The organism is Pseudomonas sp. SGAir0191 (assembly GCF_002812565.2).
GTDB lineage: Bacteria > Pseudomonadota > Gammaproteobacteria > Pseudomonadales > Pseudomonadaceae > Aquipseudomonas > Aquipseudomonas parafulva_B.
On record NZ_CP025035.2, the window covers coordinates 2,541,016 to 2,598,686 of the forward strand.

Annotated in this window: 46 protein-coding genes and 1 pseudogene (2 of these 47 only partly in view); 21 read left to right on the plus strand and 26 right to left on the minus strand. The window is 63.0% G+C overall.

Features of this window, described 5'->3' with window-relative positions:
• From CWR53_RS11370 to CWR53_RS11380, 3 genes are all read left to right on the plus strand, one after another.
• A protein-coding gene (locus CWR53_RS11370; RefSeq protein WP_100851552.1) for a proline/glycine betaine ABC transporter permease crosses the window boundary here: on the plus strand, positions 1-35 show its 3' end. Its footprint begins 823 nt before the window's first position; only the last 35 of its 858 coding nucleotides appear in the window; its start codon lies beyond the left edge, outside the window; the stop codon is at positions 33-35.
• Between the two features lie 80 nt (positions 36-115).
• Positions 116-1,033 (plus strand): AEC family transporter, encoded by a 918-nt coding sequence (locus CWR53_RS11375; protein ID WP_100851553.1) that lies wholly within the window; start codon positions 116-118, stop codon positions 1,031-1,033.
• 248 nt (positions 1,034-1,281) lie between these two features.
• Positions 1,282-2,133, plus strand: coding sequence for a CAP domain-containing protein (locus tag CWR53_RS11380; RefSeq protein WP_058605408.1), 852 nt, complete (start codon positions 1,282-1,284; stop codon positions 2,131-2,133).
• Positions 2,134-2,197: 64 nt separating this feature from the next.
• Here CWR53_RS11380 and CWR53_RS11385 read toward each other — a convergent pair whose 3' ends face one another.
• From CWR53_RS11385 to pgm, 4 genes are all read right to left on the minus strand, one after another.
• Entirely contained in the window at positions 2,198-4,603 is a 2,406-nt protein-coding gene (locus tag CWR53_RS11385) for a TonB-dependent receptor (RefSeq protein ID WP_100851554.1), read from the minus strand.
• A 117-nt stretch (positions 4,604-4,720) separates the two neighbouring features.
• Positions 4,721-5,677, minus strand: a complete 957-nt coding sequence (locus CWR53_RS11390; RefSeq protein ID WP_100851555.1) for a FecR domain-containing protein — start codon at positions 5,675-5,677, stop codon at positions 4,721-4,723.
• Positions 5,674-6,186: a sigma-70 family RNA polymerase sigma factor gene (locus CWR53_RS11395; protein WP_058605405.1), complete on the minus strand. Its 513-nt coding sequence runs from the start codon at positions 6,184-6,186 to the stop codon at positions 5,674-5,676. Before CWR53_RS11395 ends, CWR53_RS11390 begins: the two co-directional genes overlap by 4 nt.
• A gap of 78 nt (positions 6,187-6,264) precedes the next feature.
• A complete protein-coding gene (gene pgm, locus CWR53_RS11400) occupies positions 6,265-7,902 on the minus strand; it encodes a phosphoglucomutase (alpha-D-glucose-1,6-bisphosphate-dependent) (protein WP_100851556.1) in 1,638 nt (545 codons plus the stop codon).
• 230 nt (positions 7,903-8,132) lie between these two features.
• Between pgm and CWR53_RS11405 the strand changes: the two genes are divergently transcribed.
• Together CWR53_RS11405 and CWR53_RS11410 are read left to right on the plus strand one after the other, a co-directional pair.
• Positions 8,133-8,780 carry a DUF1345 domain-containing protein gene (locus tag CWR53_RS11405; RefSeq protein WP_100851557.1) on the plus strand — a complete coding sequence of 216 codons (648 nt, stop codon included), beginning with the start codon at positions 8,133-8,135 and terminating at the stop codon, positions 8,778-8,780.
• A 307-nt stretch (positions 8,781-9,087) separates the two neighbouring features.
• The gene (locus CWR53_RS11410; RefSeq protein ID WP_058605402.1) at positions 9,088-9,348 is read left to right on the plus strand and encodes a DUF1652 domain-containing protein; all 261 of its coding nucleotides are present in this window, start codon (positions 9,088-9,090) and stop codon (positions 9,346-9,348) included.
• Here CWR53_RS11410 and CWR53_RS11415 read toward each other — a convergent pair.
• The 9 genes from CWR53_RS11415 to CWR53_RS11455 all read right to left on the minus strand — a co-directional run bounded on the left by CWR53_RS11415 (position 9,345) and on the right by CWR53_RS11455 (position 25,387).
• Positions 9,345-11,417, minus strand: coding sequence for a bifunctional diguanylate cyclase/phosphodiesterase (locus tag CWR53_RS11415; RefSeq protein ID WP_100851558.1), 2,073 nt, complete (start codon positions 11,415-11,417; stop codon positions 9,345-9,347). The genes CWR53_RS11410 and CWR53_RS11415 overlap by 4 nt on opposite strands.
• A 144-nt stretch (positions 11,418-11,561) precedes the next feature.
• Positions 11,562-13,049 carry an efflux transporter outer membrane subunit gene (locus CWR53_RS11420; protein ID WP_100851559.1) on the minus strand — a complete coding sequence of 496 codons (1,488 nt, stop codon included), beginning with the start codon at positions 13,047-13,049 and terminating at the stop codon, positions 11,562-11,564.
• A complete protein-coding gene (locus CWR53_RS11425; protein WP_100851560.1) occupies positions 13,046-16,153 on the minus strand; it encodes an efflux RND transporter permease subunit in 3,108 nt (1,035 codons plus the stop codon). Before CWR53_RS11425 ends, CWR53_RS11420 begins: the two co-directional genes overlap by 4 nt.
• A 31-nt stretch (positions 16,154-16,184) precedes the next feature.
• Positions 16,185-19,280: an MdtB/MuxB family multidrug efflux RND transporter permease subunit gene (locus CWR53_RS11430; protein WP_058605398.1), complete on the minus strand. Its 3,096-nt coding sequence runs from the start codon at positions 19,278-19,280 to the stop codon at positions 16,185-16,187.
• Positions 19,277-20,551: an MdtA/MuxA family multidrug efflux RND transporter periplasmic adaptor subunit gene (locus tag CWR53_RS11435; RefSeq protein WP_100851561.1), complete on the minus strand. Its 1,275-nt coding sequence runs from the start codon at positions 20,549-20,551 to the stop codon at positions 19,277-19,279. Before CWR53_RS11435 ends, CWR53_RS11430 begins: the two co-directional genes overlap by 4 nt.
• 218 nt (positions 20,552-20,769) lie before the next feature.
• Complete coding sequence (gene tpx / locus CWR53_RS11440; protein ID WP_058605396.1) at positions 20,770-21,270, minus strand: thiol peroxidase; 501 nt, start codon at positions 21,268-21,270, stop codon at positions 20,770-20,772.
• A 153-nt stretch (positions 21,271-21,423) separates the two neighbouring features.
• Positions 21,424-22,704, minus strand: a complete 1,281-nt coding sequence (locus CWR53_RS11445) for a serine/threonine transporter (protein ID WP_100851562.1) — start codon at positions 22,702-22,704, stop codon at positions 21,424-21,426.
• 312 nt (positions 22,705-23,016) lie between these two features.
• Positions 23,017-24,213 (minus strand): amino acid aminotransferase, encoded by a 1,197-nt coding sequence (locus CWR53_RS11450; RefSeq protein WP_100851563.1) that lies wholly within the window; start codon positions 24,211-24,213, stop codon positions 23,017-23,019.
• 148 nt (positions 24,214-24,361) lie between these two features.
• The gene (locus CWR53_RS11455; protein WP_100851564.1) at positions 24,362-25,387 is read right to left on the minus strand and encodes an Ldh family oxidoreductase; all 1,026 of its coding nucleotides are present in this window, start codon (positions 25,385-25,387) and stop codon (positions 24,362-24,364) included.
• Between the two features lie 428 nt (positions 25,388-25,815).
• Here CWR53_RS11455 and CWR53_RS11460 point away from each other — a divergent pair, with 428 nt between their 5' ends.
• The 5 genes from CWR53_RS11460 to CWR53_RS11480 all read left to right on the plus strand — a co-directional run bounded on the left by CWR53_RS11460 (position 25,816) and on the right by CWR53_RS11480 (position 32,539).
• Positions 25,816-26,625 (plus strand): gamma-glutamyl-gamma-aminobutyrate hydrolase family protein, encoded by an 810-nt coding sequence (locus CWR53_RS11460; RefSeq protein WP_058605392.1) that lies wholly within the window; start codon positions 25,816-25,818, stop codon positions 26,623-26,625.
• 288 nt (positions 26,626-26,913) lie between these two features.
• Positions 26,914-27,825: a 5-dehydro-4-deoxyglucarate dehydratase gene (gene kdgD, locus CWR53_RS11465; protein WP_078478530.1), complete on the plus strand. Its 912-nt coding sequence runs from the start codon at positions 26,914-26,916 to the stop codon at positions 27,823-27,825.
• Positions 27,826-27,927: 102 nt separating this feature from the next.
• On the plus strand, positions 27,928-29,292 hold the full coding sequence (locus CWR53_RS11470) for an MFS transporter (RefSeq protein ID WP_058638335.1): 1,365 nt from the start codon (positions 27,928-27,930) through the stop codon (positions 29,290-29,292).
• Positions 29,293-29,368: 76 nt separating this feature from the next.
• Complete coding sequence (gene garD / locus CWR53_RS11475) at positions 29,369-30,922, plus strand: galactarate dehydratase (RefSeq protein ID WP_100851565.1); 1,554 nt, start codon at positions 29,369-29,371, stop codon at positions 30,920-30,922.
• A 24-nt stretch (positions 30,923-30,946) separates the two neighbouring features.
• On the plus strand, positions 30,947-32,539 hold the full coding sequence (locus tag CWR53_RS11480) for an aldehyde dehydrogenase (NADP(+)) (RefSeq protein WP_058605388.1): 1,593 nt from the start codon (positions 30,947-30,949) through the stop codon (positions 32,537-32,539).
• Between the two features lie 45 nt (positions 32,540-32,584).
• Here CWR53_RS11480 and CWR53_RS11485 read toward each other — a convergent pair whose 3' ends face one another.
• Entirely contained in the window at positions 32,585-33,334 is a 750-nt protein-coding gene (locus CWR53_RS11485) for a FadR/GntR family transcriptional regulator (protein WP_058605463.1), read from the minus strand.
• A 140-nt stretch (positions 33,335-33,474) separates the two neighbouring features.
• On the opposite strand from CWR53_RS11485, the gene CWR53_RS11490 reads away from it, so the two are divergent.
• Both CWR53_RS11490 and CWR53_RS11495 read left to right on the plus strand, forming a co-directional pair.
• On the plus strand, positions 33,475-34,125 hold the full coding sequence (locus CWR53_RS11490; protein ID WP_100851566.1) for a DUF998 domain-containing protein: 651 nt from the start codon (positions 33,475-33,477) through the stop codon (positions 34,123-34,125).
• A 74-nt stretch (positions 34,126-34,199) separates the two neighbouring features.
• On the plus strand, positions 34,200-34,529 hold the full coding sequence (locus CWR53_RS11495) for a hypothetical protein (protein ID WP_100851567.1): 330 nt from the start codon (positions 34,200-34,202) through the stop codon (positions 34,527-34,529).
• A gap of 137 nt (positions 34,530-34,666) precedes the next feature.
• Here CWR53_RS11495 and CWR53_RS11500 read toward each other — a convergent pair whose 3' ends face one another.
• Entirely contained in the window at positions 34,667-35,881 is a 1,215-nt protein-coding gene (locus CWR53_RS11500) for a YeeE/YedE family protein (protein WP_058605385.1), read from the minus strand.
• Between the two features lie 136 nt (positions 35,882-36,017).
• Here CWR53_RS11500 and CWR53_RS11505 point away from each other — a divergent pair, with 136 nt between their 5' ends.
• A complete protein-coding gene (locus CWR53_RS11505) occupies positions 36,018-36,926 on the plus strand; it encodes a LysR family transcriptional regulator (protein WP_100851568.1) in 909 nt (302 codons plus the stop codon).
• Here the strand turns inward: CWR53_RS11505 and CWR53_RS11510 are convergent.
• The 4 genes and pseudogenes from CWR53_RS11510 to CWR53_RS11525 form a co-directional block, all read right to left on the minus strand.
• The gene (locus CWR53_RS11510; protein ID WP_058605383.1) at positions 36,911-37,444 is read right to left on the minus strand and encodes a DMT family transporter; all 534 of its coding nucleotides are present in this window, start codon (positions 37,442-37,444) and stop codon (positions 36,911-36,913) included. The genes CWR53_RS11505 and CWR53_RS11510 overlap by 16 nt on opposite strands.
• A 189-nt stretch (positions 37,445-37,633) precedes the next feature.
• Positions 37,634-38,923 (minus strand): annotated as a pseudogene (locus CWR53_RS11515) (PQQ-dependent sugar dehydrogenase).
• Complete coding sequence (locus CWR53_RS11520) at positions 38,920-39,348, minus strand: DUF2231 domain-containing protein (RefSeq protein ID WP_100851569.1); 429 nt, start codon at positions 39,346-39,348, stop codon at positions 38,920-38,922. The pseudogene CWR53_RS11515 and the gene CWR53_RS11520 overlap by 4 nt, the downstream one beginning before the upstream one ends.
• Before the next feature lie 194 nt (positions 39,349-39,542).
• Positions 39,543-41,729, minus strand: a complete 2,187-nt coding sequence (locus CWR53_RS11525) for an OsmC domain/YcaO domain-containing protein (RefSeq protein ID WP_058638344.1) — start codon at positions 41,727-41,729, stop codon at positions 39,543-39,545.
• Positions 41,730-41,990: 261 nt separating this feature from the next.
• Between CWR53_RS11525 and CWR53_RS11530 the strand changes: the two genes are divergently transcribed.
• Genes CWR53_RS11530 through CWR53_RS11540 form a run of 3 tightly spaced genes read left to right on the plus strand, consistent with a single transcriptional unit; the run spans position 41,991 to position 46,050 of the window.
• Positions 41,991-42,446 carry a (2Fe-2S)-binding protein gene (locus CWR53_RS11530; protein WP_058605379.1) on the plus strand — a complete coding sequence of 152 codons (456 nt, stop codon included), beginning with the start codon at positions 41,991-41,993 and terminating at the stop codon, positions 42,444-42,446.
• A complete protein-coding gene (locus CWR53_RS11535; protein WP_058605378.1) occupies positions 42,446-44,686 on the plus strand; it encodes a molybdopterin cofactor-binding domain-containing protein in 2,241 nt (746 codons plus the stop codon). The genes CWR53_RS11530 and CWR53_RS11535 overlap by 1 nt, the downstream gene beginning before the upstream one ends.
• Before the next feature lie 17 nt (positions 44,687-44,703).
• Positions 44,704-46,050 (plus strand): cytochrome c, encoded by a 1,347-nt coding sequence (locus tag CWR53_RS11540; protein WP_100851570.1) that lies wholly within the window; start codon positions 44,704-44,706, stop codon positions 46,048-46,050.
• 31 nt (positions 46,051-46,081) lie between these two features.
• Here the strand turns inward: CWR53_RS11540 and CWR53_RS11545 are convergent, their stop codons facing one another.
• Together CWR53_RS11545 and CWR53_RS11550 are read right to left on the minus strand one after the other, a co-directional pair.
• Positions 46,082-46,858, minus strand: a complete 777-nt coding sequence (locus CWR53_RS11545; RefSeq protein WP_058605376.1) for an ABC transporter substrate-binding protein — start codon at positions 46,856-46,858, stop codon at positions 46,082-46,084.
• A 68-nt stretch (positions 46,859-46,926) separates the two neighbouring features.
• Positions 46,927-47,244, minus strand: a complete 318-nt coding sequence (locus CWR53_RS11550) for a hypothetical protein (RefSeq protein WP_058605375.1) — start codon at positions 47,242-47,244, stop codon at positions 46,927-46,929.
• Between the two features lie 311 nt (positions 47,245-47,555).
• On the opposite strand from CWR53_RS11550, the gene CWR53_RS11555 reads away from it, so the two are divergent.
• From CWR53_RS11555 to CWR53_RS11565, 3 genes are all read left to right on the plus strand, one after another.
• Complete coding sequence (locus tag CWR53_RS11555) at positions 47,556-49,301, plus strand: BCCT family transporter (RefSeq protein WP_100851571.1); 1,746 nt, start codon at positions 47,556-47,558, stop codon at positions 49,299-49,301.
• Between the two features lie 118 nt (positions 49,302-49,419).
• Complete coding sequence (locus CWR53_RS11560) at positions 49,420-49,677, plus strand: hypothetical protein (RefSeq protein ID WP_058605373.1); 258 nt, start codon at positions 49,420-49,422, stop codon at positions 49,675-49,677.
• Positions 49,678-49,852: 175 nt separating this feature from the next.
• Entirely contained in the window at positions 49,853-50,503 is a 651-nt protein-coding gene (locus CWR53_RS11565) for a TIGR04211 family SH3 domain-containing protein (RefSeq protein WP_058638351.1), read from the plus strand.
• Positions 50,504-51,170: 667 nt separating this feature from the next.
• On the opposite strand, the gene CWR53_RS11570 is transcribed toward CWR53_RS11565, so the two are convergent.
• Complete coding sequence (locus tag CWR53_RS11570) at positions 51,171-52,052, minus strand: LysR family transcriptional regulator (protein ID WP_100851572.1); 882 nt, start codon at positions 52,050-52,052, stop codon at positions 51,171-51,173.
• 133 nt (positions 52,053-52,185) lie between these two features.
• On the opposite strand from CWR53_RS11570, the gene argC reads away from it, so the two are divergent.
• Entirely contained in the window at positions 52,186-53,145 is a 960-nt protein-coding gene (argC, locus tag CWR53_RS11575; protein WP_100851573.1) for an N-acetyl-gamma-glutamyl-phosphate reductase, read from the plus strand.
• A gap of 61 nt (positions 53,146-53,206) precedes the next feature.
• Positions 53,207-53,893 (plus strand): GNAT family N-acetyltransferase, encoded by a 687-nt coding sequence (locus CWR53_RS11580; protein WP_100851574.1) that lies wholly within the window; start codon positions 53,207-53,209, stop codon positions 53,891-53,893.
• A gap of 44 nt (positions 53,894-53,937) precedes the next feature.
• On the opposite strand, the gene CWR53_RS11585 is transcribed toward CWR53_RS11580, so the two are convergent.
• The 4 genes in view from CWR53_RS11585 to CWR53_RS11600 are tightly spaced (each overlapping or abutting the next) and all read right to left on the minus strand, a layout consistent with a single transcriptional unit that may run on beyond the window.
• On the minus strand, positions 53,938-54,693 hold the full coding sequence (locus CWR53_RS11585; RefSeq protein ID WP_058605888.1) for an ABC transporter permease: 756 nt from the start codon (positions 54,691-54,693) through the stop codon (positions 53,938-53,940).
• Complete coding sequence (locus CWR53_RS11590) at positions 54,693-55,898, minus strand: ABC transporter substrate-binding protein (RefSeq protein ID WP_100851575.1); 1,206 nt, start codon at positions 55,896-55,898, stop codon at positions 54,693-54,695. Before CWR53_RS11590 ends, CWR53_RS11585 begins: the two co-directional genes overlap by 1 nt.
• The gene (locus CWR53_RS11595) at positions 55,885-56,706 is read right to left on the minus strand and encodes an ABC transporter ATP-binding protein (RefSeq protein ID WP_058605890.1); all 822 of its coding nucleotides are present in this window, start codon (positions 56,704-56,706) and stop codon (positions 55,885-55,887) included. The genes CWR53_RS11590 and CWR53_RS11595 overlap by 14 nt, the downstream gene beginning before the upstream one ends.
• Positions 56,703-57,671, minus strand: the 3' portion of a protein-coding gene (locus tag CWR53_RS11600; protein ID WP_100851576.1) for an acyl-CoA dehydrogenase family protein. The gene runs 96 nt beyond the window's last position; 969 of the gene's 1,065 nt are visible here — the last part of the coding sequence; its start codon lies beyond the right edge, outside the window — the gene reads right to left on this strand; it ends in the stop codon at positions 56,703-56,705. The genes CWR53_RS11595 and CWR53_RS11600 overlap by 4 nt, the downstream gene beginning before the upstream one ends.

The following is a 57,671-nucleotide window of genomic DNA, read 5'->3' on the forward strand; positions in this document are numbered from 1 at the left end:
AGGCATATGGGCGTGGACGGCGTGAGAGGCCTTAGCCAAGGCGGTGGGACGGGCGTGGCAAAGCGAGTGTCCGGCCGGTAGTCTGTGCAACGTACCCGGCCACGGATCTGCCTCCATGCTGCATGTGCTGTTGACCACCCTGCTTCCGATCATCCTGTTGATCGCCCTGGGCACGCTGCTGCGGGTGCGTGGCTTCGTGGCGCAGAGCTTCTGGCCAGGTGCCGAGCGCCTGAGCTACTACGTGCTGCTGCCCTCGTTGTTCCTCCACGGCCTGGCCACTGCCAACCTGGACGGGGTGCCGGTGCTGGGCATGGTCGCGGTGCTGATGCTCTCGACCCTGTCCGGGGCATTGCTGCTGGTGCTGTATCAAGGCGTTCGCCAGCACGACGGCGCCGACTTCACCTCGCTGTTTCAGGGTGGCATCCGGTTCAACAACTACATCGGCGCGACCCTGGCCGCGGGCATCTATGGCAGTGCGGGTATCGCCTTGGCAGCAGTGGCCAACGCAGCCATCGTGCCACTGGTCAATCTGCTCTGCGTGCTGGTCTTCGCGCGCTTCAGCGCCCGGCACAGCTCGCCGCTGACGGTACTGCGGGCAATCCTGGCCAACCCGCTGATTCTAGGGTGTGCGGGGGGCATGCTGTTGCGGGTGACGGGGCTTGGGTTGCCAGCTGGTATCGAACCTACCCTCGGCGCGCTGGGCCATGCCGCGTTGCCGCTGGGGTTGCTGTGCGTTGGTGCGGCACTGGGTGGTGCACGTATCGGTGATCAGGCCCAGCCATTGATAGCGGCTTCTGTGTTCAAGTTTCTGGTAATGCCAGCGACGACATGGGGCTTGTGCCGCCTGCTCGGTCTCAATGGCCAGGCCGCTGCAGTGGCGGTGATTTTCCAGGCGCTGCCAACGGCATCGTCTTCCTACGTCATGGCCAGGCAAATGGGCGGCAACGCGCCCCTCATGGCAACCATCATCGCGGTACAGACGGTGGTGGCGGCGGCCACGCTTCCTTTGGTCCTTTCATTGTTACTGGGCTAACCCCCGCGCAACCCCAGCATGGCCCACGTCATGCTGGGTGCAAGTCGGGCCCAGGCCCACCACGCGCTTACGACCAACGTTTGGCCTGGACATTACCGCACTTTTTGCCCGGGCTGCGGTCTACTCTCCCTTACGACCGACAATGATTGCAGGCGTTTTCAATGCGTTGCACAGCTCGGGTCAAAACCATCGGGCTTGTGTAGGATAGGCAGCGCCTACTCGCCGCTGCCAGCCTCAGGGAGAACCATATGCGCGTCCTGTCATCTGTCGCTGCCTTCACGCTTGGGCTGATCGTTTCGTCCCAGGCGCTGGCTGTCACGGGCGAAGAAGCACAGCTGATCGCGTCGATCAACGCATACCGCAGCCAGGCGCAGCCTTGTGGCGAGCAAGCTTCGCTGGAACTACCGCCGCTTAACAGCGACACTCGCCTGGCGCTGTCTCCCGAAGGCACCCGTGACCTTCAGCAGGCCATGACCCGCGCCGGTTACCCGATGGTCAACGTGCAGGCGATCAGCCTCTCTGGTCCCCGTGATGCACGCGCAGCCATGCACGCCATCGAAGAAAGCTTCTGCCAAGTGGTGCTCGACCCTCAGTTCGTCGACATCGGCGTCAGCCAGGAAGGGCGGGACTGGCGCATTGTGCTGGCTCGCCCCCTGCTCTCTGGCCGCTTGGGCGACTGGCAAGCGGAAGGGCAAAAGATGCTCCAGGAAATCAACGCCGCGCGTCAGCAGCCCCGCCAGTGCGGCGGCCAGCCCTACGCCGCCGCCCCTGCGCTTGGCTGGAACACGGTGCTGGCCGGAGTGGCGGCCAGCCACACACGGGCCATGGCCAACCAGAATTTCTTCGATCACATCGACAAAGAGGGCCGCACCCCAGGCGACCGAGCCGAGCTTGCCGGTTATCTGTACCAGCAGATTGGCGAGAACATCGCCGCCGGGCGCGACACGCCGCACAAGGTGGTTCAAGGCTGGCTGGACAGCCCAGGCCACTGCGCAATCCTGATGAGCGCCGACTTCCGGGAGCTCGGCGCAGCCTATGCCGTAGACCCGAAGAGCGATGCCGGCATCTACTGGACGGCCCTGTTCGGCTCGCCGCAGTAGCGCCAGCTTTCACCAGCAACAGCCAACACCCGCAGTGTTGGCCCCGGGCTTCTTGCAGGCCGGATCAGAAACCCAGCGTGGCGGACAGCAGGTAGGTGCGTGGCGTCGACAAGGTCAGCCCCGGCTCGGCGTCATCCGGCGCGCCTGCTGAGCTCCAGTAACGATCATCGAGTACGTTTTCGACGCTGGCGCGCAGGGTCACCTGCGTGTCGTCCAGCTTGAACGCATACCGTGCCCCCACGTCATAGCGCTCCCAGCCGTCGATTTTCTTGCTGTTGTTCTGGTCCAGGTACTGGGAGCTCGAGTGCGTGCCACGTGCCGTCAGGGTCAGCCCCTGCACCCCCGGCACATCCCATTCGGCACCCAGGTTGACGTTATACGCGGGCGTTGCAGGCGCACGGTTGCCATCGTAAGCACCTCCCACGGTATCGGTCAGCTCGCTGTCGATATACATCACCCCGCCCAGCACACGCACCCCTGTGGCGGGTTCACCGAACACGTTCAGCTCCACACCGCGGTTGTTGCGCTTGCCATTGGGGCCGAAGACCCGGGAGCCGGGGTTGGTTTCATAGGCAGGCTGACGGATTCTGAAGGCGCTGGCCGTAAACGCCACTTTGCCCAGGTCATACTTGGCACCCACTTCCACCTGGCGGCTGGTGAAAGGTGGGAATATCTGGTCCTCGTTGATCGACGTGGACGGTGCGATCTTGCCTTGGCTCAAGCCCTCCATGTAGTTGGCATACACCGACAGCTCGTCCGTGACCTTGTACAGCACGCCACCGGAGGGCGAGACCTTCTTCTCGTCATACGCCGTATCGCCTTTGACCCCATCACTCCAATCGTCCACCTGCACCCGCTGCCAGCGCAGCCCTAGGGTCAACAGCAATCGGTCATCGAAAAAGCCGAGGGTGTCGGACAACGCCAACCCGGAGAACCGGTTCTCGGTGTAATCCTTCGAATCGAGCCGCGTTGGGGTACCTGGCGTCGGCGTAGCCGTAGGATGGTAGAGGTTGCCGGGTGAGGAAGCGTAACGAGCCCCCCCATTGGTGAAGTCCATGTAGTAATACGTTGCAGCCAGGTTGACCTCGTGGCTGACCGGCCCAGTGTGTAACCAGGTTCTCAAGCCCGCCAAGGCGGTGCGCACCGATTCATCCCTGCTGAAATCGCGGGGCTGGATGGTGAAGTCGCCAGCATTGTTGATCACAGAAACGTTATGGCGCAGGAAATCGTGCCGGCTCTCCCTGGCACCCACTGCGCCATAGGCCAGCACAGAATCGCTGAGATCATATTCGGCGTGCACTGCCCCGAAGGTATCGTTGGTGCGCGCCTTGCTCCACGCCTGGGCGTAGTTGCGGTGCACACCGCCAGCACGCGGTACCTGGGCGCGAGGCCCAACCAGCACACGTTCCTGGGGGGCATCTGTATCACGCTCGGTATGCCCGAGGTCGGCCGAAAGCCGCAGGCGTTCGCCGCGAAAATCCAGCCCCAGCACGGCCATTTCGCGGTCCACTTGCTGGTGGTCCCACTCGGTATCGCCGGACTGTTTCACCGCATTCAGACGCATGCCGAACTGCTGCTGGTCGCCGAACCTTCGCCCTACGTCAACGGCCCCGCCTACCTGGCCCGCCGAGGCGTAGCTGCCGGTGAACTCGGTGATCGGCGTGTCACCGGCGCGTTTGGGTTGGATGTTGATGCCGCCGCCGACGCTGCCCCGTGGTGCGATGCCGTTGATCAGTTGGCTAGGGCCCTTGATGATGTCGACCCGTTCGGCCATCTCCATATCGATCGAGTAGGTAGGCAGCAAGCCGTAGAGGCCGTTGTAGGACACATCACTGTTATACAAGCTGAAACCGCGAATGGTGAACTGCTCGAAACGCCCACCGGCCGGGTTGGTGGCACGAACCGAAGGGTCACTGGCGACCAGTTCGCTCAGGGTGCGCGCCTGTTGGTTCTTCACCAGATCGCTGGTGTAGCTGGTGATGCTGAACGGCGTTTCCATGAAATCGCGCGCACCCAGCAAGCCTTGTGCGCCCTGGCGAGCGACCTGCCCGCCTGCATAAGGGAGCGCCTCGTCGGTGGTCGGTGGGCCGCCGACGATGCTGGTAGGGGCTATTTCCAGCGCGCCGCCTTGCTGCGGCGACGGCACGAGCGTGAAGGCATCGTGGCCCACAGGTACCCATTGCAGGCCGCTGCCGCGTAGTAATTGCCTGAAGCCTTCATCGACGCTGTACTGGCCGGCCAGCCCTTCACTACGCAGGCCCTTGACCAGCGCCGGGTCCAGCGACAAGCTGACCCCTGCTTGATCGGCGAATCGGGTCAAGGCCGCCCCCAGGCTCGCCGCTGGCACTTGGTACGTGCGCCGGACTGGCTCGTCGGCCCAGGCGGGAATGCCCAGTAGCAGGCTCATGGCGAACAATGGGCGAGCTGCGCGCACCCATGGGCGCAGGTGAATGGACTTTGCTGCAGGCATCGATGAGGCTCCCCTTTATGGTGTTCTATGGGTAATGACAGGCGAGCACGAAAAAGGGGACAGCATCGCGTTGATACCACGTGCAATGCGTCGCAACGCAGCGCTCGGGTTCGAGCCTCAGGCAGTCATTGCCCGCGGCACCAGCGTGATCCAATAGCGGGTACGGGCCACCACCTGCACCGGCAGGCTCGCGGCGAGCAGCGCCAATACCCGGTCGGTGTCATCCAGGCGGAAGGTGCCGGTCACCCTGAGCCTGTCCAGCACCGGATCCCATTGCAGCACGCCTGGGCGATAGCGGCTCAACTCCACCAGCAGGTCGCCTAGACGTTGATCGTCCAGGCGCAACACGCCCTCTCGCCACCCCAGTCGCCAAGCTTGAAGAGGACCGACATTTCGCGGACCTGACGCCAGAACGGCAGCTTGCTGGCCGGCGTTGAGGCGCAGGCGATCTCCCTTGAGCGGCTGAACGTCTGCCCGGCCCTGGACAACTGCAACCTGACACCCTGGTTCGACCAGGCGGATGCACACCTGCCCCGGGCCAAGGGTTGCACCACCCACTGTCACCTGACCTGAAGGCACCTGGATGGTCAGGGGTTGAAGGCCAGGCGTGTCGACTGAAACTTCGCCGCGTCGCAACCACAGCCTGTGATTGGCGGCGTCCATGTCGACAGCGCTGTCGGTGTTCAACTGCACCTTAGTGCCATCCCCCAGCGTCATGAGCCGCCGTTCACCCACACCCGTACGCAGATCAGCAGCCCAGGCCTCAAGGGGCAATTCGCGGCTCAACCACCAAGCCGTAGGCACCAGCGCTGCCAAACCGAGCATTTGAACAAGCGCGGCACGTCGGCCGTGATCGGGACGGTCAAGCGTGGCCATGGCCAAACTGGCAGGCAACCCGGTAAAGCGCTCACGCAAGCGCAGCGCCTGCTGCCAGGCAGCCTCATGCACAGCGCTTTGCCCCCGCCACTGCTCAAGCCCGGTCAGGTCCGCCTCGCGGGTATCGCCTGAATCGATGAGCGCCAGCCACTGGGCGGCCTCGCGCAACGCCTCCCGTTGGTGCACAGGTGGGCTCACTGAAGTTCGGCCAACAGGCAGTGCTCGTAGGCCTGCGCCATGTAGCGCTTGACCGAACGCTCACAAACACCAAGCCGGCTGGCGATTTCGGCGTAGCTCAGCCCTTCGAGCTGGCTTAGCAGAAAAGCCTTGCGCACGACCGGCTTCAAACCGTCCAGCAATTGATCGAGCGCTTGCAGCGTTTCGAGCAACAACCAGCGCTGTTCGGGCGAAGGCGCGTGCTGTTCGGGCAGGTGCACCAGGGCCTCAAGGTAGGCTTTCTCGAGGCTGCGGCGTTGGTGAAGGTTGCTTAGAAGTCGCTTGCCGACCGTCAGCAGGTAGGCGCGTGGCTCGCGGATGTCGGTCAACGGCTGGGCGCTGGCCATCACGCGAAGGAAGGTATCCTGACTCAGGTCGGCCGCATCCCAGGCATTGCCCATGCGCCGTCGTAGCCAGCCTTCGAGCCAGCCACGGTGCTCCCGATAAAGGTCAGGGAAGCTTTGCGTGGGCGGCGGCGCGGCTTCGAACATGGACAAGTCCCTGCGATGATGTAAATAGGATTAATTCTAATTTACATCCCATCGCAGGGCCAAGCCCTTTATCACGGCTTACGCAATGGCCGCATCCACCAGCACCTGGGCTTCCTGAACCAATCGTTGTAAGTGGGCTTCGTCGACAAAACTTTCCGCGTAGATCTTGTAGATGTCCTCGGTGCCAGACGGGCGGGCCGCGAACCAGCCATTGGCGGTGATGACCTTAAGACCACCGATCGCCTGCCCATTACCCGGCGCGTGGCTCAGGATCTGCAGGATCGGCTCTCCAGCAAGCTCGGTAGAGGTCACCTGCTCAGGCGCAAGCTTGCTCAACAACCCTTTCTGGCGGGCATCGGCCTTGGCCTCGACACGGGTGGCGAACGGCTTGCCCAGCGCCTGGGTCAGCTCGGCGTACGCCTGGCTCGGGTTACGTCCCGTCCGGGCGGTCATCTCCGCAGCCAGCAAGGCCGGGATGAGGCCATCCTTGTCGGTTGCCCATACCGAGCCGTCGCGGCGCAGGAACGAGGCACCCGCACTTTCTTCGCCACCAAAGCCCAGCGAGCCCTCGAATAGACCCTGGGCGAAGAACTTGAAGCCCACGGGTACTTCGTACAGCTCGCGGCCCAACCGCTCGGTCACGCGATCGATCAGGCCGCTGGACACGACCGTTTTGCCGACGGCCGCGTCGGTGCGCCACTGTGGACGGTTGCGGTACAGGTAGTCGATGGCCACGGCCAAGTAGTTGTTAGGTTGCAGCAAGCCGTCGGGCGTGACGATGCCATGGCGATCGTGGTCCGGGTCGCAGGCAAAGGCCACGTCGAAGCGCTCGCGCAGGCCGATCAAGCCCTGCATGGCGTAGGGTGACGAAGGGTCCATGCGAATCTGGCCATCCCAGTCGACGCTCATGAAACGGAACGTCGGGTCGACCTCGGTGTTCACCACTTCCAGGTCCAGTTGATAGTGCTGGGCAATGGCCGACCAGTAGCGCACCCCTGCCCCACCCAGCGGGTCCACGCCCAAGCGCAGCTTGGCTGCACGGATGACCTCGAAGTCGATGACGTTTTCCAGGTCTGCCACATAGTGGCTGATGTAATCGTGACGATGGGTGGTAGGAGCCTGCAGGGCCTGGACGTGGTCGATGCGCTTGACCCCCGCCAGCCCGGCTGCCAGCAATTCGTTGGCCTTGGCTTCGATCCACTTGGTGACGTCGCTGTCGGCCGGGCCGCCGTTGGGCGGGTTGTACTTGAAGCCACCACTTTGCGGCGGGTTGTGCGAGGGTGTGATCACCACGCCGTCGGCCAGGCCGTCCTGGCGCCCACGGTTGTAGCAAAGGATGGCGTGGGACACCGCCGGTGTCGGGGTGTATTCGTCGTCCTTGGACAACATCACCTGTACACCGTTGGCAGCCAGCACTTCCAATGCACTCGCCGCGGCAGGCGCCGACAGCGCATGGGTATCAGCACCGACGAACAGCGGGCCATCGATGCCCTTTTCCTGGCGGTACAGGCAGATGGCCTGGGTGATGGCCAGTACATGGTGTTCGTTGAAGCTCAACTCAAGCGAAGTACCCCGGTGCCCCGATGTGCCGAAAGCGACACGCTGGCTCGCCACGCCAGCATCCGGCCGGCCGGTGTAGTAGGCCGTGAGCAGGCGGGGAATATCGACCAGCACGCTGGCTGGAGCCGGCTTGCCTGCCAAAGGACTGAGCGTCATGCATTAACCTCGAGTTCAGCGAAATGTGGGGGTTAGAGCGTGCAGTGTACTGAGAGTTGCAAGTGCGCGCGATGCAGTGCACGAAAGAAACCGTGGGTATCGCTCAAGGGCAATTCGACGCCTACCGCCAGCGCTGCCCAGGGAGCGTATCGAGGCCCTGTCCATGCGGATCTTGGCACACGCCAAGCGGTCAGAAACCTTGTCGAGCACACCCCCTGCTGTGAGGCACCATGGCTTTCTATCGTCTAACGCGCACCCATCCTAGATTGAGCTTGGCCACAGGCGTAGGGTTGCTGGGCGCCTGGCTGGTCCCTGTCACTGACCCTGTGCAACGCCTGTTGGCGGGTTGGAACATTGGCGTTTGGCTGTACCTGATGCTGGTACTCTGCCTCAGCTGCACCGCAAGCCCTGCAAAGGTTCGCAGGGTGGCCCACAGCGAAGACGAAAACGCAGGCCTGGTGCTGCTTACCGTCTGCATCGCGGCAATCGCCAGCCTGGTCGCCGTGACGCTGCAACTGGTATCCAGCCGCGGGCTGCATGGCAGCGCATTGACGGCTCACTACTTGTACACCGGGTTCACCGTCGCAGGTTCCTGGCTGCTGATCGGCTGCATCTTCAGCCTGCACTATGCGCGGCTGTTCTATGCAGAGACCGCCACGGCGCCGCCTTTACGCTTCGCCGATGGAGAAACCCAGCCGGACTACTGGGACTTTCACTACGTGTCGTTCACCATCAGCGTGGCCGTCCAGACATCCGACGTAGGCGTAGCCGGTAGAGCGATGCGGCGGGTGGTACTGGCCCACTCGCTCGTGGGGTTCGTGTTCAACACCGCCATCCTCGGTTTCACCATCAATATCGCGGCTGGATTGCTTGGGTGACCATCCGCCGGTCGGATTTCACGAATTCAAGCCGTACTCGGACCTAGAGGTTCCAAGAGCCCGTCGCGCGCACCCACGCCGGGCCTGGATCAGGGCGCTCGGTGCGCTCGCCAGAGGGGCAAAAATGAGAAGATGCGCCTTGACCTGCTTCTGAAAATCCTCTGCGCTGTGATGCAGATCATGCCCTGCAACATTTGTCACATTTGCGAGAGAGAGTAACGTCAACCAGGTGCTATGGTTACTTTCCCGGCAGCCACAGTACGCGGCCGCCTTTCACCAGCTTTCAGTCACGTACAAGGAGGCTCGGATGAACAAGATGACCTTCCCCAACGCCTGCCAGGTCATGCGCTGGCACTTCCATCCGCTGGGCTTCGAAGCCAACATGGATGCGCCGCGCAGCATGGTGGCGCGGCTGTTCGACAGAAGCACGGGCGAAACCTTGCTGGCCATAGCAGGCATCCCCTGCACGGCCATCATGGCTGCCAGCGATGTCGAGCGCATCATCGAAGCGGTCGAAGCCGAACTCGAAGCCTTCCAGCCCCCGCCCCTGCTGCGCAACGCCAGTTAACCCATGGCCGGGCCAGGGCTCGACCCCAGCAACTGCTCGGCCGGCACGGGTCGGCCGAGCAGGTAGCCCTGAAGCGCATCGCAGCCCAGCCGCGTCAGGAAGGCTTGCTGACTTGAAGTCTCGACCCCTTCTGCAACGATTCGCAATCCCAGTGCGCGGCCCAACGCTACGATGGCCGACACGATGGCCGCATCCTCGCCCTCATCCTCCAGCTCGCGTACAAAGCCTCGATCGATTTTCAGCTCGTTGGCCGGCAAGCGCTTGAGGTACATCAGGCTGGAATAGCCTGTACCAAAGTCGTCAATCGACAGATCCACGCCCATGTCCGAGAGCTGCTGGAGTACGGTCAGGCTCACCTCCACGTCCGACATCGCCGTGGTTTCGGTGATCTCCAATGTCAGGCAGTTGGCGGGCAGTGCATGGCGTTCCAGAGCGCGCGCCACGCTATCAAGCAACCCCGCGTGGCAAAACTGGATGGCCGACAGGTTGACCGCGATCCGCCAACCCTCGATACCTTCATCCAGCCACAGGCGCATCTGGCGACATGCCTCGTCCAGTACCCAGTCACCGATGGAAATGATCAGGCCGGTCTTTTCCGCAAGGCTGATGAAACGGTCAGGGGCCAAGAGCCCGTGCTGCGGATGCTCCCAACGCAGCAGCGCCTCGGCGCCGATCGGTTGACCCTGTTTGGCGTCGAACTTGGGTTGGTAATGCAGACGAAATTGACCCGCCGCTACTGCCAGGCGCAAGTCCTGCACCAACTGCAGTTGCTGCCGGGCATTGCTGTTCATCGAGGCGTCGAAAAAGCTGTAGCCATTCTTGCCTATTCGCTTGGCGTGATACATGGCGGCGTCGGCGTTGCGCAGCAGCTCGTGCTGATCCTGACCGTTGCCGGGGTACAGGACGATACCCAGGCTGGCCGAAAGCTGCAGGTCATGCTCAGCCACCTTGAAAGGCCGTGAGACCAGGTTCACCTGCTTGATGGCAACGTTCATGGCATCGCTCGGGTCCTGCAACTCGACCAGCAGCACAAACTCATCCCCGCCGATGCGCGCCAGTGTGTCCTGGCTGTGCAGGTGCCCGCGCAATCGCGTCGCCACAGCTTTGAGCAGCAGGTCTCCGGCATGATGGCCAAAGGCATCGTTGACCGGCTTGAACCCGTCCAGATCAATGAACATCAGCGCAAAGCAACCGCCCTGCTCTGCTACCTTGGCGATGGCCAGTTCGATGCGGTCAGCCAGCAGGCTGCGATTGGGCAGGCCTGTAAGCGTGTCGTGCAATGCCAGCTGAGTCAGCTCCTGGTTGGCCAGGGTCAGCGACCTGGCCAGCGCCGCCGTGCGGGCCTCGAGGCGCGCGTCCAGCACGGAGGTCAGCAAAGCCACCAGCAGCACCGCAAAGGTCGTGATCAGGACAAGCGATACCAGGCCATCCCCCTCAAGGCCATCGGGCAGCGCACCGCAGAAACTGCCCTTGGGAAACCCAGCGGCCGCCATACCGGTGTAGTGCATGCCGACGATGGCGATCCCCATGAGCACCGCTGCCAGCCCACGGATTTGACGCACGTAGGGGGTCTGTCTGCGCAGCCGGAACGCGATCCACAACGCCGCCGCCGAAGCGCCCACCGCGATCAGCAGCGAAGCCAGAAACAGGCTCGGGTCGTAGTCGATGCCGGGTGTCATGCGCAGCGCTGCCATGCCGGTGTAATGCATGCTGGCGATACCGGCTCCCATGATGAGCGCGCCGAGGGCAAGCTGCAGGGCGGGCAAGCTGGGCTGGCTGACCAGCCAGAGGGCGAAGCCCGAGGACAGCACCGCAATCAGCAGCGAGCATGCGGTCAACGTCAGGTCATAGCCCAGCTCGATTGGCAGCTGCAAGGCGAGCATGCCGACAAAATGCATCGACCAGATGCCGGTTCCCATGGCCAGCGCCCCGCCGATCATCCACAGCGAGGCGGCATACCCCCTGGCGGTGGCAATGCGTCCGGCAAGGTCCAGGGCCGTGTAGGACGCCAGGATGGCCACGCACAGGGAAATCAACACCAGCGAAGAGGAGTAGCTAGCGGTCAGCATTTTGCGGAGTACCAGGAGCCGGCAGAGGTAGGCACGAAAGGCCGACCATTGTACTCAAGCTTGGGTAAAACGCACGGTGTTTCGGCATATCAAATGGCCATGTCGACAGCAGGTTTGTGCGTCGACATGGGCCAAGGTTACGCATCAATCCTGATCGGCGAATGCCCCTCGTGCATCCCAGCCACCGCCCAGCGCTGCTACCAATTGGACACTGGCGACCAAGCGTCCCTGCAACAGGTTGAGCACACTGCGCTCGTTGCTCAGCGCGGTGGCCTGAACATTGACCACATCCAGATAGCCGATCAAGCCGGCCTTGTATTGATTTTCCGTAAGCCGCAGCGACTCGCGGGCGGCCTCCAGGGCCTCCTGCCGCACCACGGCTTCGTCCCCGTACACCTTCAGTTGCACCAGCAGGTTCTCCACCTCCTTGAAACCATCCAGCACGGTCTGGCGGTACTGGGCGACCGTCTGATCGTATACGGCTACGGTACGATCTACCTCAGCGCTGCGCCTGCCTGCATCGAACAGGGTGAGCGCAAGCTGTGGTCCGACCGACCAGTAACGGTTGGGCAACTCGATCCAGTTGTTGAAGCTGCTGCTTGAGTAACCGCCGTTCAGGCTCAGGCTGAAATCCGGAAAATAGGCCGCGCGCGATACGCCGATATTGGCGTTGGCAGCCATCACATTGCGCTCGGCAGCGGCGATGTCGGGTCGCCGCTCGAGCAGTTGCGATGGCAGCGCCACCGGAATTTGCGGCAATGCAGGAATCGCCTGGCTGTCGGCCAGGGCAAATTGCGCAGGCGTCTTGCCCAACAGCACGGCAATGGCGTTCTCGAACTGGGCGCGCTGCCAGATCAGGTCGATCAGGTCAGCCTCGGTGCTCTTGAGCTGGGTGCGCGCCTGGGCCACCGCGTCGGGGCCGGCGATGCCTGCGCGGTATTGGTTCTGATTCATCCGCAGCGAGCGCTCGTATGCGGCCACCGTGGCTTGCAGCAGGCGCTTCTGCTCATCGATGACGCGCAGTTGCAGGTAGTTCTGCACCAGCTCCGACTGCTGGCTCAAGCGCATGGCGGCAAGGTCGGCCAGGCTGGCCTGGGCACTGGCTTGGTTGGCATTGAGCGTCTCGCGCAACTTACCCCACAAGTCGATTTCCCAGCTCACCCCCAACTGGGCGTTGTAAGTGTCCCGAATGCCGCTGCTGTTATTCGACAGGCTTGAGCTGGAACTGCCAGTGCCCTGGGCCGATCTGTTCTTGGCCACGCTCAGGTCAAGGCTTGGAAACAGTCCGGCGCGGCTGCTGCGCACCAGCGCCTGGGCCTGGCGATACTGCGCCTCGGCTTGCGCCACACTCTGGTTGTTGCGATTGAGGTCATCGACCAGTGCGTTGAGTTGCGCGTCGTCATAGATCTCCCACCAGGCACCACGGGCGATGGCGTCAGAAGGCGTTGCCTGCGTCCAGCCTTCGGCATGCTTGAATTGCGCCGTGCCGGTCATCTCCGGGCGGTGGTAGTCCGGGGCCAATGTACAGGCGCTGAGCAAGGCGGCCCCCAAGGCTGCCCCCAGCAAACGCGAGCCGCGAACACGGCTGAGCACTTGCAGGGCACGATGAAGCGGAGTCTGGGCAAAAGTCATAGCGGGTTTTCCAAGGCCGCGTCGGTGCGCACACCGCGCCAACGGTTGTAGCGGTGACGCAAGCGGTCCAGATACAGATAGACCACAGGCGTCGTGTAGAGGGTCAGAACCTGGCTGAAGACCAGGCCGCCGATGATGGTCAGCCCCAGCGGCTGACGCATCTCCGCCCCTTCTGCCTGGCTCAGCAGCAGAGGCAAGGCGCCGAGAATGGCCGCCAGCGTCGTCATCAGGATTGGGCGCAGGCGCAGCAGGCATGCGCGGCGAATGGATTCCTCAGGTGACAGCCCCTGGTCACGTTCAAGTTGCAGGGCCAGGTCGATCATCAAGATGGCATTTTTCTTTACCACCCCGATCAACAGGAACAGCCCCAGCAGTGAGATCAGGCTGAATTCGCCACCGGTCACATACAGCGCCAACAAGGCACCGACGCCGGCCGAGGGCAGCGTGGACAAGATGGTCAGGGGGTGGATGTAGCTCTCGTACAGAATCCCGAGCACCAGGTACACAAGCACCAGTGCGCCCAGAATCATGAAGGGCTGCCCCTGTGCGGTCTTGGTGAAGGCATCGGCGGTGCCGCCAAGCTTGGCGATCACCCCTTCCGGAAGGCCGAGCTTGGCCACGGCACGCTCGACTGCCGCCAACGCCTGGTCGGTGCTGTAGCCTTCGGCGACGTCGAAGGCGATGTCCTCGGAGGCGAACTGGTCTTCGTGGCTGACCCGGTCGTTGGCCAGGCTGTTCTCATAGTGCGCGATGGTCGACAGCGGCACCCGTGCGCCCTCGGCGGTAATCACCTGCACCTGCTCCAGGGTACTGGGATCCCAGGCGTACTTCGGGTTGATCTCCAGCACTACCTGATATTGGTTGAGGCTGTCATAGATGGTGGAGATCTGCCGCTGGCTGTAGGCATTGTTCAGCACGGTGGTGACCATCTGCATGTCGATGCCCAGGCGCTTGGCCTGGTCGCGGTCCACCACCAGCGTCACCTGCTGGGTGCCCGCGCCGTCGCGTGCGTCGATGGCGGTCAGCTCGGGCAAGGCGCGCATGGCCGCGACGACCTTGGGGAACCACTGGCGCAAGGCTGCCAGGTCGCCGCTCTGCAAGGTATACAGGTACTGCGAGGACGATTGATCGCGCCCGCCCCCGCCCAGTTGCAAGTCCTGATCGGCCATCAGGAACAGCCGCCCGCCAGGCACCTTGGGCATTTCCTTGCGCAGGCGTTCGATCACCTTCTGGGCATCGAGCTTGCGTTCGCTGATGGGCTTGAGCCTGACCAGCACCATGGCGTTGTTGGTACCGCTGTTGCCGCCGATGAAGCCTGCAACACTCTGTACGGCAGGGTCTGCCAGCAAGGCGCGCCGGTAGGTTTCCATCTTGGGCTGCATGACGCTGAACGACAGGCCGTCATCACCGCGGATGAAACCCATGAGCTGGCCGGTATCCTGCTGGGGCATCAGTGTCTTGGGCACCACGACATACAGCGCCACGTTGACCGCAATGGTCACCAGCAGGCTGATCAGGGTCAGGCGCCGATGCCGCAGCGCCCAGCCCAGGCTGCGGTCATAGCCGGCAACCATGCGCCGGTGCACGGCATCGCTCCACCGTTGCAGGCGAGTCTGCTCGGCCTGGTGCGCAGTCAGCCAACGTGCACACAGCATGGGGGTAAGGGTTAGCGACACCAGCAGCGACACCATGATGGCGGCCGCCAGGGTGATGGAAAATTCCTGGAACAAGCTGCGCACGATGCCGCCCATGAACAGGATCGACACGAACACGGCCACCAGTGACACGTTCATCGACAGGAGGGTGAAGCCGACCTCCTTGGCGCCCAGGAAGGCCGCCTTCATCGGTGGCTGCCCGTCCTCGATATGCCGGGAGATGTTCTCCAGCACGACAATGGCATCGTCCACCACAAGGCCGGTCGCCAGGATCAGCGCCATCAGCGACAAGTTGTTGAGCGAGAAGCCGCACAGGTACATGACCGCGAAGGTGCCAACCAGCGACACCGGCACCGCCAGGCTGGGAATCAGTGAAGCACGCAGGCTGCCGAGGAACAGGTAGACCACCAGGATTACCAGCACTACGGCGATCAGCAAGGTATGCTCCGCCTCCTTGAGTGTGGCCTTGATCACCGGCGAACGGTCCATGGCCACGTTCAGCTCGACGCTCGCCGGAAGTAGCGATTGCAGGGCAGGCAACTGCGACTTGATCTGCTCCACAGTGGCAATGATGTTGGCACCTGCCTGCCGGTTCACGACCAGCAATACCGCGCTCTGGTCATTGAAAAAGCCACTGTTGTAGCGGTTTTCGACCCCATCGGTGATGGTTGCCACATCCGATAGCCGAAGAACCGTGCCGTTCTCCTGGCGAATCACGAGCGGCCCGTAATCCTTGGCGCTCTCCAACTGGTCGTTGGCCCGCACCTGCCAATTGCGCTCGGCATCCTCGACAAAACCCATGGGCCGGCGCTGGTTGGCATTGGCCACCGCGGTACGCACCTCGTCCAGCGCCAGGCCGTACTGGTTCAGCAACTGTGGCTCGACCGAAATGCGCACGGCCGGCAGCGAACTGCCACCGATCTGCACCTCGCCCACGCCCGGCACCTGGGCCAGGCTTTGGGACAGGATGGTATCGGCCAAATCGTACAGCTGCCCTTTCTGCAGCACACTGGAGGTCAGCGACAGGACCATGACCGGCGCCTGGGACGGATTGATTTTCTTGTAGGTCGGCATGCTGCGCATGCCGCTGGGCAGCAGGTTGCGGGTGGCATTGATTGCAGCCTGCACCTCGCGCGCAGCGCCGTCGATGTCGCGGCCAAGTTCAAAGCCAATGATGACCCGCGTTGAGCCCTGGTTGGAACTGCTGGTCAATGTGGTAACCCCGGCAATGCTGCCCAGCTTGCGCTCAAGCGGCGTTGCCACGGTCGAGGCCATGACTTCGGGGCTTGCACCCGGCAGGTTGGCCGACACCACGATCACCGGGAAATCCATCTGCGGCAGCGGCGAGACCGGCAGCAGACCAAAGCTGACCGCGCCCAGCAGCATGATCGCCAGGCTCAACAGCATGGTTGCCACGGGCCTGCGGATGAATGGCGCAGACAGGTTCATCGGGCCGCCCCTACTGAAGCGCTGCGCGTATTCATACCGGTTCCTGCGCCAGGTCGCGCTTGCCAAAACGACGCCCCAGCCGGTCGAAGTACAGGTAAATGACCGGCGTGGTGAATAGCGTCAGCACCTGGCTCACGAGCAGCCCACCCACCATCACCAGGCCCAGGGGTTGGCGCAGTTCGGCGCCGGACCCGGTGGCCAACATCAACGGCACGGCTCCGAACAGGGCCGCCAGCGTGGTCATGAGGATTGGCCGGAACCGCAGCAGCGCGGCCTGGTAGATGGCATCGCGCGGGCTCATGCCCTGGTGACGTTCGGCTTCGAGCGCGAAGTCGATCATCATGATGGCGTTTTTCTTGACGATACCGATCAGCAGGATGATGCCGATGATGGCGATCATGCCCAGGTCGTTGCCACTGATCAGCAGCGCCAGCAAGGCGCCCACGGCAGCCGAAGGCAGCGTCGAGAGGATGGTCACCGGGTGGATGTAGCTCTCATAGAGCACACCCAGCACGATGTACATGGTCACCACCGCCGCGAGAATCAGCAGCAAGGTGCTCGACAGAGATGCCTGGAACGCCTGCGCCGCGCCCTGGAACCGGGTCTGGATGCCCAACGGCATGCCGATGTCCTGCTGAACCTGCTCGATCACCTGCACGGCTTTGCCCAGCGAGGCGCCCTGCCCCAGGTTGAATGACAAGGTGACCGCCGGGAACTGACCGATGTGAGAAATGGCCAGCTGCGCCTGGCGCTGCTCGATGCGCGCCAGCGCCGACAGACGCACCTGCCCGCCATCACTGGCCTTGACGTGGATCGACTCCAGTGCCTGGGGACCGATCACGGCCGCGTCTCGCGACTGCAGCACCACCCGGTATTGGCTGGCCTGGGTGTAGATAGTCGAAATCTGCCTCTGGCCGAAGGCATCGTAGAGCGCGTTGGTGATCTGCGACACGCTGATGCCCAGCCGGCTGGCCATGTCCCGGTCGATCACCAGGTACACCTGCAAGCCATTCTCCTGCAGGTCACTGGCCACATCGGCAAGCTCGGGGCGCAGGTTCAGGGCCTGGACCAGTTTGCCACTCCACTGCCCCAGCAGTTCGGCATCGGGCGATGACAATGTGAACTGGTACTGCGTGCGGCTGACCCGGTCCTCAATACTCAAATCCTGCACCGGCTGCATGAACAGGCGGATGCCCACCAGCTTGTCGAGCTGGGGTTGCAAGCGCTTGATGACATCGCTTGCAGTGACATCGCGCTCCCCATGAGGCTTGAGGTTGATGAGCATACGGCCGCTGTTGAGGGTGGCGTTGTCGCCGTCCACGCCAATGTAGGACGAGAGGCTCTGCACGGCAGGGTCCTGCAGGATGACGCGGCTCAGGGCCTGCTGCCGGTCGCTCATGGCCGCGAACGAGGTGGACTGGGGTGCTTCGGAGATGCCCTGAATGACGCCCGTGTCCTGGACCGGGAAGAACCCCTTGGGCACCACCATGTACAGCAGCACCGTCAACGCCAGGCTTGCCACCGCCACCAGCAGGGTCAGGGGCTGGCGCTTGAGTACCCATTGCAGGGCACTGGCGTAGTGCTTGATCAACCAGTCGATCCAGGCACCGCTGGCCCGGTAGAAACGGCCTTGCTCATCTGGGGTGGGTTCGCGCTTGAGCAGGCGGGCACACATCATCGGCGTCAGGGTCAGCGAGACCACCAGGGAAATCAGGATGGCCACCGCCAGGGTGATGGCGAACTCCCGGAACAGGCGCCCTACCACATCGGCCATGAACAACAGCGGGATCAGCACGGCGATCAGCGAGAAGGTCAGCGAGATCAAGGTAAAGCCAATCTGCCTGGCGCCTTTGAGCGCCGCCTGCAGCGGCGTTTCGCCTTCCTCGATGTGCCGTGAAATGTTCTCCAGCATCACGATCGCATCGTCCACCACAAAACCGGTGGCGATGGTCAGCGCCATCAGGGTGAGGTTGTTGATGGAAAACCCTGCCAGGTACATGACGGCGAAGGTGCCGACCAATGACAACGGCACGGCGATCGAAGGAATGATCGTAGCGCTGACCCGCCGCAGGAACAGGAAGGTGACCATTACCACCAGGGCGATGGCGATCAGCAGTTCATGCTGAACGTCGCGCACGGCGGCGCGGATGGTCTGGGTACGGTCGGTGAGCACGGACACGTCCAGGCCGGCGGGCAGGTTGTCGGTGATCGAGGGCAGCATGTCCTTGATGCGGTCCACCACCTCGATGACGTTGGCACCTGGCTGACGCTGAATGTTCAGAAGCACGGCGTGATTCTGGTTGGCCCAGGCCGCCAGCCGTTCGTTTTCCGCGCCGTCGACGATCTGCGCCACATCCTTCAAACGCAGCGGGGCGCCGTTGTTGTAGGCCAGGATGAGGTTGGCGTATTCCTCGGGCGAGCGCAGTTGGTCATTGGCGTCGAGCATCGAGACGCGTGTAGGGCCATCGAAATTGCCCTTGGGCTGGTTGACGTTGGAGGCCCCGATCAGTGTGCGGACATCCTCCAGGTTGAGCCCGTTGGCCGCCAGTGCATCCACGTTGACCTTGATGCGCACAGCCTGGCGCTGGCCCCCTGCGATGCTGACCATGCCCACCCCGCTGGTCTGGGCCAGCTTCTGGGCCACGCGGGTGTCGACCAGGTCGTTGAGCTTGGGCAGCGGCATGGTCTTGCTGGAGATGGCCAGCGTCAGCACTGGCGTATCGGCCGGGTTGACCTTGTTATAGACCGGGGGGGCCGGAAGGTCGCTGGGCAGCAGGTTGCTGGCGGCGTTGATCGCGGCCTGCACTTGCTGCTCGGCCACGTCCATGTTCATGTCCAGGTTGAAGCGCAGGGTCAGGACCGACGCGCCCCCTGAACTGGTCGAGGCCATCTGTTCAAGGCCGGGCATCTGGCCGAACTGACGTTCAAGTGGCGCGGTGACGGCGCTGGTCATCACCTGGGGGCTTGCCCCGGGGTACAGGGTCATGACGCGAATCGTGGGGTAATCGACCTGCGGCAGCGCGGCGACAGGCAGCATGCGGTAGGCGATCAAACCGGCCAGCACCAAGGCCAGCATGGTCAAGGTCGTTGCGACTGGCCGCAGGATGAACAGGCGCGAGAGGTTCATGCGCCCGCCTTGCCTGCGGTGCTATCGGCCTGGCCCGGCGCATTGCTTTCCTGGCCCTGCAAATGCTGGCCTGGCGTGGTCGGCACCTGGGCGCTGTCATCGACCACTTCCACCTTGGTGCCTTCACGCAGGCGGTCGGTGCCTTCGAGCACCAGGCGATCACCGGCCGCCAGGCCGTCGAGGATCACGCTGTTTTCACCGTCGCTGGGGCCGACCTTCAGCTTGCGCACGTTGACGGTATTTTCGCCGTTGATCACATAGGCGAACGTTCCGTCGGTACCGAACTGAATGGCGGCGGCTGGCGCCAGCACCACCTGCTTGAGCGTATCGGCAAGCAGGCGCACGTTGACGAACTGGTTGGGGAACAGGGCCAGGTCCTTGTTCTCGAAACGGCCCTTGAACTTGAGGGTGCCGGTGGCAGTGTCGATCTGGTTGTCGATGCTGCCCAGCACGCCGGTGGCCTGCAGCTTGCTGTCGCCCCGATCCCACGCCTCCACAGGCAGGCTGGCGCCGGTGCGATAGCGTTCAAGAACGGTACCCAACTCGGTTTCCGGCAGCGTGAACGCCACGTTGATCGGCTCGGTCTGGGTGATCACCACCAGCGCTGTGGTGTCGTTGGCGGCCACCAGGTTGCCCAGGTCGAGCTGGCGCAGGCCGACGCGGCCGCTGATCGGCGCGCGAATCTGGGTGAATTCAAGGTTCAGGCGCGCATCGTTGACCTGTGCCTGGTTGGTCTTGACCAGCCCCTGAAACTGCGCGACCTGCGCCTGTGCGGTGTCCAGGGTTTGCTTGGCGATACTGTCCTCGGCATACAGCCCTTTGTAGCGAGCGACATCGACCTGGGCATTCTTCAGTTGCGCCTGGTTCTGGGCCAGGGTGCCCTCGGCCTGTTGCAGGGCGATGCGGTAGGCACGCGGGTCGATTTCGGCAAGCAAGTCACCGGCCTTTACCTGCTGCCCTTCCTTGAAGTGAATCTTGACCAGCTCACCGCCTACACGGCTACGCACATTCACGGTATTGGTCGCGGTCACCGTGCCAAGCGCCTTGTAGTAAAGCGGGAAATCGCCCACCCGTGCAGGTTCCACCCTCACCGGGACCGGGTCAGTAGACCCGCCGAAACCGGGCCGCCCGCTTTTGCCGCCCGGCCCTCCAGCAGCCTGGTCGGTGGCTGGCGTGGCAGGCCATAGCCACCAGGCCAGCACTGCGACCAGCAACACGATCAGCAGCGTGACGAGCCAGCGACGGGGAGAACGGGATTTTGGCGCTTGCATGGGTTGAACGAACCTTGTTCGGATTGACGATTCAGGAGGGTGAACGATAAGCACTGTCGACGGCCAAGCAAAGCGCCTTTACCAGAGGTTTACCTTTGCCTGACGTTGCCAAGACCCTGAACTTTAAACGAAAACGGCCCGGAAAAGCGTTCCGGGCCGTTACAGGGTATAGCTTGGAGCGATGGGCAGGCGGAAGGTTCGATCCCTGCCCGGCGCCGTCACTTCAATGCGGCAAGGGCTGCCTCGTAGTCGGGCTCGTCGCCGATTTCAGCTACCAGCTCGCTGTGCAGCACCTTGTCGTGCTCGTCCAGTACCACGACGGCGCGGGCAGCCAGTCCAGCCAATGGGCCGTCGGCGATGGCCACACCATACTGCTCAAGGAATTCACGGCCACGCAAGGTGGACAGGTTCTTGACGTTTTCCAGGCCTTCGGCACCGCAGAAGCGAGCCTGGGCAAATGGCAGGTCGGCGGAAACGCACAGTACGACAGTGTTGGCCAGGTCATTGGCCTGGGCATTGAACTTGCGCACGGACGTGGCGCAGGTAGGCGTATCGACACTTGGGAAGATGTTCAGCACCTTGCGCTTGCCGGCGAAGTCCTTGAGCGACTTGTCGGCCAGCCCCTCGCCTACCAGGGAAAACGCCGGCGCCTGAGCGCCAACCTGTGGCAGCGAGCCATTGACCTGGACGGGGTTGCCTTTGAGAGTCACTTGAGCCATGACGAAATCCTCGATCTTGGGTTGGGAAAAGGATCAAGAGTTAACCATGACGGCCAGCATGTGCCTATGGGGCAAGGTAAATTTGTTGCCGGTGAGGCAATGGCCCGCCCTGGCGCACTTGCCGGGCACCGGGGCGGGCCTGCTGCTGCGGGCTTAGGCCAGCAGGCCGTAGACGACCGAAGTCAGGGCGACCAGGCCGATCACGGTGACGAACACGTTCGACAGCGCCCCGCTGTACTTGCGCATGGCAGGCACGCGGCGAATGGCATACATGGGCATCAGGAACAGCAACACTGCGATGATCGGGCCGCCGAGGGACTCGATCATGCCCAGGATGCTGGGGTTGAGCGTGGCAACGATCCAGCACACCACCAGCATCAGCGCCGCCACCACGCGGTCCAGGGCCTTGGCACCCGGGCGCGCGCCAGTCTTGCCGATGATGCCCTTGAGGCCTTCGCTGGCGCCGATGTAATGGCCCAGGAATGACTTGGCGATAGCGACGAAGGCGATCAAGGGCGCGGCAAAGGCGATGGTCGGGTTGCTGAAATGGTTGGCAAGGTATGACAGGATCGACAGGTTCTGCGCCTTGGCTTCGGCCAGTTGCGCGCTATCGAGGGTCAGCACGCAGCTGAAGACGAAAAACAGCACCATGGCCACCATCAGCAGGTGCGCACGTGCCAGGATCTGGCCGCTGCGAGCGTCGGCATGATCGCCATAGCGGCGTTTCTGGTCGACCGCGAAGGCCGAAATGATGGGGGAATGGTTGAACGAGAACACCATGACCGGGATGGCCAGCCATACCGTGTGCAGGAAGGCCGAACCGCTGGGCACCGTGTGGGCGCTGTCGAGAATACCACCGGTCCAGTGCGGGATCAGGTACAGGCCCAGCAGCGCCAGGGCCACGATGAATGGATAGACCAACAGGCTCATGACCTTGACGGTGGCCTGTTCACCGCAGCGTACGATCGCGAGCAGGCCCAGGATCAGCACGAATGACAGCAGCGCACGGGGTGGAGGCGCGATGTGCAACTGGTGCTCCATGAAGCTGCTGACGGTATTGGTCAGGGCCACACTGTAAATGAGCAGGATGGGGAAGATGGCAAAGAAGTACAGGACTGTGATCAAGGCGCCAGCCTTGATGCCGAAGTGTTGCTCGACCACGTCGGTGATGTCTGCCCCTTCGCGCCCCGAAAGCACGAACCGGGTCAGCCCGCGGTGGGCGTAGTACGTCATCGGGAAGGCCAGCACCGCCAGCACCAGCAACGGCCAGAACCCGCCAAGGCCGGCATTGATCGGCAGGAAAAGCGTACCTGCGCCAATGGCGGTGCCAAATAGGCCGAGCATCCAGGTAGTGTCCTGCCGGGACCATTTGCCTAGGCTGGCGGCGGTCGTTTGTTCGTAACGCTGTTCTACGCTTGAGGCCTGCTCATTCATCCGGGTGACGCTCCACTCGCAAGACTGCAACAGGCTGAGAATGACGAAGCGTTGGCTGCGCCCTACTCAACCGGAAAAAGAGGGGCGCGATTGTGCACGGAAAGGTTGCACTTGCGAAGCCTTTTTCGGAGGGGCGGTTGCACTTGTCTGTACAAGCGGTAGGCGCAGCCGGGCGGCCCAGCACGCTCCGCGTGGAGAAGGCCCTGGCTGGCACAGGCGTCCGTGGGGACGGCATGGGACATGGAAAGGCAATCGCCGAAGCCACAGGGCGGCCTCGGCGAGGGTTGCTGCAAAACGTCAAGCCTGGGGTGCTTACTGATGTACAGCCGCGAAGGCCTCGGCAACCCGCTGCAGGTTCGCCGGCCGCAGGCCTGACATGCACACGCGGCCACTGTCGATCAGGTAAACGCCAAACTCATCGCGCAAACGGCGCACCTGCTCGACACTAAAGCCGGTGTAACTGAACATGCCCCGCTGACGCAGCAGGAACTGGAAATCACGCCCCGGCAGCAGCACACCCAGCGCATCGACCAGCGCCTGGCGCATGTCCAGGATGCGCGTGCGCATCACCTCTACTTCCGCAGCCCACTGGGCATTGAGGGCGGGATCGTTGAGCACGCCTGCGACCAGTTGGGCGCCGAAGTTGGGCGGGCTGGAATAATTGCGGCGCACGGTGGCCTTCAGCTGGCCGAGCACGCTCTGCGCCGTGGCTGCATCGTCGCAAACCACCGACAGGCCGCCCACACGCTCCCCATACAGGGAGAAGATCTTGGAGAACGAGTTGCTGACCAGGCATGGCACGCCTGCGCTGGCCATCTCGCGGATGGCGAACACGTCTTCGACCAGCCCCTGGGCAAACCCTTGGTAGGCGATGTCCAGGAAGGCGATCAACTGGCGGCTCTTGACCACCTCCACCACTTGCTGCCATTGGGCCTGATCCAGGTCGGCACCCGTCGGGTTGTGGCAGCAGGGGTGCAGCAGCACCACACTGTTGGCAGGCAAAGTGTGCAACGTGGCAAGCATGCCCTCGAAGTCCACGCCACGGGTGGCCTGGTCGAAGTACGGGTAGGTGTTAACCGTGAAGCCCGCACCCTCGAAGATGGCGCGATGGTTGTCCCAGGTAGGGTTACTGACCCAGACTTGCGCCTGCGGGAAATAACGCTTGAGGAAGTCGGCACCGACCTTCAGGGCGCCGGAACCACCGACGGTCTGTACCGTGGCCACGCGACCGCCGGCAACCGCCGGATGGTCAGCACCGAACAGCAGGGCCTGGATGGCCTGGCGGTAGCTGGCAAGGCCTTCCATCGGCAGGTACAGCGAAGCATCGTGATCCTGACCTGCGATGCGCTTTTCCACTGCATCCACTGCAGCGAGCTGCGGCACTACTCCGGCTTCGTCGTAGTACAGGCCGATGCTCAGGTTGACTTTGTCGGCGCGCGGATCGGCCTTGAAGGTTTCCATCAACGAGAGGATCGGGTCGCCGGCATAGGCTTCGACATGTTTGAACACAGCGTGCAGCTCCTTGGGATCAGGACGAGTCAAAAAGGCAGCCAAGAGCATACCCGTACTGGCTGGGAATGGGCACCAACTATCGTGCAAGGGGGATATGCAACACTGCATGATCGGGCGCGGCTCTGCCTACCCTGCCCGGCCGCGATCAGGTGAGCAGATCGCGCAGCGCCTGCAGGGCACTGGCGGTGATCGCCACCCCTTCGCGCTGCGCCCGTTCACGCTCCAAGTGCCGCCGCGCACCTGGCATGCGGCTGACACCGGCCGCCTCCATTTGCTCCAGCAGCAGGCGACTGCGCTGGGCGAACCGTTGACCTTGTGCAACCTGCGGGTCGATGACGATCAGCAACTGCCCCGTCCACGGCGTCCTGGCCCCGGGATGGCCGGACCAGTCGAACTCCCACGAAAAATGCCCGCCGGTGAGTGCAGCTGCCAGCAGCTCTACCATCATCGACAGGGCTGAGCCCTTGTGCCCGCCGAACGGAAGCAGGGCACCGCCGTCCAGGATCTTGGCCGGGTCCTGAGTCACCTGGCCCTGCCCGTCCACGCCTACCCCCAGGGCCACTGCCTCCCCGGCGCGGGCTGCCAGCTGCACATCGCCATGGGCCATCGCGCTGGTCGCCATGTCGAATACGATGGGCGGATGCCCTTCGCAGGGCGCAGCGAAGGCGATCGGGTTGGTCCCGAATACCGGCTTGCGTGCACCGTGCGGTACGACGCAGGTCATGCTGTTGACCACGCTCAGGGCAACCAGGCCCTGTTCGGCGAACGGCTCCACGTCCGGCCACAATGCGGCGAAATGGTGGGAATTGTGGATGGCCAGCGCTGCGATCCCAGCAGCGCGCACCTTGGCTACCAACAAGTCCCGGGCAGCCGCCAGTGCAGGCTGCGCAAAACCACCCCGCGCGTCGACACTGATATAGCCGCTCGCCAGATCACTGACCTCAGGGGTAGCGTTGCCGTCCACCCAACCGCTGGCCAAGGTCGAGACGTAGCCGGGCATGCGGAACACGCCATGGCTATGGGCGCCATCACGCTCGGCGCTGGCACAGTTGGCGGCCAGTACCCGAGCCACTGCCGGCGTGCAGCCATGACGTTCGAAGATCGACTCAAGCAAGGCGTTGAGCTCAGCAAAGGGAACATGCACGACGGGTTCGCGGGTGGGAATGGCCATCAAAATATCCTTCTTCTGATCATGGAGGGTTGAGCTGCACCGCAACAGCTCAGCAGACTAACCCACGCATGCGGGCAGGGCCACGCGATCCGGTCAGATCAACCTTACAACCTCAACGGCTAGCACATGAAACCCGTGGATCATTGCGCCGCTGCAATGAGTCGACTGCGTCGTTAAGTATTATTGACCCTCGCCCCAGCCAAACCCGCGCCGGCGCTGACTTATAGCCCGGTCGACCCCGCAACCCCGGCTTAGAGACCGGCTGCGGTCGTTTGACATATTGAACGGCTCTGGCAATCTAACACCAAGTCCCGACCGACATCGTCGACGCCGACGAGTCGGCAGTGCTCGGGGCCCCAGGTTGCACCAGCGCAGCGCGCCGTGCACCTGCACAACAACGACAGGTTCAACCTGTCCCAAGGTGACATATGTCCAACAGCAACATTGGCAACAAGCAACCTTCCCTGCGCAAACCCATCGTTCTGATGACCATGGGTACCCAAGAGCGCAAAGGCCATGACTACCAAGTCATGACCCACAAATACATCACCCCGCTGGTCGACTTCGCCGATTGCGTCCCGGTCCTGGTGCCCACCTGCTGTGGCACCGAGGCACTGGAGACCTACCTGGACATGGCCGACGGCGTGTACTTGACGGGTGCGGGCAGCAACATCGATCCGGCGCTGTATGGCCAGGAGAACGAGACCCCGGGCAAGGGCCAGGACAAGAACCGCGACCTGTTCGACATTCCGCTGGTCAAGGCCGCAATCAAGCGCGGCCTGCCCATCTTCGGCGTGTGCCGGGGCATGCAGGAAATCAACGTGGCGCTGGGCGGGGACATCTATCAGAAGGTCTACGCCGAGCCTGGCTTCAATGATCACCGCGAAAACCCCGAAGACCCTGTCGAGGTGCAGTACGCGCAGGCCCACAGCGTGAAGATCAAGCCCGGTAGCTGGCTGCGCGACACCCTTGGCACGGATGAGATTCGCGTCAACTCCCTGCACGGCCAAGGGCTGCGCAACCTGGGCAAGGGCATCGAAGCTATTGCCCACGCCGAAGACGGGCTCGTCGAGGCCATTCATGCCCCGAGCCTTTCGCCCTTCCTCTTTGCCGTGCAATGGCACCCAGAGTGGCAAGCTGCCAAGAATCCTGATTCGATCAAGATCTTCCAGGCGTTTGGCGATGCGTGTAGAGCGCACGTTCGCAAGGTACAGGGCAAGCCTCAACAGGCTGCCTGATCACTCGCACGCATGCGAGCAGTAAAGCATGGGGCGGCGCAAGGCCGCCCCAGTCGTTTGTCGATGCAACTGCCCGACCCTAGAGATACGATGACCTGACAGCAGACGCCGCTGTCCACGGCCCCTTGCCGCACGCTATCACCCCGCGATGGCGAGTCATCAACGCCAACTTTAAATCACCCCGACCAAAAAAACCTTCCGAAGGGACTGGTCTTGCGTGAGGTTGTACGATAACTTACCTCGAACGCACCGCATCACTCCTACCCAAGCGTCTGGATGCTTATAACAATGAACCCACAAGAACTGAAATCCATCCTGTCCCACGGCTTGCTGTCGTTTCCTGTCACCGACTTCGATGCGCAAGGCGATTTCAATCAGGCCGGCTACATCAAACGCCTGGAATGGTTGGCCCCATACGGCGCGAGTGCGCTGTTCGCCGCCGGGGGTACGGGCGAATTCTTCTCCCTGGCTGCCAGCGAATACAGTCAGGTCATCAAGACAGCGGTGGACACCTGCGCCACGTCGGTACCTATCCTGGCGGGCGTTGGTGGTGCAACCCGCCAGGCCATCGAGTATGCGCAGCAAGCCGAGCGTCTGGGTGCCAAGGGGTTGCTGTTGCTGCCGCACTACCTCACTGAAGCCAGCCAGGATGGCGTCGCCGCCCATGTAGAGGCCGTGTGCCAGTCGGTCAACATCGGGGTGGTGGTCTATAACCGCAACGTCTGTCGCCTCAACGCCACCTTGCTCGAACAATTGGCCGAGCGGTGCCCGAACCTGATCGGCTACAAGGACGGCCTGGGTGACATTGAACTGATGGTGTCGATCCGCCGCCGGCTGGGTGAGCGTTTCAGTTACCTGGGCGGGCTACCGACTGCCGAGGTTTACGCTGCAGCGTACAAAGCGCTGGGCGTGCCGGTGTATTCATCGGCGGTATTCAACTTCATCCCCAAGACCGCCATGGACTTCTACCACGCCATTGCCCGGGACGATCATGCCACCGTGGCCAAGCTGATCGACGACTTCTTCCTGCCCTACCTGGACATTCGTAACCGCAAGGCCGGTTACGCCGTCAGCATCGTCAAGGCGGGTGCCCGCATTGCCGGCCATGATGCAGGCCCGGTTCGTGCGCCACTGACCGACCTGAGCCCCGATGAGTACGAAATGCTTGCCGCCCTGATGGACAAGATGGGGCCGCAGTAAACCCTCGCGGCGCCTGCCAGCGCCGCGCCCGGAGTGGGCTCGTCTTACTCCGGCATAAATCGAAGACCCCGCACAACAATAACTAGTGGGAGTACTACCAGCATGCAAGCGACGAAGAAAACGCATGTGCGCTACCTGATCCTGTTCATGCTGTTCGTGGTGACCACGATCAACTACGCCGACCGCGCAACCATCGCCATCGCAGGGTCGAGCCTGCAAAAGGACCTGGGCATCGACGCCGTCACCCTGGGCTACATATTCTCGGCCTTCGGCTGGGCCTATGTGGCCGGACAGATTCCCGGCGGATGGTTGCTCGATCGCTTCGGCTCAAAAAACGTCTATGCATTCAGCATCTTCACCTGGTCACTGTTCACCTTGCTGCAAGGCTTCGTCGGCGGCCTGCCGGTGGCCTGGGCAGTGGTCACTCTGTTTACCCTGCGTTTTCTGGTCGGTTTTGCCGAAGCGCCGTCGTTCCCGGGCAACGCCCGCATCGTCGCCGCCTGGTTTCCGACCCAGGAGCGCGGTACTGCCTCGGCGATCTTCAACTCGGCGCAGTATTTCGCCACTGCCCTGTTCGCACCGCTGATGGGCTGGATCGTGTTCAGCTTCGGCTGGGAGCACGTGTTCGTGGTCATGGGCGTGCTGGGCATCCTCTTCTCGATCATATGGCTCAAGACCATCTACAACCCCCGCCAGCACCCGCGTATCAGCCCCGCCGAGCTTGAACACATCGAGCAGAACGGCGGCTTGGTGGACATGGACCACAAGCGCGGCAACGACGGGCCCAAGTGGGGCTACATCAAGCAATTGCTGACCAGCCGCATGCTCCTGGGTGTGTACCTTGGCCAGTACTGCATCAACGCCATCACCTACTTCTTCCTGACCTGGTTCCCGGTGTACCTGGTCCAGGAACGGGGCATGACCATCCTCAAGGCAGGGTTCATCGCTTCGCTGCCAGCCATCTGTGGCTTCATCGGTGGGGTACTGGGCGGCGTGATCTCGGACTGGCTGCTGCGCCGCGGCCATTCGCTGACCTTCTCGCGCAAACTGCCAATCGTGTGCGGCCTGATGTTGTCCACCACCATGGTGTTCTGCAACTACGTCGATGCCGAATGGATGGTGGTGGGCTTCATGACCCTCGCTTTCTTCGGCAAAGGCATTGGTGCGTTGGGCTGGGCAGTGGTGGCCGACACCTCGCCCAAGCAGATCGCCGGCCTGTCCGGCGGGCTGTTCAATACCTTCGGCAACATCGCCTCGATCACAACGCCGATCGTGATTGGCTACATCATCAGCGCCACCGGCTCGTTCAAGTGGGCGCTGGTCTATGTGGGTGCCAACGCGCTGGTGGCAGTACTGAGCTACCTGGTGATCGTCGGCCCCATCAAGCGAATCGAGCTGCGCGAAGAGTCGCCTGAGTCCAAGCCGGCGTCAGTGCCGGATGCCCAGCTTGCCAGCCCGCGTCACTGATTGAGCACGTGCGCACTGACTAGCCCGTGCGCACGCACGTACAAAAGCCTGAGAACCTGAACAATAGGGCCCGAACATGCAGCTGATCGAACATTCCGAATCGCCGCGCTACATCCGCCTGCACGAGGACGACAATGTCGTGGTAGTGGTCAACGACGGCGGCCTGGGCGAAGGGGCCCGGTTCGTCGACGGGCTGACCCTGGTAGAAGACGTGCCGCAGAGCCACAAGGTGGCCACCGTGCCTATCCCCAAGGGCCAAGCGGTTCGACGCTATGGCCAGGTGATCGGTTATGCCCTTGAGGACCTGCGCCAGGGCAGTTGGGTGCAGGAGGGGCAGCTGGCCATGCCCGCCCCGCCTGAGCTGGACAATCTGCCATGCTGCGATGCAGTTCCCCAGCCACAACCGCCGCTGCAGGGCCATACCTTCGAAGGCTATCGCAATGCCGACGGCACGGTTGGCACTCGCAATATCCTGGGTATCACCACCACCGTGCAATGCGTCACTGGGGTGCTGGAGCATGCCGTCAAGCGCATCCGCCACGAGCTGCTGCCGCGCTATCGGAATGTGGACGATGTGGTCGCCCTCACCCACAGCTACGGCTGCGGCGTGGCCATCAATGCCCGCGATGCCTATATCCCCATCCGCACCGTGCGCAACCTGGCGCGCAACCCCAACCTGGGTGGCGAAGCGCTGGTCATCAGCCTGGGTTGTGAAAAGCTGCAGGCCAGCCAGGTGATGCACGACGACGACCCCTCGGTCGACCTCAGCGAGCCCTGGCTGTACCGCCTGCAGGACGCAAGCCTGGGCTTCACTGAGATGATCGAGCAGATCATGGCCCTGGCCGAAACCCGCCTGAAGAAACTCGACAAGCGCAGGCGCGAGACCGTGCCGGCCAGTGAGTTGATCCTGGGCATGCAGTGCGGCGGCAGCGATGCCTTCTCGGGCATCACCGCCAACCCGGCACTTGGCTACGCGGCAGACCTTCTCGTACGTGCCGGTGCAACGGTGCTGTTCTCGGAAGTGACCGAGGTGCGCGACGCCATCTACATGCTTACCTCCCGCGCCCAGGACCGGCAGGTGGCCGATGCGCTGGTACGCGAAATGGACTGGTACGACCGCTACCTGCACCAGGGCGCTGCCGATCGCAGCGCCAATACCACGCCAGGCAACAAGAAAGGCGGCTTGTCGAACATTGTCGAGAAAGCACTGGGCTCGATCGTCAAGTCAGGCAGCGGCGCCATTCACGGTGTGCTCGGGCCAGGGGAACGGGTGAGCGGCAAGGGGCTTATCTTCTGTGCCACCCCTGCCAGCGACTTCGTCTGCGGCACCCTGCAGCTGGCCGCCGGGATGAACCTGCATGTGTTCACTACCGGCCGCGGTACGCCCTATGGCCTGGCGATGGCGCCGGTAGTGAAGGTGTGCACCCGCACCGAGCTGGCGCAGCGCTGGCCGGACCTCATCGACATTGACGCCGGGCGCATCGCCACGGGCCGCAGCACCATCGAAGAGCTGGGCTGGGAGCTATTCCACTTCTACCTGGACGTGGCCAGTGGGCGCAAACACACCTGGGCTGAGCAACACCGCCTGCATAACGACATCACCCTGTTCAATCCCGCACCCATTACCTGATCCCTTGTCCTTGAGGAGTTCCAGATGCCAGAGATTCTTGGCCACAACTTCATCGCCAGCCAGCGCAGCGCAGCCGGCACGCAGCGCCTGCAAAGCCTGGATGCCACCACTGGCGAGCCCCTGCCCTATAGCTTCGCACAAGCCACCGAGCGCGAGGTGGCCGAGGCGGCCGAGGCCGCACAGGCCGCCTTCGCAGGGTTTCGCCAATTGCCACCGGCACGCCGCGCCGAGTTTCTGGACGCCATTGCCGCGGAGCTCGATGCGCTCGACGATGCCTTCGTGGCGATCGTGTGCCGTGAAACCGCCTTACCGACAGCTCGGATCCAGGGTGAGCGCGGCAGGACCAGTGGTCAGATGCGCCTGTTTGCTCAGGTGCTGCGCCGAGGCGACTATCTGGGTGCGCGCATCGACCTGGCCCAACCAGACCGTCAGCCGCTACCGCGGGTGGACCTGCGACAGATGCGCATCGGCGTTGGTCCTGTAGCGGTGTTCGGCGCGAGCAACTTCCCCCTGGCCTTCTCTACCGCCGGTGGTGACACCGCTGCTGCACTGGCTGCCGGTTGCCCGGTGGTATTCAAGGCGCACAGCGGCCATATGGCCACCGCCGACCTGGTCGGTTGTGCCATCGAACGCGCGGCCGCCCGTACCGGCATGCCCAAAGGTGTGTTCAACATGGTGTTCGGGGCAGGCGTGGGTGAGCCATTGGTCAAGCATCCGGCCATCCAGGCAGTGGGCTTCACCGGCTCGCTCAAAGGTGGCGATGCCCTGTGCCGCATGGCCGCCGAGCGCCCCCAGCCGATCCCGGTGTTTGCCGAAATGTCGAGCATCAACCCGGTGATTGTCCTGCCCGGGGCGCTGGCCAAGCGCGGCGAAGCCATTGCGCGTGAACTGGCAGGCTCCGTTTGCATGGGGGCTGGGCAGTTCTGCACCAACCCGGGGTTGGTGATAGGCCTGCAATCCCCCGCTTTCAGCCAACTCCTCGAAGACTTGGGCACCCATCTGGACCAACAGGCCGGCCAGACCATGCTCAATGCAGGTGGCCTGCGAAGCTATGTCAGTGGGCTGGATCACCTTCACGCCCATGACGGCATCGTGCACCTGGCCGGCCAGCCGCAGACAGGCCCCCAGGCACGTGCACAACTGTTCAAGGCCGAGGCCCGCCTGCTGGTGGCGTCTGACCCGCTTTTGCAGGAAGAAGTCTTCGGTCCGACGACAGTAGCGGTGCAAGCGCGCGACGAGGAACAACTGCGCAGCGCCCTGCAGGGCCTGAGAGGCCAACTGACCGCGACGCTGATCGGCGAGCCGGAAGACTTTGCTGCGTTCGCCTGGTTGGTACCGCTGCTGGAGGAAAAGGTCGGCCGCATCCTGGTCAACGGCTATCCAACAGGTGTGGAGGTATGCGATGCCATGGTCCACGGCGGCCCGTACCCTGCCACCTCGGACGCTCGGGGCACGTCTGTCGGCACGTTGGCCATCGACCGATTCCTGCGGCCGGTGTGCTACCAGAACTACCCCCAGGCGCTGCTGCCTGAGCCGCTGCGCGACAGCAATCCGCTGGGGTTGCGCCGGTTGGTCAATGGCCAGTGGAGTGAAGAAGCGCTCCAAGGTAGATCTTGAGTCGTTAGCCGGGATGAGAGTCATCCGGAGGCTGGGGCGGTTAGGTCACGCCCCGCTCACCTGCGCCCGCTCATGGGCTTGGCGCAGCCGCTCCCGGCTGTTGCTCAGGTGCATGCGCATGGCCATCTTCGCCCCTTCACAGTCCTGGCGAGCAATCGCCTCATAGATCGCTTCGTGCTCATGCATCAACCGGCTCATATAGTGGGGCTGGTCGTCGTGGGCCAGGCGAGCAGAGTTGAGGCGGGTTCGAGGGATGATGCTGGTGCCCAGGTGGTTGATGATGTCGGCGAAATAGTGATTACCGCTGGCCTGGGCGATGCGCAGGTGGAATTGAAAGTCCGCGGACACTGCGTCGGTAGCATGGGCTGCTTGTTCATTTAGCTCATCGAGGGCTGCACGCATCCCGGCCAGCTCTTCATCGCTGCGTCGCTGAGCCGCCAGGCTGGCCGATTCGATTTCAAGGGCGATGCGCAGCTCCAGTACCGCAAGTACTTCGCGCAGCGTCACCACCGTGGCCGGGTCGATGCGCAGCCCCCCGACCGGCGGAGCGTCCAGCACGAAGGTACCGATACCGTGACGGGTCTCCACCTGCCCGGCGGCTTGCAAGCGCGAGATCGCCTCACGCACGACCGTGCGGCTGACCCCTTCCTCAGCCATGATCTGCGATTCGGTCGGCAGCTTGTCACCGCGCTTGAGTTGACCACTGCGGATGCGTTCGGTCAGCACTGTGACCAGTTCCTGGGCCAGGCTGCGCGGCTTGCGCCTGGCCCGTGGCGGTGGTTGTAGATCTGACATGCCCTGTGCTTCACCTTGAAAGACAGCCGCCATGATAGCGCAGGCAGTTGTACGATCACATACGGCTGCAACGCTATCGGTGCTGGCGCTATCACCACACCGTTTGTTAAGGTCCGGGCTTTCCACGGAAGGATGCCTGCATGAAATTGCTCGACCGATCACTGCTCAGCTGTGGCTTGCTCATTCCATTGTGGCTAGCGCTGGGCGTTACGCTGACCGCCATGGCCTACCCCGGCTACGATCATCTGCAATTGGCCATGAGCCAGCTTGGCGCCGTCGGTGCCCCAACCCATCATCTTTCCCCGCTGGTGAACAATTTCCCATTAGCGTTATTGTTCGCCTTGTTCGCCTGGGGCATTGCCCGGCGCTGGCGCGGCTCCCGGCTGGCCATGGTCAGTGCAGCGCTGTTGTTGCTGCACGCCGTTGGCAGCTTGGGCACGGGATGGTTCGCCTGCGACCAAGGCTGCGCGCCTGAACAGCCTTCCACGTCGCAGCAGTTGCACAACCTCTCCGGGCTGTTGATGTTCTTGTCCTTGACCCTCGCCAGTGCCCTGTGGATCTGGCTTGGCGCCCGCATCGCGCACTCGCGCGCCCTGGCGGTCTTCTCGCTGGCCTGTACCCTCGGGGCAATTGTCACAGTCGGGTTCATGGGCCAGGCCATGCAGAGCGGCGAATTGTTCGGGCTTTACCAGCGCCTCAATTATGGGGTGGGCGTGCTGTGGGTAGCGGCTATTGCCTGGTACAGCCTGCGCGAACATGCCAGCACAGACGCCAAAGCTGCGCTGGCCTGAAGGCAAACTGCTGGCCCCCGGCTTTGGAAGGAGGAGGCAAACTTCCTTCTCCTTCAAAAGCTTAGGACAGGAACATGCGAGTAATTCTAGCAATCACGACGGGCTGCCTGCTGGCTACGGCAGGTATCAGCGCCAGCGCCCGACCTTTGACTCAGAACGATCGCCAAGCCTGCAAGTGGGGCGCGCAGATTGCAGCCCAGGCCCAGCAGGCCAAGCTGTCTGGGGTCACGCTGTATACCGCACGCAAGAAGCTGCAGGCACGCAAGTTTGCCAAGCCGTGGATGCGCATGACCGCCTTCGGCATTACCGAGCAGACCTATAACAGTCGCTCGAGGCTCTCACCTGCTGCCATCAGCAAAACCTATCGGGAGCAATGTGTGCAACATGCGCTGGCACGCAGATAGTTATTAACATCAAGTAGTTACTGAACATACTTGATAATAACTGTTACCAAACCACCTTCCCCGCCGTGCCTTGGTTCAGCTGTATCAACCCTAGCGTTGAATGGCCCAGTCGGGAATCAACGGGCCAGCCCTTCGCGTTAACAGCCAGTCAAGGTCGTCGCGCGACGCTCCCCTGCAAAGAACGCAGGGCGCAGCCGCACCCCGATCACGTTGCCCAGGTAGGCGGCGATCAGCCATAGCCAGCCGTGCACGCTCCCTGAAGCGATGCCGCTGAAATAAGCGCCGATATTGCAGCCGTAGGCCAGGCGCGAACCGTAGCCCAGCAACAGGCCGCCGATGACGGCGGCGATCAATGACGGCAGCGGGATCTTCAGGCTTGGCGCAAAACGCCCGGCAAGGCCTGCTGCAAGCAATGCCCCCAGCACGATGCCCAGGTCCATGACGGTGGTCACATCCTGCCAGACCGGCGAAGCCAAGGCTTTGGCATTTGCCGGTGCCTGCCAGAACACCCAGCTGCTCACCTGAACACCCAGGCTGTCCAGCACCTTGGCGCCCCATAAGGCGAAGGCCGAGGTAATGCCCCAGGGCCGTCCAGCCAAGGCCAGGGTGGCATAGTTGAGCACGGCCAACGCGACGGCGCCCCAGAGCAACGGCCAGGGGCCTCGCACAAAGCGTCGCAGACCTGCCCGGTCATGCTGCTCGGGCTGTTCAAGCCTGCCGTGGCGGCGCTTTTCCAGGTGCACAGTGACCCAGGCGATCAGGCCGAACACGCCCAGGCTCACCAGCAAGGCAGGTACCAGGCCCCATGCCTGCACGATTGAGGTCGCAGGCAAGGATGGCAAGGCAAACCACCAGTCGGCGTGGTGCGTGGCGGTCACGGAACCGATGATGAAGAACAGCAGGGTTACCAGCATGCGGGCATTGCCGCCGCCAACGGTGAACAAGGTGCCCGACGCGCAGCCGCCTCCTAGTTGCATGCCGATGCCGAAGATGAAAGCCCCGAACACGACGGACACCCCGGCCGGTGCCACAAGGCCCGTCACGGGGGTGCCGAACAGGTTACCGGCCGCAAGCGCCGGGAAGAACAGCAGTACAGCCAGCGCCAGCATGACCATCTGCGCGCGCAAGCCGGCGCCGCGCCGCTCATTGATGAACACGCGCCAAGCAGAGGTGAAGCCAAAGGCGGCGTGATACAACGTCAGGCCCAGCGCAGCCCCAAGCAGCAGAAGCAGGACCTGCCTGAAGCCTGCATTGACATCCAGGAACCAGGCGCCAGCTATCAGTAGACCCAACGCGACAAGGGGTGCGCCCAGACGGCGCGGTTCAGGTGAAACGGTAGCGGAAAGACCCATCGAAATACTCGGAAAAAAATCGAACAGGTGCGCAGTATAACGGCAACCACCGGTGAGGTCGTGTAGTGCCGCCAACGGTGCAGGCGCGCATTTGTTAGGCTTGGCCCCTGCCCCCTTACGGATCAGACGCCCGAACATGGATCAATTGCGCCGAATCGACCTGAACCTGCTGCTGGCCCTGCACGCCCTGCTTACCGAGCGGCATGTAACACGCGCTGCCATTCGCCTGCACCGCAGTCAGCCGGCCGTCAGCCATGCGCTGGCGCAGTTGCGCGAGCATTTCGATGATCCTCTGCTGGTACGTCAGGGTGGCACAATGACGCTCACCGCGCGGGCTCAGGCGTTGGCTCAACCGCTGGAGGACGCATTGGCCAATCTGGAGGGGCTGCTGAGCACGCCGCAATTCGATGCTACGCAGGCCCGGCGACGCTTCCGTCTCTCGCTGTCGGACTATGCAGCACGGATCATCCTGCCACCTCTCCTGCGCCATGTGCGGCGCGTTGCCCCGGGCATCGACCTGGCGGTCAGCCAGGCCAGTCGCGAGGCAATGGTGGCTCAGTTGCTCGATGGAGAACTGGACCTGGCGCTGGGGGTCTTTCCGGAATTACCTCAAGGCATCACCGCCCAGTCACTGTTTGCCGATCGCTTCGTAAGCGTGGCTGACCATCAGACGCTGCCGGCCACGGGCGAATTGAGCTTGAGCCAGTGGTTGGCGCGCCCCCATGTGCTGGTGGCTACGCGCCCCGACGCCTTCGATGAGATTGACCGTGCACTGGCCGCCCAAGGTCAGCGCCGGCACATTGCCTTGGCGCTGCCGCACTGGAGCGCAGCCGTAGAAGTAGTGAAAGATACCGACCTGATTCTGACCGTAGCGCGACGGTCCCTCGCCCCGCTGCCTGCCCATGGGGGGCTGTGCGAGTTCGTCCCCCCGCTGCCTTTGGACAGCATCGATTACCGGCAAGCCTGGCACAGCCGCAAGCAGGGTGATGCAGGGCATCGCTGGCTGCGCGAAACGGTGCTGACATGCTGTCAGCCAGAGGTATGATCGTGGCTTGAGCGCTCCACCGCGGGCTCGCTTTTGCTGGGGGTACTGGTGGCCCACTGACCCTGCACCAACCACACGCCGGCCAGGATCATCACAAGCCCGAAAATTCGCGCCAGCCCCAGGGGCCTGCCAGGCAGGTTCATGATGGCAAAATGATCAGCAACCACCGCCGTAACGATCTGCCCTGCCACCACCAGCACCAGAAAGCCTGCCGCGCCAAGCTTGGGCGTCAGCGCCGCCGCCCCTGCCACATACAGGGCGCCCAGCACACCGCCGATCCAGAGCCACCATGGGCCTTGCAAGGCCTTGCCGATGTCAGGCGCAGGTACCCGCAACACCAGCAGCGCTGCAATGACAACCACGGCGCTGACGGCAAGCGACGCAAATGCGCCCCACAGCCAGTGACCGAGCGCCCTGCCTGCAGCGGCATTGCCTGCCGCTTGAAACGGCAGAACCGCGCCAGCAATCAACGCCAAAACAATGGGTAACAGCACTATCATCATGGATTTACTGAACATGACCGTTCTCGCTAGACAGGACGGGGTTCAGCATGAGGCTATTGACGCCTCGCATGGAAATCGAAAGCTGAGATGGAAACTATTCGTGTGGCGAATAGCGAATCTGCGTGGCTACGCCAAGGCGTAATCGCCGTGATCCTAGAGAGTAAGCCATAGGGGCGGACAGTCCCGCCCCTGCAGCCGATTGCATCAGTTGCGTGTCACCCGCCAGACGGTGTTGGCCAGATCGTCCGCAATGATCAATGCCCCACGCGGATCGACTGTCACACCCACTGGACGCCCACGCGTCTTGCCATCTTCACCTCGAAAGCCGGTGGCGAAATCGATGGGCTCGCCTGCCGGCTTGCCGTTGCTGAACGGCACGAAGATGACCTTGTAGCCAACCGGGTTCGGCCTGTTCCAGCTGCCGTGCTCGCCCACGAACACCCCCTCAGCAAAGCCTTGGCCCATGGCGGCCGTTGAGAAGTCGACACCCAGCGCCGCGACATGCGACCCCAGGCTGTAGTCGGGCTTGATCGCCGCAGCTACTTTGTCAGGATTCTGCGGCCGCACTCGGTCGTCGACGTTCTGCCCCCAGTAGCTGTAGGGCCAGCCGTAAAAGCCGCCCTCACGCACGGACGTCAGGTAGTCGGGGACCAGGTCTGGGCCCAGTTCGTCGCGCTCGTTGACCACTGTCCAGAGCTGCCCGGTACCCGGCTGGATAGCCAGTGCAGTGGGGTTGCGCAGCCCGGTGGCGTAGGGCCGATGTGCGCCCGTCTGGGCATCGACTTCCCACACCATCGCACGGTCGATCTCGACCTCAAGGCCGCGCTCGGTAATGTTGCTGTTCGAACCGATGCCGACATAGAGGAAGCGGCCGTCCGGGCTGATGGTCAGCGCTTTGGTTCAGTGGTGGTTGATCTCGGCCGGCAGGTCGGTGAGCTTGACCGGCGGGCCGTCGGCCTTTGTCTGGCCGTCGCGGTAGTCGAAGCGCACCAGTGCGTCCTGGTTGGCCACGTACAACTTGCCATCGGCAAATGCCAGGCCATAGGGCGCATTCAGGTTCTCGGCAAAGACGGTCTTAAGCTCATACTTGCCGTCACCATCGGCATCGCGCAACAGGGTCAGGCGGTTGCCGCCCTTGACCTGGGTATTGCCCTTGGCCTTGATCTGGCTGGCGATCACATCCTTGGGCTTGAGTTTGGCAGCGCTGCCGCCACGCCCTTCGGCCACCAGGATGTCGCCATTGGGCAGCACCAGGCTCTGACGCGGGATCTTCAAGTCGGTCGCGATGGCCGTGACGCTGAAACCGTCGGGCACGGTCGGCTTTTGCTGCCCCCAGGCCACCGGCTCGGCGATCTTCATGCTGGGCAGCAGACCGCGCTGGGGCTCGGGCAGCTTCGGGTCAGGCCCACGGGCCTGGGTGGGGTCACCCTCACCGCCGCAAGCCGCCAGCAACAGCGAAAGGGACAACAAGCTCACAACGTGCAGCGCTCTCATGCTTCACCTCCCGAACGCAGGTTGCTCAAGCCAAGCCACGCCGTCACTACAGCGAGCACGGTCACGATCACCGACAGCACCAGCCCGGACGGCATCACAGCCCAGGCGTCCTTGGCATGCTCGAAGGCGTTGACCAACCCCAGCACCCACGTCACCAGCAAGAGCAAGAAGTAAAGGGTTGGCCGCCCGGCCTTGTGTCGAGCGCTGATCAGGTTGGCCAGGGCGAACAGCAGGGCCAGCCCGCAGAACACCAACCCGCCTGCGATCAGCCAGGCGGCAAAGTTGCTCCACTGGATCTGGTAGCTGTTGTAGTAGGCAATGTCACTGATCATTGCCCCCAGGAACAGCGGCACGGTGCCCGCCAACAACAACGCATGCAGTGGGCCAGGTCTGCAGCGGTACAGGGTAGGGTCGGATACGGTCACGGTGCCTCCTTTTCGTTCAGTGACCAGGGCCGACGAGAGACGGCCCACGGGGATACGCAGGGTGCGCCTAGCAAATGAGCACCCTGGCGAGCCGATAGTTCAGCCATACACGGCTGAAATATCCTGCAAAAAATCCCGAACCGCTGCCCTTCGTGGCATACGCGGCCTATCCAGGCCCGCATGCCTGCCAGACGTCAGGCCAGTCGCGCCCGAGCGGCGTGCAGCTTCTTGTAGCTGTCGATCAGACGCAGATGGCGATCCAGCCCTTCGAGCTTCATGCTGGTCGGGGTCAGGCCGTGGAAGCGCACGCTTCCCTCGATCGAGCCCAGTACCGCATCCATGCGCGGGTTGCCGAACATGCGGCGGAAATTGACTTCGTAGTCGGCCATGTCCAGTTCATCGTCCAATTGCACTTCCAATGCCACGTTAAGCGCCTGGTAGAACAGCCCCCGCTCCACGGTGTTGTCATTGAACTGGAGAAACGCCTCGACCAGCTCTTTGGCCTCCTCGAAGCGCTGCACGGCCAGGCAGATGAGCAGCTTGAGCTCAAGGATGGTCAGTTGCCCCCATACCGTGTTGTCGTCGAATTCAACGCCAATCAGCGTGGTGATGGTGGTGTAGTCATCGACATCGCAATTGTCCAGGCGTTTGAGCAGCAGCTTGAGCGAGCGGTTGTCCAGGCGGTGCAGGTTGAGGATGTCGGCGCGGAAGGAAAGCGCCCGGTTGGTGTTGTCCCAGATCAGGTCCTCGACCGGGTAGATTTCCGAATAGCCTGGTACCAGGATTCGGCAGGCGATTGCACCGAGGTTGTCGTACACGGCCATGTAGACCTCTTTGCCAAGGTCTTCGAGGATGCCGAACAAGGTGGCTGCCTCCTGCGCATTGGCACCTTCGCCCTGGGCAGTGAAATCCCAATCGACGAACTCGAAGTCAGCCTTGGCGCTGAAGAAGCGCCACGACACAACGCCGCTGGAGTCGATGAAATGCTCGACGAAATTGTTCGGCTCGGTCAGGGCGTGGCTTTCGAAGGTGGGCTGTGGCAGGTCGTTCAAACCTTCGAAGCTGCGGCCCTGCAGCAGTTCGGTCAAGCTGCGCTCCAAGGCCACCTCAAGGCTTGGGTGCGCACCGAACGAAGCGAACACACCACCGGTGCGCGGGTTCATCAGGGTGACGCACATCACCGGGAATTCGCCACCCAGCGAGGCGTCCTTGACCAGTACTGGGAAGCCCTGCTCCTCCAGCCCCTGGATACCCGCGACGATGGACGGATAGCGGGCCAGCACCTCAGCGGGAACGTCCGGCAGGCACAGCTCGCCCTCGAGGATTTCACGCTTGACCGCACGCTCGAAGATTTCGGACAAGCACTGCACCTGCGCTTCGGCCAGCGTGTTGCCCGCGCTCATGCCGTTGCTCAGGAACAGGTTCTCGATCAGGTTCGACGGGAAGTACACCACCTGCTGGTCTGATTGGCGCACGAACGGCAGCGAACAGATGCCCCGGGCGGTGTTGCCCGAGTTGGTGTCGTACAGGTGCGAGCCGCGCAGTTCGCCATCGGGGTTATAGATGGCCAGGCAATGCGCGTCGAGGATTTCGTCAGGCAGGGCATCCCGAGGGCCGGGCTTGAACCACTGTTCGTCCGGGTAGTGCACGAACGCCGCATTGGCCAGCTCCTCTCCCCAGAACTGGTCGTTGTAGAAGAAATTGCAGTTCAGCCGCTCAATGAATTCGCCCAGGGCAGACGCCAGCGCCGCTTCTTTGGTAGCGCCCTTGCCATTGGTGAAGCACATGGGCGACTGCGCATCGCGCACATGCAACGACCAGACGTTGGGCACGATGTTGCGCCACGAAGCAATTTCGATCTTCATGCCAAGGTCGGCCAGAATGCCGGACATGTTGGCAATCGTCTGTTCCAGTGGCAGGTCCTTGCCAGGGATGCGGGTGCTGGTTTCGGCCACCGGCATGAGCAAACCCTGGGCATCGGCATCGAGGTTGTCGACCACCTCGATCACGAATTGCGGACCGGTCTGCACCACCTTCTTGACCGTGCAGCGCTCGATCGAACGCAAGATGCCCTGGCGGTCCTTGTCGGTGATGTCTTCAGGCAGCTCCACCTGGATCTTGAACACCTGGTTGTAGCGGTTCTCGGGGTCAACGATGTTGTTCTGCGACAGGCGGATGTTTTCGGTGGGAATGCCGCGTGTCTGGCAGTAGAGCTTGACGAAGTAAGCCGCGCACAGCGCCGAGGACGCCAGGAAATAGTCGAATGGCCCAGGGGCCGAGCCATCGCCCTTGTAGCGAATCGGTTGATCGGCGATCACCGTGAAGTCATCGAACTTGGCTTCGAGACGGAGATTGTCGAGAAAATTGACCTTGATTTCCATGCGGGTTTACCGTGATTTTAAGCGTGCAAAACACAATGGTCGGCATTATCCGGTTTTTCACAGCGGAAATCCTCCCCGACCGGCATGCGCGTCAATGGCGGCCTCGCGCTTGCGCATTCCGGGGAAATCCTTGCCTGATCCTCTGTATCTGCACAGCCTGGCGCAGGCACCGGTTCAGCGCTGTGCTAGCGTTTCTGCACGGGGCGACGCATCCCACGATCATGACAAGAACAGCGCTAACCGATGACTGGCAGGTGAACCATGGAACTACTCATCAACGGCACGACCCACCAGGTCGATGCAGACGCCGACACGCCCCTTTTGTGGGTGATCCGCGACGATCTGGGCATGACCGGTACCAAGTATGGCTGCGGCCTGGCCCAGTGCGGGGCTTGCTCGGTGCTGGTGGACGGCGTTGTGGTGCGCGCCTGCGTGACCCCGGTGTCCGGCGTGGTTGGCCGACACGTGTCGACCATTGAGGCGATCGAGGCGGACCCTGTGGGCAAGCGGGTGGTAGCGGCTTGGGTGGAACACCAGGTCGCGCAATGCGGGTACTGCCAATCCGGTCAGGTTATGGCAGCGACCGCGCTGCTCAAGCATACCCCGACACCCAGCGCCGAACAGATCGATGCAGCCATGATCAACCTGTGCCGCTGCGGCACCTACAACGCTATTCATGCAGCCATGCATGACCTGGCGCAGGGAGCCAAAGCCTGATGAGCACGCCTGATCCCGCTGCTGAACTGCATAGATTGCAAGTTGGCGAAACCGTCAATCTCTCGCGTCGCCGCTTCCTCGTCGGCACGGCTGCAGGCGCATTGGTCCTGGGCTTCGGCCTGCCGACGGGCGTTGCGCGTGTGCAAGCTGCTGCCGATGCGCAGCGAGGCACCCAGGTACCGGCGTTCCTGGAAATCCGACCGGATGGCACGGTCCGTCTGCTCAGTCCGTTCATGGAAGGCGGCCAAGGACCGTTCACCGCCATGGCGCAGATTGTTGGCGAGGAGCTGGATGTGGATCCTGCTCACTTCATCGTGGACAGCGCCCCACCTGGCCAAGCCTATGTGGTGATGGAAAACGGCATGCGCATCACCGGCGGCAGCATGTCCGTACGCATGAGCTACCCCACCATGCGCCGCCTGGGCGCACTGGCGCGGGCGATGTTGCTGCAGGCCGCTGCGCAGCAACTGGGTGTCGCGGTGGGCGAGCTGACCACGACGCCGGGTACCGTAGTACATACCACGTCAGGGCGCACGCTTGGGTACGGCGAACTGGCCGAGCGGGCCATGGACCTGCCGGTCCCCGACCCTGCCACCGTCAAGCTTCGTGATCCTGCCCACTTTCGCTGGATTGGCAAGCCAGTTCGGCGCCTGGATGCATACGACAAGTCCACCGGCAAGGCCATGTACTGCATCGACCTCAGCGTGCCGAATATGCTTCATGCCGCCGTGCAGCATGCCCCTCGCCTGGGCATGACGGTGGGCCAGGTGCGCAATGAGGCACAGGTGGCTGCCATGACGGGTGTGCATTCAGTGCATCGCCTGCCCGGTGCTGTAGCGGTGGTTGCACCGCGCTGGTGGCACGCCAAGCGTGCGGTCGAGGCACTGCAAGTGCAGTGGCTGGAGCCAGCCGGAGATTCCACCGTGCGGGCCATGCCGGCGGATTTTTCCAGCGACGGCTGGCTCCAGCACCTGGCCAGTGCCACGGGTCCAACCCGTGATGAAGAAACGGCCGGAGACGTGGCGAGCGCGCTGGACAACGCCGTGACCACCGTCGAGGCCAGCTACCACAACCAGTACCTGAACCATGCCCAGCTCGAGCCCCCTTCTGCCCTGGCCCGCTTCAATCCCGACGGCACACTGGAGGTCTGGCTGCCCAACCAGGCGCCCGACATGTTCCGCGATGACATCGCCAAGCGTACCGGGCTGTCACCCGACCAGATTACGCTGCATTCGCCGCTGCTTGGCGGCTTCTTCGGTCGGCACTTCCTGTATGAGTCCGCCAACCCTTACCCGCAGGCCATCGCCCTGGCCAAGGCGGTAGGCCAGCCCGTCAAGCTGATCTGGAGCCGCGAGGAAGAGTTCCTTCGCGATGTGCTACGCCCTGTCGCCGCGGTCAAGTTCCGCGCCGGGCTCGATGCCGAAGGCTTGCCGGTAGTCCTGGAGGCGGTCAGCGCCACGGAAGGCCCCACCGAAGCCCTGGCCGGCAAGCAAGGTGACAAGGTCGACCCCACGGCACTGGAAGGGCTATCGGGCAAGGCCTATGCCATCGCCAACAAGCGCATCGCACAGGTGTACGTCAAAGGCCCGGCCATGCTCGGTTATTGGCGGTCGGTGGGCAACTCGCTCAATGACTTCTTCTATGAGTCTTTCCTGGACGAGCTGGCGGACAAAGGAGGCCAAGACCCTCTGGCCCTGCGTCGGCACCTGCTGCGAGACAACCCGCGCCTGACGCAGTTGTTGCAAGCGGTGGTCGAGCTTTCAGGGGGCTGGAAACGAGGGCCTTTCACTGCCGAGGATGGCACGCGGCGGGCCCGAGGCTTAGCGATGGCGTCCCCTTTCGGGTCCGAAGCGGCCGTGATCGCCGAGGTCTCCATCGAAGACGGCCAAGTGAAGGTCCACGACATCTGGCAGGCGATCGATCCGGGCAGCATCGTCAACCCGGCCATCATCGAGCACCAGGTCAATGGCGCGGTGGCCTTGGGGTTGTCGCAGACGCTGGTCGAGGAAGCGGTGTACGTCGATGGCATGCCGCGTGCGCGCAACTATGACCTGTACCCGATCCTGCCGCCTGCGCGCATGGCTCGGGTACATGTACGCATCGTTGAGAGTGGCGCGAAGATGGGCGGTATCGGCGAGCCACCGTTGCCCGCGGTAGCACCGGCGGTGGCCAACGCCGTGGCCCAACTGACCGGACAACGGGTTCGCAGCCTGCCCATGAGCCGTCATACCTTCAGCTGACCGACAAGGACGCCGCCATGCACCCTCGTACTGCTAGAACCCTTGGCTGGCTGTTGCTGCCCTGCGCGGTCGCCGCCGGCCTGGCCGGTTGGTACGTCACCCGTGAACCTGCCTCGCCGTTCTCTGATGAGCAGGCACGCGCCACCGACGACCCGGCATTGATCAGTCGCGGGGAATACGTCGCACGGCTGGGCGATTGCGTCGCCTGCCACAGCCTGCCTGGCGAACCGCCGATGGCCGGGGGGCTCGAGATGGCTACCCCGCTTGGCACGATCCACGCCACCAACATCACACCCGACCGGGAGACAGGCATCGGCGCCTACTCGCTGGCCGACTTCGACCGGGCCGTGCGCCACGGTGTGGCGCCTGGCGGGCGCCGCCTTTACCCCGCCATGCCGTACCCCTCCTACGCCAAGCTCAGCGACGACGACATACGTGCGCTTTACGCCTTCTTCATGCGCAGTGTTCAGCCTGCACGACAGCCGAACACGCCTGGCGACATACCTTGGCCATTGAACCTACGCTGGCCCATCGCCCTGTGGAACGGCGCGTTCGCACCCGCGAGCCCTTACGTGGCGAAGGACGACCAGAATGCACTGTGGAATCGCGGCGCCTACATCGTGCAGGGGCCTGGGCACTGCGGCAGCTGCCATACCCCCCGAGGCCTGGCTTTCAATGAAAAAGCCTTCGACGAATCAGGCGCCCCGTATCTCGCAGGCGCCTTGCTCGACGGCTGGTACGCGCCCAGTTTGCGCAATGACCCTAACACCGGCCTTGGCCGCTGGAACGAAGCTGAGGTGGTGCAGTTTCTCAAGACCGGTCGCAATCGACATGCCGTGGTCTTCGGCTCGATGACCGAGGCATTCAACAACTCCACGCAGTTCATGACCGATGGCGATCTACAGGCCATCGCCCACTACCTCAAGGCACTGCCCGGCGATCCATCCCGAGATGGCAAACCCTGGCAGTATCAGCCTGAGCCGACGCTCGCCCAGCTGGAGCGCCCAGGCGTACGCACGTACATGGCGCGCTGTGCCACCTGCCACGGCATGGACGGCAAAGGCCAGGGTGAGTGGATGCCGCCCCTGGCCGGCGCCACTTCTTTACTCGCCAACGAGGCTGCATCGGCCATCAACATCACCCTGAACGGGTCGCAGCGGGCCGTGGCCGATGGCAGGCCCGATGCCTACCGCATGCCCGCCATGCGTGCACAACTGAGCGATCAGGAAACAGCAGAGGTGCTCAGCTATATCCGAAGTGCCTGGGGTAACCACGGCAATGCCGTCGAAGCTGCGGCAGTGGCCAAGCTGCGCAAAGATACGGACCCTGCCAGCCCCAGTCCGATCATCCTGCAGATGCGCTGACCCATGCCGCGCATTCGAGCACCGGAAGGCCTTAGCGGCTGCGCTCCAGGTTGAGTTTGAGCAGCTGCTGCGGTACCTCCTGCGCGTTGAGCTGCTGCATCGCCCGGCTCAGGGCTTCGCGCAGCGCCGGCTGATTGCACGGCGAAGCCTTGGACAGGGCCAGGTACAGGCCTTCGCTGGAGACAGGAGGCTGCAGCACCAGCACCTGCTGGTCGATGCCCAAGGTGCGCGCCAGGGCTAGGCCTGGGTACTGCTCATAGATCACATAGTCACTGCGCCCGTGCATCAGCTTTTCGAAAGCCTGCCTGGCGCTGGGCACCGCCTCGAGCGTCAGGTGCTGCTTGGCGTAAGCATCGAACGGCTGGCCGTGACTGTTATTGACCAGCGTTCCACCCTTGAGCCCCTGCAGGTCCGACCATTGCCCATAGACGAAGCCATGCCCCTGACGGGCCCAGATCACGCTCGGTGTGTAGAGGAATGCCGGCAGGATGAAGTCCATCTGCTGCTGGCGGGCGTCGGTGATGAAGTAGCCGGCCATCAGGTCGACCCTGCCGGTACGAACCTCTTCCTGGGCCCTGGACCAAGGGCCTACATAGAGGACGTCGATTTCCAGGCCAAGGCTGTTGGCCAGGCGCGTGACCAGATCCGCATTGGCCCCAATCAGATGGTGCGGGTCCAGGGGGTCACGCCAAAGGTAGGGGGGATATTCCGGGTTTCCAGTGGCAGTCAGCCGTTTACACGGCTCGGCAGCCATTGCCAGCAGTGGCAATAGCCCAAGGCACAACAGGCCAACCCAACCCTTGATCATGCGAGACCTCCGGCAGACGACGCTGTGATACCTCTATCCCTGCGCTGGGCCCTAGACAACAAGCTGCTTCAGGCGGTCAGTTCCAGCCGCGCGCGCGCCCCTGCCCGCTGGAACACCTCGCGCACCTCGTCGGCCTTGGCCTTGGTGACCGACTTGCCGCTCAGCAGCTCGTCGACCACGCGCAGGCCTTGCTCGACGGCAGTGGCCAATTGTTCAGCATCGGAGGCGTCGGCGATATCACCCAGATAAGGCGCGATGAGGTAGACATAACGATCCTGCAGTTTCAGCGTTTCCAGGGCGTCGAGGGCCTGCTGGAAGCGATCGGCGGCGGCGGGGCTCATGCTCAATTTATCGAAATGAATCAGGCTCACACGATCAGTGGCCATGTTGACGAATCTCCGTTTCCTGATGCGGCCCAGGCCACGAGCAGCAGCGTGTCCACGCTACTCGGACAAGCAGGCCCGGGTGATGTCGATCAGGTTAACAGAACACGGCACAGAAAGGGTCATCCGCCCAGGAACTAAAAGTGACCAGCAGGTCGCGCAATGGAAGCCCCACGGCGCAACCGGGACAGGCAGCGGGATTTGACGCGCAGGATAATCGCCCGGCAAACCACCCTGCCGAGAACGCCACCACGCGCTCGCCTCTACAACAACAAGCCTGTTTCAGCAGGCACGCCACACAGGGCTCCAACTTCATGGCAAAGGAACACTCCGCAGAGACACCCGATCTTGGCGTTACCGACCCCTCCAAAACCGACGAAGCCCGACAGGACCGGCGCCTGGAGGGCAAGCTCGACTGGGTCGTATTCGGCTTGACCAGCCTGTTGGCCATCGCGTTCGTGCTGTGGGGTTTCCTCAACCAGGTCAATTTGGCCAGTAGCGCGTCCAGTGCGCAGTCGTGGGTCATTCTCAACTTCGGCTGGTTCTTCGTACTGACCTCTACTGTGTTCGTCGTGTTCGTGCTGTGGCTGGCTGCCAGTCGATATGGTCGCGTACCGCTGGGCCGGGATGGAGAACTACCTGAGTTTCGAACGGTGTCGTGGGTGGCGATGATGTTCAGTGCCGGCATGGGCATCGGCCTGATGTTCTTCGGCGTGGCCGAGCCGTTGTCGCACTACGTTTCCCCGCCGCCGGGCTCGACCACTGGCCAGTCGAGCGAAGCGATGCAGGTGGCCATGGCCACCACCCTGTTTCACTGGACGCTGCACCCTTGGGCGATGTATGCCATCGTCGGGCTCGCCATCGCTTACGGCACCTTCAGGCGCGGCCGCTCCCAACTGATATCCGCAGCCTTCAGGCCCTTGATCGGCAAGCATGCCAATGGCCCGCTCGGCCGTCTGATCGACATGATGGCAATCTTTGCCACGCTGTTCGGCTCGGCCGCATCGCTGGGGCTTGGTGCGCTGCAAATTGCAGGCGGCCTCGAATACAACGGCTGGATCGAGCACCCCGGCAAGCTGTTCTACATCGCACTGATCACCGTGCTGACCATTGCCTTCGTCACCTCGGCCGTGTCGGGCATCGGCAAGGGTATCCAGTGGCTGTCCAATACCAACATGGTGCTCGCACTGGTGCTCGCCGTGTTCGTGTTCCTGGTCGGGCCTACCTTGCTGATGCTGAACCTGCTGCCGACATCGATCGGCATCTACATCAAGATGCTGCCGGAAATGATGGCGCGTACCAATGCAAGCGGCGGCGAACCCATGAACGCCTGGCTGGCTGGCTGGACGGTGTTCTATTGGGCGTGGTGGATTTCCTGGACGCCTTTCGTTGGCATGTTCATCGCCCGCATCAGCCGGGGGCGTACCATTCGCCAGTTCGTCACCGGGGTGTTGCTGGTGCCGAGCCTGGTCAGCCTGGTGTGGTTCACCATCTTCGGCGGGGCGGCCATCGATGCCTTGCGCGAAGGCGCCTTCGTACTGGCGGATGGTGCGGTCAACAGCAACCATGCGCTGTACCAATTGCTCGCCAGTTACCCGTTGGCCTCTGCCACGTCGGTCCTGGTGATGATCCTGGTCGGTATCTTCTTCGTCTCCGGTGCCGACGCGGCGTCACTGGTCATGGGGACGCTGTCCGAACATGGCACCACTTCCCCTTCGCGGCGCACGGTGATTTTCTGGGGAGCGCTCACCGGCACGGTCGCAGCCATCATGCTGGCCATCGGTGACCCCAGCGCGCCAGACAAAGCCCTGACCGGGCTGCAGAACCTGACCATCGTAGTGGCCCTGCCCTTCGTACTGGTCATGGTGCTGCTATGCCTGGCGCTTTATCGCGACCTGCGCAAGGACCCCATGATGCTGCGCCATCTTCGCGGTACCGAGCTGATCGAAAAGGCCGTGTTGTATGGCGCCGTCAAGCATGGCGAAGAGTTCTACATCGTCGTTCAGGAGAAGAAAGCCTCGGTGAAAGCGGTTGCAACCAAGGAGCTGACCGAATCATGAGGTCAGCAGATCGGTCGCTCTGATACCTACCCGCGAAACTGGTAAAAGTGCCAGTTTCGTATTGCCAGCGACCGACGCAATATCGTCAGCGCCTCCCAGCCGAATGAGCGCAGCGCCCATGAATGACCTCCTGCAAGGTAGAGTCGCCTGGTTCGATACCGACCAGGCGTTTGGCTGCATTCTGGGAGCCAACGGCGTCAGCTTTCTTCTTCAGGGGCGACACCTGCTCGACCCAGGTACGCCGCCCTGCCGCGGGCAGGTTTACCAATTCAAACCGGTCTACAGAAAAAATGCCTGGTGGGCCCTGCAGGCCTCGCCCTTACTGCCCCTGCCTGACGAATTGACGGTCGGAGTGCCTGACGATCATCCAAATTGATCTGGTGCTCACTGCTGCGCAGCTCATCCATTTGCGCAACATGTTGAAGACTTTTCGCGATGCTAGCGGTGAACCAGCTTACAAAAAAACGGTCTTTCGCTGACGGTTCACTACCCGACCGGTTCGCGGCCCATCCACCGGCCTACATTTGTCCAGTTTCAGCGAAGACCCCAAAATGCCCGACTCCCGCCCAACTGCCTTTGCCCTCACTGCCCTGCGCGGCGGTCTGCTTGCCAGCGCGCTGGCGCTTGTCACGCCCGCGCACGCCGAGGCGCCAGCCAGCGATGCACGCTGGGTCAGCGACAGCCTCAGCACCTACGTACGCAGTGGCCCGACCGACGGCCACCGTATCGTCGGTACGCTAAAGTCCGGGCAGCCACTGACGCTGATCGGTACTCAGGGCAACTACAGTCAGGTTCGTGGACAAAACGGTGATGTGGTGTGGATCCTCTCCAGTGACTTGCAGTCAGTGCCCGGTCAGAACGAGCGCCTGCCTCAGCTCGATGCTCAGGTGGCCGAGCTGACAGGGCAATTGAAGACCATCGATGACAGCTGGAAAAACCGGGTGCAGGGTATGCAGGAAACCCTGGATTCGCGCAAGCAACTGGTCGATGAACTCCAGGCGCGCAACAAGGACTTGAACGAGCAGCTGGACCAGAGCCAATCGAACCTTCGCGACGCTCAGGCGCGCCTGGGTGACGAGAACAAGCAGGTGATGATGCGCTACATGGTGTATGGCGGCAGCATCGCAGGGGCCGGTTTGTTGGTCGGGCTCATCCTGCCGGCCTTGACCCGTGGGCGGAAAAAGAACGATCGCTGGTTCTAGGACTGTATTGAGGATTGTCGTCTTGCACAGACCGGCAGATCTGCAAGTTCAAAACGGACTTGCCGGCTCGTCAGACTGGCCGGGACGAGCCTAGAGCTGTCGCGACCATCTCTAACCCGAGCTGAAGACCTGGGGCTCAGACTCTCGCAAAAGCAACTGCCTAGCACTACCCCCAAAGGCTAGCCGATTTCCGTGTAGGAGCGGTCTTGCGCCGCGATGGGCCGCGCAGCGGCCCCAGCAATTTGTGATGCGAAGCTGAAGGCATGGGGCCGCTATGCGGCCCATCGCGGCACGAAGCCGCTCCTACACGGGGCGGCATCAGCCTGGCACAGTGCCGTTCACCGGGCACGGTCGGCGAACCCGCTCAACACACATACTTTTACATGGGGCTTGCGGGCTTTCACATGGAGTGCAAGGCAGTTTCCTACTTAGTCTGATGAACACGTAAACTCCGACGGCAAGCGATCAGTGTAGGAGCAACTGTCTTTCACCGCATCTAACGGACAGCTCACCCCCGTGTGGGAGCGGCCTCGCGCCGCGATGGGCTGCGAAGCGGCCCCGGCAATATGCGCTGCGAAGCTGAAATCCTGGGGCTGCTGCGCAGCCCTGTTCCCATAAGTGCTCAACCCGTCATCCCCAGCATTCACCGCTACTGCGCCTTCCCATACTACTGACCCAGCCGCTTCAGTGCCTGGAGCACAAAGGTAGTAGCCGTCTCCTGCCTGGCGTCCCTCCAGGCGATCCCCAACTGCCGCCACAACCCAGGCCGCAAAGGTCGACAGACCAGACGCGGGTCTGCCTCCGCCACTTCACCTTCTTGCGGCAGCAATGTTGCACCGTAGCCGGCGCCTACCAGGCGCTTGACCGCGTCGTTGTAGTTCAACTCGATGCGCGGCTGTGGGTGCAGCCCGGCCGCTGCGAACCATTCGGTGCAGACCCGCGACAACTGCGTACTGCTGTCATTGAGAATCAAAGGCCGCTCGGCCAGCCACTGGGGGGTGACAGCTGCCGGCGGCTGCCAGTCAGCCGGCATGTAGGCCAGGATGGGGTCTCGGCGCCAAGCGGTGACCGCCAGGCCCTTGCCCGCCACTTGTGGTAACGCTACCAGGCCAATGTCCAGCAGCCCTTCACGCAGTTGCACCAGGGAGGCCTGTGAAGTGAGCACTTGCACCTGCACGTCGATGCCAGGGTGTTCACTGCGCAGGTGCTCAAGCGCCTCGGGCAGCAGGTGCGCGATGGCCCCGGTCGATGCGCCAAGCCGCACGCGGCCTGTCAGGCCTTGCACTTGATTGCGCACCTCATCCAGAGCCATTTCGGCATCGGCAAGCAGGCGTCTGGCGCGCACCAGCAGAGTTTCGCCGATGGCTGTCGGCCGAACCTGGCCGCGTGTGCGGGTCAGCAGCGTGGCGCCCACCCGCGACTCCAGCTCGGCCACGTGCAGGCTAATGGTGGGGGGTGCCAGATTGAGCTGACGGGCTGCCGCCGCAAAAGACCCAAGCTGGCTGATCACCACCAGCGTACGCAGGCGGTCAAGGCTGATTTCACGCACAGGGCTACGGCTTCCCTGAAGTAAACGTCGGAAGATTCAGAATAACTGAACGTGCCAGTCATGAAATGTAAATTTTCTTTATGCCCAGCTTGAGCGACTCTGGTGTCCGACCTACCCGCCTGGACACGTGAACATGCATCTACCTCTTGTTTTCATCGATGGCGATCAAGGCACCACCGGGCTGCAAATCCATGCCCGCCTGCACGCTCGCACGGACCTGCGCCTGCTGACACTTGCCGACGCGCAGCGCAAGGACCTCAGGTACCGCAGCGAGGCCATCAACCGTGCCGACATCGCCATACTTTGCCTGCCCGATGACGCTGCACGCGAAGCGGTGAGCGCGATCCACAACCCCGGTGTGCGGGTGATCGATGCCAGCTCCGCCCACCGCACCGCGCCAGGTTGGACCTACGGTTTCGCCGAATTGAATCGGGACCAGGCTGCGCATATCGGCCAAAGTACCCGGGTCAGTAACCCTGGCTGCTACCCGACGGGCGCGATCGCATTGCTCGGCCCCCTGATCGCGGCAGGCTTGGTACCTGCCGACTACCCGCTGGCCATCCATGCCATCTCGGGCTATTCCGGCGGCGGGCGCGCAGCGGTGCAGCGGCACGAGCAGCAGGACGGTAGCGCCGCCTCGGCCTTGCTCATGTACGGGCTGGACCTGGCGCACAAGCACGTGCCCGAGATCCAGGCCCACGCCGCTCTATCGGCCCGCCCCATGTTCATGCCCGCCTACGGCGCCTATCGCCAGGGCATCGTCCTCAGCATCGCCCTGCACCTGCGCTTGCTGCCCGGCCAGGTCAGCGCGCAGCAGTTGCAGGGGTGTCTGGAGCAGCGCTACCAAGGCGCCCGCCATGTGAAGGTGATGCCGCTGCAAACCCAGGGCACAGCCGAGCGCCTCGACCCGCAGGCGCTCAACGGGACCGATGATCTGCGCCTGGCCCTGTACGCCAACCCCTCGCAAGGCCAAGTGCTGTTGACCGCCGTCTTCGATAACCTGGGCAAAGGGGCTGCCGGGGCTGCCGTGCAGAACCTGGACTTGATGATCGACGCCACGCGCGCCCACGGCGATAACGGCAAAAACGGGTAGACTGTACAGCCCGCGCACTCATGTTGCGGGCTGTATCCCATTCGCCGGAGCCTGTTTGCCGATGTACATCCTGAGCCGCCTGTCCAGCGTGCCACCCGAGTCGCTCCAGAACCAGATCCGTGAACTGGTCATCCACGAAGTGGGTGAGCTGAGCAGTGTCGCCATTACGCCTGATAACCCGTTGTACCCCTTGTACCAGTACGGTGTAGGCATGGAGGTGCACCAGTATCTGCAAGCACTCGATGGTACCCGCGGGCTGCGCGTTGCCCTGACCCTGGCACTCGATGCCGATGCCCCGGACCAGTTACTGGGCTTTGCTCTGGCATTGCCAGCCGACAACGACGACCAGGCCTGCGCCCTGGCATTTCTCGCTGTAGCGCCCACGCACCGCCGCCATGGGATCGCACGCGCCTTGCTGGCCGACCTGCAGGCTCAGTACCGCTACACTGAACTGAATGCCTTTGCCCACCAGGTGCCGTGGTTCGAAGCCATGGGTATGCAAGCGGTCTCGGCCAACGGCCCACAGGTACTGATGAGCAGTACCGGGCAAGGCGGTGATGCCCTGATCGGGCGCTTGGACATCGCGCCTATCTACCAGACGACCGAAGTCATGCAAATCCACACCTATCTGCTGAACCAGCACGGCGAAGACGCCATGATCGAGGCCGAACAGCGTCGGGACGAGCATCTGGATGAGCTAGCCCTTCAGGCCCAGGCCTGCGTGCAGCAACGCCTGACGGTACACTGATTCCCCTGCTCCTGCGCCGGTGACAAGGCGCAGGTCGTCCGCACTCAGGCATGCACCCAACGGCGATGCAGACCGCGGGCCAGCGCATCCAGGGCAAAGCCCAGCACCCCGATCAGCAGCACCATGGCCATCAGCTCGGAATAGGCCAGGCGGTCGCGTGTATCGAGAATGAAGTATCCCAAGCCTGCGCTTACCCCGAGCATCTCGCAGGGCACCAGCACGATCCACAAAATGCCGATGGCCAGCCTTACCCCTGTGAGCACGTGCCCGATCACGCCGGGGACAACCACCTTGCACAGGGTTTCCCAACGGGTGGCGCTCAGGCTTCGGCTGAGCTGCAGCCAGCGCGGGTCCAGTTGCCGCACCCCGGCAGCGGTATTGAGCAGGATCGGCCACAGCGCAGCGAACGCCAGCAGGAAGTAGATGGGCTGATCGCCCACCCCCATCAGCATCACCACCACCGGCATCCACGACAGCGGCGAGATCATGCGCAGGAACTGGAACGCAGGGGTAGTCGCCGCCTCCAGGTGCCGGTAGCTGCCCACCAGCAGCCCAAGGGGCACACCGATCAGCAGCGCCAGCAGCAAACCGATCAGGATGCGTTTGAGGCTCACCCAGATATGTCCGTACACCTCGCCTTGCCCAAGCAACTCGATCAGGCTGGTAAAGGTGGCCGAGGGCGAGAAGCGTGCCGACAGCCCATCGGGCTGGCCGAAGGCTGCCACCCCTGCCCACCAGACCAGCAGCAACCCCAGCAATCCGGCCAGCCCCAGGCTGGCATGCACCACATGCTTGCGCATCAGACCGCGAACTCCTCGCTGCGCTCGAAGGTGTCGGCAATACCGAAGACCGAAGGCCCCCCAACGCTGGCGATGGCATTGCGCACAAAACGATCGTCTACCAAGTCACCGGCCACGTATGCCGGGTCCAGGTCGGCGAGAAACGCGTTATTGCCTTCGATCAAGGTGCGCTTGAGCCGCGTGACGAGCTCCTGGGTGTAGCTGGGGTATGGATAAGGCTGGAAGTCGATGCGTTTCTCATCCCACTGCTGGTGCTGTATGGCACCGGTGGCGATGTAGTCGGCACGGTCGCTGGCAGCAGGTGCCAGCACCTTGGTCAACACCGCGGGGTCGTGTGGGGTGTACTTGTTAGGGCCTGCCTTGGACAGCAAAGCAGCCGCCTCCGCCCGGTGCTCGCGGGTCCATTGCTGGGCCTTGACGATGGCGTTGACCACCTTCTGCGACCAGTCCGGGCGGTTGTTCAGGTCGTGTTCATGCATGAACACCACGCAGCAGGCGTGGTTGCGCCAGACGTCCCCGGTGAAGCGCTGCACGCGCCCGACCTTGAGGTTTTCGGCCAAGGCGTTGAACGGCTCGGCGACGATGTAGCCGGCGATGCGCTTGCTGGCCAGGGCCGGGGGCATGTCCGAGGGAGGCAGCACCAGCAGGTTCACTTCGTTGGCGGCAAGCGCTGCTGTGGCGGGTTTGGACACGGCGGTCAGGCCACTGTCCGCGAGCATCTGTTGCAGCACAACGTTATGAATCGAATACCAGAACGGAATGGCCACGGTCTTGCCACCGAGCTGTTTCATGTCGGTAATATCTGGCGCCACCGTCAGCCCCGAGCCGCCCACGTGGTTCCAGGCCACCACTTTGGCCGGCACCTTGCTTGCGTAACGCGCCCATACCGTCATCGGTGACAGCAGGTGAATGACGTTGACCTGCCCGGAAATGAACGCTTCGATCACCTGTGCCCAACTGCGCAGCAAGACCGGCCGTTCGGCCTTGATGCCTTCGGCCTCGAACAGGCCATTGTTGTGCGCCACCAGCAACGGGGTGGCATCGGTGATGGGGAGATAACCGATGCGCACAGGCGCATCGGGTTCGGCGGCGGCGCGTGCCTGCAAGCTGGACAGCAGCGGCAATGCGCCCGCTGCGGTCAGCAGCGCGCTCATCTTGAGAAAATCGCGACGCGAAGAAGCGGCGCAGCAGTCATCCATGCACATGGACAGCCTCCGAGGGCAAGGGGGTGGGTTGGGGTTCGACTGTGCGGCTTGCCCGCCGAAGGGTTTTGAGAATCTCGATGCGCAAGGCGCCCAATGCCTCGACCTGCTGCGTCCGGGGTTGCGGCAGGTCGACGAGCCATTGGCCGAGCGTGTGCGCTGGGTGGTCGCCCAGTAGCAATACGCGGTCGGACAACAGCAGGGCTTCGTCGATGTCATGTGTAATCAGGACCGCCGCGGTGTTGTGCGTGGCGATCAATTGCAGCAGCAGTTGCTGCATGTCGGCGCGGGTCACCTCGTCCAGCGCGCCGAACGGCTCGTCGAGCAGCAGCACTTCTGGCTGGCGCGCCAGGCAACGGGCCAATGCCGTGCGCTGGGCCATGCCGCCGGAGAGCTGGGCCGGGTACTGGTTGCGCGCATGGTCCAGGCCTACCGCAGCAATGGCATGGTCGACGCGTGCCCGGCGCTCGTCTGCGGCAAGCGTTGGCTGGCGGGCGAAGTCCAGGCCGAAGGCGACGTTCTTCTCCAGGCTCAGCCAAGGCAGCAGGCTTGGGTCCTGAAAGGCCACCGCCAGGCGCGGATGCGGGCCCTGCAGCGGCTGGCCGTGCAACATCACGTGCCCGCCCTGGGGTTGCTGAAGGCCCGCCAGCACGCGCAGCAGGCTGGACTTGCCGACACCGCTGGGGCCCAGGATGCTCACCACCTCGCCTGGGGCCAGTTGCAGGTCGAACCGGGCCAGTACCTGCTGCCAGCCCTCGGCACGGGGGTAGCCCAGGCTGATGTCCTTGGCTTGTAGCACAACGTGAGTCATGCCGATGCTGCCTGGCGATGAAGTTCAGCGCGCAGTTGCACCAGGCTGGGCGTGACGATGGGCACGAAGGCTGACTCACGCCAGCGCCGCGCGAAGCCTTCGCCATATTCGCACAGGTAAGCTTTGCCGCCGCTGGCCTGAAGCTCAAGCTGCACGGCATCGGCGGCGCACTCGGCCAGGGTGATGCGCAATTTGAACAGCGCTGCCGGCTGCTCCCTGAAGCGCTCATCGAGCAGCCCTTGCTTGAGCTCACTCACGGTGTTCTCCAGGCGGGCACTGAGTACCTGCCTGGCTTCATCCAGGAACGAAGCGCGCCCGTGCAGGTGACCCTGGACTTCTTCCAGCGCCCTACGCGCCAGGCCGATGGCCATGCCGCACTGCAGCCCCAGGAAAGCCGGCCGCACACGGGGCAGGAACTGGCGGGCGTTGTCGTGCAGCAACCAGTCACGCGACAATTGCACCTGGTGGAAGGCCAGCGCAGCGGTGTTACTCGACTGCAAGCCCATCAGTTGCAGGTCGTCAGAGCGCTCAAGACCTTGTGCATCGGACGGAATGGCCAGCACGAAGGGGGCGCCACCGGCGTCATCCTCGATCGCAGCGGCTACAACGAAGCCGCTCTTGCGCAGGTTGGTCACCCAGTGCAACCGCCCTTCCAAATCCCAGCCATCCTCCTGGGGCCGGCCGCGCACCTGTAGCGTCTCGATACCCGAAAGAAACTTCATGGCGTTGGACAAGCCCGTGGCGCCGGCCAGCTCACCGCTCAACAGCGCAGGCAGCAGCCGTTCGCGCAGCCCGGCATTGGGGCTCTGCAGCAGGTATTCGATGAAGGCCCGCTGCCCCCAGCACACGAAGGCCGTGGCCAGTGAACGGCTGGCAATGGCTGCGATCGCCTCCACCGCGTCGGTGATCTGGCCACCTGAACCGCCCAGGGCAGGGTCGATGCCAACGCGCAGCAATTGCGACTG

Coding starts and splice junctions, on each gene's coding strand:
- CWR53_RS11375 (WP_100851553.1), top strand. CDS start 116: ATGCTGCATGTGCTGTTGACCACCCTGCTTCCGATCATCCTGTTGATC.
- CWR53_RS11380 (WP_058605408.1), top strand. CDS start 1,282: ATGCGCGTCCTGTCATCTGTCGCTGCCTTCACGCTTGGGCTGATCGTT.
- CWR53_RS11385 (WP_100851554.1), bottom strand. CDS start 4,603: ATGCCTGCAGCAAAGTCCATTCACCTGCGCCCATGGGTGCGCGCAGCT.
- CWR53_RS11395 (WP_058605405.1), bottom strand. CDS start 6,186: ATGTTCGAAGCCGCGCCGCCGCCCACGCAAAGCTTCCCTGACCTTTAT.
- pgm (WP_100851556.1), bottom strand. CDS start 7,902: ATGACGCTCAGTCCTTTGGCAGGCAAGCCGGCTCCAGCCAGCGTGCTG.
- CWR53_RS11405 (WP_100851557.1), top strand. CDS start 8,133: ATGGCTTTCTATCGTCTAACGCGCACCCATCCTAGATTGAGCTTGGCC.
- CWR53_RS11410 (WP_058605402.1), top strand. CDS start 9,088: ATGAACAAGATGACCTTCCCCAACGCCTGCCAGGTCATGCGCTGGCAC.
- CWR53_RS11415 (WP_100851558.1), bottom strand. CDS start 11,417: ATGCTGACCGCTAGCTACTCCTCTTCGCTGGTGTTGATTTCCCTGTGC.
- CWR53_RS11420 (WP_100851559.1), bottom strand. CDS start 13,049: ATGACTTTTGCCCAGACTCCGCTTCATCGTGCCCTGCAAGTGCTCAGC.
- CWR53_RS11425 (WP_100851560.1), bottom strand. CDS start 16,153: ATGAACCTGTCTGCGCCATTCATCCGCAGGCCCGTGGCAACCATGCTG.
- CWR53_RS11430 (WP_058605398.1), bottom strand. CDS start 19,280: ATGAACCTCTCGCGCCTGTTCATCCTGCGGCCAGTCGCAACGACCTTG.
- CWR53_RS11435 (WP_100851561.1), bottom strand. CDS start 20,551: ATGCAAGCGCCAAAATCCCGTTCTCCCCGTCGCTGGCTCGTCACGCTG.
- tpx (WP_058605396.1), bottom strand. CDS start 21,270: ATGGCTCAAGTGACTCTCAAAGGCAACCCCGTCCAGGTCAATGGCTCG.
- CWR53_RS11445 (WP_100851562.1), bottom strand. CDS start 22,704: ATGAATGAGCAGGCCTCAAGCGTAGAACAGCGTTACGAACAAACGACC.
- CWR53_RS11455 (WP_100851564.1), bottom strand. CDS start 25,387: ATGGCCATTCCCACCCGCGAACCCGTCGTGCATGTTCCCTTTGCTGAG.
- CWR53_RS11460 (WP_058605392.1), top strand. CDS start 25,816: ATGTCCAACAGCAACATTGGCAACAAGCAACCTTCCCTGCGCAAACCC.
- kdgD (WP_078478530.1), top strand. CDS start 26,914: ATGAACCCACAAGAACTGAAATCCATCCTGTCCCACGGCTTGCTGTCG.
- CWR53_RS11470 (WP_058638335.1), top strand. CDS start 27,928: ATGCAAGCGACGAAGAAAACGCATGTGCGCTACCTGATCCTGTTCATG.
- garD (WP_100851565.1), top strand. CDS start 29,369: ATGCAGCTGATCGAACATTCCGAATCGCCGCGCTACATCCGCCTGCAC.
- CWR53_RS11480 (WP_058605388.1), top strand. CDS start 30,947: ATGCCAGAGATTCTTGGCCACAACTTCATCGCCAGCCAGCGCAGCGCA.
- CWR53_RS11485 (WP_058605463.1), bottom strand. CDS start 33,334: ATGTCAGATCTACAACCACCGCCACGGGCCAGGCGCAAGCCGCGCAGC.
- CWR53_RS11490 (WP_100851566.1), top strand. CDS start 33,475: ATGAAATTGCTCGACCGATCACTGCTCAGCTGTGGCTTGCTCATTCCA.
- CWR53_RS11495 (WP_100851567.1), top strand. CDS start 34,200: ATGCGAGTAATTCTAGCAATCACGACGGGCTGCCTGCTGGCTACGGCA.
- CWR53_RS11500 (WP_058605385.1), bottom strand. CDS start 35,881: ATGGGTCTTTCCGCTACCGTTTCACCTGAACCGCGCCGTCTGGGCGCA.
- CWR53_RS11505 (WP_100851568.1), top strand. CDS start 36,018: ATGGATCAATTGCGCCGAATCGACCTGAACCTGCTGCTGGCCCTGCAC.
- CWR53_RS11510 (WP_058605383.1), bottom strand. CDS start 37,444: ATGTTCAGTAAATCCATGATGATAGTGCTGTTACCCATTGTTTTGGCG.
- CWR53_RS11525 (WP_058638344.1), bottom strand. CDS start 41,729: ATGGAAATCAAGGTCAATTTTCTCGACAATCTCCGTCTCGAAGCCAAG.
- CWR53_RS11530 (WP_058605379.1), top strand. CDS start 41,991: ATGGAACTACTCATCAACGGCACGACCCACCAGGTCGATGCAGACGCC.
- CWR53_RS11535 (WP_058605378.1), top strand. CDS start 42,446: ATGAGCACGCCTGATCCCGCTGCTGAACTGCATAGATTGCAAGTTGGC.
- CWR53_RS11540 (WP_100851570.1), top strand. CDS start 44,704: ATGCACCCTCGTACTGCTAGAACCCTTGGCTGGCTGTTGCTGCCCTGC.
- CWR53_RS11545 (WP_058605376.1), bottom strand. CDS start 46,858: ATGATCAAGGGTTGGGTTGGCCTGTTGTGCCTTGGGCTATTGCCACTG.
- CWR53_RS11550 (WP_058605375.1), bottom strand. CDS start 47,244: ATGGCCACTGATCGTGTGAGCCTGATTCATTTCGATAAATTGAGCATG.
- CWR53_RS11555 (WP_100851571.1), top strand. CDS start 47,556: ATGGCAAAGGAACACTCCGCAGAGACACCCGATCTTGGCGTTACCGAC.
- CWR53_RS11560 (WP_058605373.1), top strand. CDS start 49,420: ATGAATGACCTCCTGCAAGGTAGAGTCGCCTGGTTCGATACCGACCAG.
- CWR53_RS11565 (WP_058638351.1), top strand. CDS start 49,853: ATGCCCGACTCCCGCCCAACTGCCTTTGCCCTCACTGCCCTGCGCGGC.
- argC (WP_100851573.1), top strand. CDS start 52,186: ATGCATCTACCTCTTGTTTTCATCGATGGCGATCAAGGCACCACCGGG.
- CWR53_RS11580 (WP_100851574.1), top strand. CDS start 53,207: ATGTACATCCTGAGCCGCCTGTCCAGCGTGCCACCCGAGTCGCTCCAG.
- CWR53_RS11585 (WP_058605888.1), bottom strand. CDS start 54,693: ATGCGCAAGCATGTGGTGCATGCCAGCCTGGGGCTGGCCGGATTGCTG.
- CWR53_RS11590 (WP_100851575.1), bottom strand. CDS start 55,898: ATGTGCATGGATGACTGCTGCGCCGCTTCTTCGCGTCGCGATTTTCTC.
- CWR53_RS11595 (WP_058605890.1), bottom strand. CDS start 56,706: ATGACTCACGTTGTGCTACAAGCCAAGGACATCAGCCTGGGCTACCCC.